Below are 53365 nucleotides of genomic sequence, written 5' to 3'. Positions count from 1 at the left end.
TACTGAGCGACCAGGCGCTCCCGCTTCTTCTCGCGCTCGATCATGGATTTTTTAGCCATATCTAAATCTCCCTCGCGCGATCAGCTGGTGAAGGGCATGTTGAAATGCTTCAACAGCGCCTTGGCTTCTGCGTCGGTTTTCGCGGTGGTGGCGATGACGACATCGATACCCCAGACTTCATCGACCTTGTCGAAGTTGATCTCGGGGAAAACGATATGTTCCTTGATGCCCATGGCGTAGTTGCCACGGCCGTCGAACGACTTGCCGGAAACGCCGCGGAAGTCGCGGATCCGGGGCATCGCGATGGTGATCAGGCGATCCAGGAATTCGTACATGCGCTCGCCGCGCAGGGTGACCTTGGCACCAAGCGGCATGTCTTCACGGACGCGGAAGCCGGCGATCGACTTCTTGGCCTTGGTGATGACGGCCATCTGGCCGGCGATCTGGCTCAGGTCTTCCTGGGCTGCTTTCGCCTTCTTGGTGTCCTTCACGGCCTCGGCGCCACAGCCGATGTTCAGAACGATCTTGTCCAGCTTGGGGATCATCATCTCGTTCTTGTAGCCGAACTCTTCTTTCAGAGCAGGCCGGATCGTGTCGGCGTAGACGGTCTTCAGACGCGGGGTGTAGTTCGCGGTATCAAGCATCGATCACGTCCCCCGTGGTCTTGGCGTAGCGGACTTTCTTGTCGCCTTCGGTCTTGAAGCCGACGCGGGTCGCCTTGCCGTTGGCATCGACGAACGCCAGGTTCGACAGGTCGATCGGCAGGGCCTTGGGCAGGCGGCCACCTTGCGACGTCTGGGTCTGGCGGGTGTGACGGACGGCCATGTTCAGGCCCTCCACGACGGCCTTGCCGGCCTTCGGATCGACGAGGGTGATCTCACCGGTCTTGCCCTTGTCCTTGCCGGACAGGACCATGACGGTGTCACCTTTTTTCAGCTTGGCGGCCATCAGAGCACCTCCGGAGCCAGCGAAATGATCTTCATGAAGTTCTTGGCGCGCAGCTCGCGAACAACCGGTCCGAAGATACGGGTACCAACGGGTTCGTTGTTGTTGTTCAGGATGACGGCGGCGTTGCGATCGAAGCGGATCGCGGTGCCATCTTCACGACGGACTTCCTTTGCGGTGCGCACGACGACGGCCTTGCGGACGTCACCTTTCTTCACGCGGCCGCGCGGGATGGCTTCCTTGACGGAAACGACAATGATGTCGCCCACCGACGCATAGCGACGGTGCGAGCCACCCAGGACCTTGATGCACTGAACTCGGCGTGCGCCGGAGTTGTCAGCGACATCCAGATTGGTCTGCATCTGGATCATGTGGTTTCTCCCGACCTTTGGGGGCTGTTCTGGTTAGATCCCCCAGGGTTTCGACGGGAGGCCGGGGCTATCAGTTAGCCGCGGCCTCGTGCTCTGCATGACGCTTCGCATCCAGCTCCTGCTGGATCTTGGCGTGTTCTTCGCGCTCGATCCGATCGGCTTCGATCATCTCGGCGGTCATCACTTCCCAGCGTTTGGTCTTCGACTTCGGCGCGCATTCGCGAATGCGGACGGCGTCACCGACCTTGAACTGGTTGTTCTCATCGTGAGCCCGGTACTTCTTGGACTTACGAATGGTCTTTTTCAGAACCGGGTGCGTGAAGCGACGTTCGACGGACACGGTCACGGTCTGGGCGTTGGCATCGGAGGTGACAACACCGCGAAGGATACGTTTGGGCATCGGAAAGCTCCTTATTCGCCGGCTGCTTCAGCAGCTTTTTCGTTCAGAACCGTCAGGACCTGAGCCGCTTCGCGGCGGGCCTTGCGCATCTGCGCCGGGTTCTCGAGCTGGCCGGTGGCCTGCTGGAAACGAAGGTTGAACTGGGCTTTCTTCAGCTCGGCCAGCTGTTCGCGCAGCTGGTCCGGAGTCTTCTCGCGAAGCTCTTTGGCGCTCATGGCGCTTCCTTTCCTTCCTTGCACCGGCAGGCCCCTCTGACGGGTGACCCGCGAATCCGGTGGGTTATGTAAGAACAATGAGCGCTGCCTATACGCCCGCATCCGCCATGCGTCAACAGCACAAGGGCAGAATAACCGCGCCGCCGGGCCTACGGGGTCGAAACACCGCGATCGCCGGCCGCCGCGGGGCGCCTCAGCCCTCGGTGGCGCGCTGCATCTCCTCCGCGAACTCGCGGCGCAGCTTCTTGCGGATCTGGGCCGCGCGATGGCGCTTCTCCTCCTCCGCCGTCAGCACCTGCAGCTCGGGCACCTCCACCGGGCTGCCGTCCTCATCCACCGCGACCATGGTGAAGTAGCACGAATTGGTGTGCCGCGACTTGCCCGAGCGGATCTCCTGCGCCTCCACACGCACGCCGATCTCCATCGAAGTGCGCCCGGCATAGTTCACCGAGGCCCGGAAGGTGACCAGCTCGCCCACGTTGATCGGCTCCTTGAAGATCACCTGGTCGACCGACAGCGTCACCGCATATTGCTTGGAAAACCGCGAGGCACAGGAGAAGGCCACCCGGTCCAGCAGGTTCAACAGGGCGCCGCCATGCACCTTGCCACTGAAATTGGCCATGTCGGGGGTCATCAGGACGGTCATGTCGAGCTTGCGGGGGTCCATGGGATCTCCTGGGCGAGGTTATCCGCTGGTCATGCCGCAAAGCGCGCCCGGGGACCAGAGCCAAGCGCCTTCGCCGCCGCCCATCGAGCCCGGATGCGGCAGGGGCGCCACCCGGTTAGGCGCCACGCGGTCCGGGCCGGGGGGCTCCGCCCGTGATCGCCTCAAACAGTCCCCCGGACCGTTTGCCGGTCCGCTACGCGGTCCGGACCGGCGATCACACCCACTTGTAGTTGAAGCTGACGGAGATGCGGTCCTCTTCGGACATGTTCATCGGCACCTCGTGGCGCAGCCAGCTTTCCCACAGCAGGACGTCGCCGACCTGCGGCTTGACGTAGATGAAGGGCTGAAGCTCCTCCGGGGCGGTCTTCTTCCGGGTCGGCGCGGCCATCATCATCTGCAGGCGCGGGTCCTCCAGCTTCAGCGCAGAAGTATCCTCAGGCATGGCCACGTAGGTCGTGCCCGAGATCACCGAATGCGGATGGATATGGCTGGAATGGGTGCCGCCCTCGGGCAGGATGTTGATCCACAGATCCTCCAGCTGCAGGCTCCCGTCGCCCAGGTCGAAGCCCAGTTCCTCGGCGAAGGCCGCGACATGCAGGTCCAGCGCCTGCTTCACATCCTCGAAAATCGGGAAGCGCCAAGGCAGGTCGGTCAGAGAGGCATAAGACGTGTAGCCGGGGTAGTCGTTGGCCTCGCACCACTCCTGCCCTGCCTCGTCATCCTCGGCGATGGAGTAGCAGCTGGCCTCCAGCTCGGAGGTATCGACCTGTGGCCCCTTCTCGGCCAGGGCGGCACGGTAGAGACGGGTGACGAAGAGAGAGCGGATATCGGACATGGTCGGGCACCTCGGCGCAGATGGGTTGCTGCCGCCATAGCCTGCCCGCGCGCCGCGCGAAAGCCCCCGCGCCTGCGACCTCATGGCCCCTCTTCCGGTCGGCCCTCACGCTTGCACCGAGTCCCAGGCGCTCTCCCCGCCATCTGTGCACCCGGCACCGCCGACGTCGGCAACGGCGCTCGCGCTCCTCCGCCCCTCGCGCGACGCCCGCCTCCAAGGCCGGCCCTGTTTCTTCTCTTTGCCGGAAATATCCCGGCAGGCGTCGCCAGTGGCGACGGAGGCAGAGCCCCTGCCCCAGACAGCTCGGCGAAACCGTCTCTACGCACCGCACAAAGGAAAACCCCCGCCGATTGCTCGGCGGGGGTTTCGGATTTCGTGGGGTGGTGGGGCTGGCCCCACCCTCCGCTTACCAGTCTTCGCGAACGACGACGCGGGTCTTGATCGGCAGTTTCATCGACGCCAGGCGCAGGGCCTCACGTGCGATTTCTTCCGACACACCGTCGATCTCGAACATGATCCGGCCGGGCTTGACCTTGCAGGCCCAGTAATCGACGGAACCCTTACCTTTACCCATACGAACTTCGACGGGTTTCGAGGTTACGGGGGTATCCGGGAAGATGCGGATCCAGACACGGCCCTGACGCTTCATGTGGCGCGTCATGGCACGACGGGCTGCCTCGATCTGACGCGCGGTGACGCGTTCCGGCTGGGTGGCCTTGAGGCCATAGGTGCCGAAGTTCAGGTCGGAGCCGCCTTTTGCCTGGCCGTGGATCCGGCCCTTGTGCATCTTGCGGAATTTTGTGCGTTTCGGTTGAAGCATCTTTCTGTCTCCTTACCGGTCGCGATCGCGGCGGCCACCGCCGGCACCACGCGGAGCCGGACCGTCCTGCAGTTCCTGCGCCTTGCGGTCGCGGGCCTGCGGGTCGTGCTCCATGATCTCGCCTTTGAAGATCCACACCTTGATACCGATGATACCGTAGGGGGTGGAGGCTTCGGCGTGAGCATAGTCGATGTCGGCGCGCAGGGTGTGCAGGGGCACACGGCCTTCACGGTACCATTCGGTCCGCGCGATCTCGGCACCGCCCAGACGGCCGGCGACGTTCACGCGGATGCCCAGGGCACCCATGCGCATGGCGTTCTGAACCGAACGCTTCATGGCACGACGGAAGGACACACGACGTTCCAGCTGCTGCGCGATGGACTCGGCCACCAGCATCGCATCGAGTTCCGGCTTGCGCACTTCGACGATGTTCAGGTGCAGCTCGCTGTCGGTCATGCGAGCCAGCTTCTTGCGAAGCACCTCGATGTCCGCGCCTTTCTTGCCGATGATCACGCCCGGACGTGCGGTGTGAATGGTCACACGGCACTTCTTGTGGGGGCGTTCGATGATCACGCGGGCAATACCGGCCTGCTTGCACTCATCCTTGATGAACTCACGGATCTTGACGTCTTCCAGCAGAAGATCACCGAAATCCTTGGTGTCGGCGTACCAGCGCGAATCCCAGGTGCGGTTGACCTGAAGGCGCATGCCGATCGGATTGACTTTCTGACCCATTAGGCTTGCTCCTCGACCTGACGCACCTTGATGGTGATTTCCGAGAACGGCTTCATGATCTTGCCGTAGCGGCCACGTGCCCGCGGACGGCCACGCTTCATCACGAGGTTCTTGCCGACCCAGGCTTCGGCGACGATCAGGTCGTCGACGTCCAGGCCGTGGTTGTTCTCGGCGTTGGCGATGGCGGACTGAAGGCACTTCTTCACGTCCTGCGCCACGCGCTTCTTCGAGAAGGTGAGGTCGGTCAGCGCCTTCTCAACCTTCTTGCCGCGGATCAGCTGAGCCACCAGGTTCAGTTTCTGCGGGCTGGTGCGAAGCATGCGCAGTTTTGCCATTGCTTCGTTGTCTGCCACGCGGCGGGGGTTCTTTTCCTGGCCCATGACTTACTTCCGCTTCGCTTTTTTGTCGGCGGCATGACCGTAGTAGGTCCGAGTCGGGGAGTATTCACCGAACTTCTGACCGATCATGTCTTCCGAGACGTTGACGGGGATATGCTTGTGGCCGTTGTAGACGCCAAACGTCAGACCCACGAACTGGGGCAGGATCGTCGAGCGGCGCGACCAGATCTTGATAACTTCGTTGCGGCCGGATTCGCGTGCCGCTTCCGCCTTTTTCAGGACGTAAGCGTCAACGAAGGGGCCTTTCCAAACAGAACGTGCCATAGATTAGCGACCCTTCTTCTTCGCGTGGCGCGAGCGGATGATGTACTTATCCGTCGACTTGTTCGTGCGGGTTTTCGCACCCTTGGTCGGTTTACCCCAGGGCGTCACCGGGTGACGACCACCGGAGGTCCGGCCTTCACCACCACCATGGGGGTGGTCGATCGGGTTCATGACCACACCACGGACGGAGGGGCGGATGCCCTTGTGCCGCATGCGGCCCGCTTTACCGTAGTTCTGGTTCGAGTTGTCGGGGTTCGAGACCGCGCCGACGGTGGCCAGGCATTCCTGGCGGACCATGCGCAGTTCGCCCGAGCTGAGGCGGATCTGGGCGTAGCCACCGTCACGGCCGACGAACTGGGCGTAGGTGCCCGCGGCGCGTGCGATCTGGCCACCCTTGCCGGGCTTCAGCTCGATGTTGTGAACGATGGTACCGATCGGCAGGCCCGAGAAGGGCATTGCGTTACCCGGCTTGATGTCGGCCTTCTGCGAGGAGATGACCTTGTCACCGACGGCCAGACGCTGCGGCGCCAGGATGTAGGCTTTTTCACCATCGACGTACTGGATCAGCGCGATGAAGGCGGTCCGGTTGGGATCGTATTCGATCCGCATCACGACGCCTTCGACGTCGACCTTGTTCCGCTTGAAATCGACGATCCGGTACAGGCGCTTCGCGCCACCGCCACGACGGCGGGAGGTGATACGTCCGGTGTTGTTCCGGCCGCCCGATTTCGTCAGACCCTCGGTGAGGGCTTTGACGGGGCGTCCTTTCCACAGCTCCGAACGGTCGATCAGCACCAGCCCGCGCTGGCCCGGCGTCGTCGGCTTATACGACTTGAGTGCCATGCTTTCTGTCTTCCGTTTAGCAAGCGCCGCCTTCGTTTGGTCCGGTGTGTAGTCGGGTCCGGGGCCACGTGGGACGGCTATGTGTTGGGTATTTGCCGGGCGGTTGGAAGTGCCGCCGCTGACAGACTACCCGGATGTTACAGGGCCCCGAAGGTCCCCAGGCGTCAAACACCCGAAGGCCCCGGAGCGAATCCGGGGCCGTCAGGATTGGGCGCGTATAGCAAGGGTGGGGTGGGGTGGCAAGGGGTGTGGGGGGCGCTCAAATAGCAAGGTCATGGGTTGTTACACCAGAAGGCCGCTGACTGGGCTATGCTTGCGTCTGCAGAAACTGATTGCAGTAGATCATCTAGTGCCGGATTTGCTGGATCCCTCACGAAAACATTGTGATTTGGAAACAGGTTGGGACCCAATTCGATCCCCGCCCCACATGCCATCAATATGTCAGTACATGTCGCAATTGTCTCATGAACAACGTACCCAACCCATGGCTTGAGACTAAAGAGATGCTCATTGTACCTTTGAAAGGGTCGCCAATTGAATGTGGCACACAACTTGGCGTGCGCCGGCACAGCAAATCCCCGTTCCGTAGCGAATATCAAATCAGGGTCACCACGCCCGTGGACGATGCGGTCGCGCGCGGTCCGAAGTTCCAGCAGGAACGGTCTTCGCGCCAGAATTGCGGCAACGGCTCGGGGGGCGAGCACGTACTTCTCGCAAATGCCATCAATGTGTGGAGCTTCCTGGGCATCAAGCCGGAGAAATTTTGATATCTTCTTGGGTAACTTATTTTGCAATTTTCTCGACTGCATGGCTTCGTCCAGAAGAGTTACTTCCTGGGTCCAGAAGCTGCAGAAAGCTTCGTAGGTCAGATCAATAGCAGAGCGAGCTGTCACCAAAAGGCCTTCGATCTCGGACCTAGCGTATGAGGCCAAGAGTGAGGAGTCGATTTCAGCTTGCTTGCTCGCGAAGTAGCTTAGCTTCGAAGCTTGTACCGCAAGCAAGTGAATGTCGTCTTGGATGCTTGTAACAAAGCTCCAAGTTCTGGGTCGAGTGAACTTCTGGTAAGCAAATTCCAGCAACTGGAAATGCAGGTCCTCTTCAGAAGCAGCTCCAGCGTCGCTCAAGTACGTAAAGTGAACCGGCTCTCCACCGGCAAGCAGCATGTACTTGCCAACCTCGTGGGGGACCCAAATCTTCCAACTGCCCTGATGCCAGAAAGCTCCCAGCGGTAGCTGCCTTTGCTTTAGGGCCTCTCTATCAACACCCAGCGTCTCGACAATATCTTCGAACTCGAAAACGCTCATCTAATCACATCCCAGAGAGAATAGACCCGGATTGACTATAGAACTCATAGATCGGAAGGAACAGTATGAGTCTTAATCAGAATGTAGTAGGCTTACTCTACCGCATATGTCGTTGATAACCCTCACCGCCCCTTCCGCACCCCCGTCCACACGGTATGCCGCGACCCTCGCTTGGACCGCCCGGCCCTGACCCCCTCCTCCTTCACATCGAAGTTCGCCCGCGCAAAGCGCTTGGCAAACCCGTGGCTCGGATGCGCCGACCAGACCGACAGCACCCCATGCACCGTCAGCGACCTGTGCGCCGCCGCCAGGCCGGTCTCTCCGTAAAGCACGTCGTTCCCGTCGCGTGTCAGGCCGTCCGGCCCGTTGTCCACGTCCAGCAGGATCATGTCCCAGCCAGCGGTGACCGAGGCGATCTCGTCGGCCACGTCGCCGGCGCGTAGCTCCACCCGGCGGTCTGACAGGCAATCAGCGAAGACCGGGGCCATCTCGCCCTTCGCCCAGCCAATAAGCTCGGGCACCACCTCCGAGACGACGATCCGTGCGTCGGCCGGCGCGCGCTCCTGGGCTGCGCGCAGGGTGAACCCCATGCCTAGGCCGCCGATCAGGATGCGGGGCGCCGGACGGGCGCCCAGGCGGTCGAAGGACAGGGTGGCCAGGGCGATCTCCGACCCGCCGAGGCGGGAGTTCATCAGCTCGTTGCCGTCGCCCAGGCGGATGGAATATTCCGTGCCGCGCCGGAAGAGGCGCAGGATGTCGCCCTCGGGCGCGGGCGCCTCGGACAGGAGTTCCCAGGGGATCATGGCGGCCTCCGCTCGGCTGCGCGGGCATGGGGCCCGCAAGAGAAAGGCCCCCCGCCTTGCAGCGGGGGGCCCTGTCATGTCGTGGCGTGGGTCAGACCCACGGGCCCGATCACAGACCGGTGGTCACGTCGATCGTGTTGCCCTCTTCGAGGGTCACATAGGCCTTCTTGACGTCTTTCCGCTTGCCCATCTGGCCGCGGAACCGCTTGACCTTGCCCTTGGTGACGGACGTGTTCACGGCCTTCACCTTGACGTTGAAGAGAGCCTCGACGGCTTCCTTGATCATCGGTTTGTTGGCGTCGATCGACACTTCGAAAACAACCGCGTTGGCCTCGGAGGCCATGGTGGCTTTCTCGGTGATGACCGGCTTGCGGATCACGTCGTAATGTTCTGCCTTGGCACTCATTTCAGGCGAGCCTCCAGAGCTTCGATACCTGCCTTGGTGATCACCAGGGTGTCACGCTTCAGGATATCGTACACGTTTGCGCCCATGGACGGCAGGACATCCAGACCGTCGATGTTGGCGGCGGCACGGGCGAAGTCCTCATTGACGGTGGCGCCGTCGATGATGAGCGCGCGCTTCCAGCCCAGGTTTGCAACCTGCTTGGCCAGGGCGGCGGTCTTGCCTTCGGATTCCGCGGCGTCGATGATGACCAGCGAGCCGGTGGCGGCCTTGGACGACAGCGCGTGCTTCAGACCCAGCTTGCGGAATTTCTTCGGCAGGTCGTGGGCGTGGCTGCGGGGCGTCGGGCCCTTGTAGATACCACCCTTGCGGAAGATCGGCGCCTTGCGGGAGCCGTGGCGTGCGCCGCCGGTGCCCTTCTGGCGATAGATCTTCTTGGTCGAGTAGCTGACTTCCGACTTGGTCAGCACCTTGTGGGTGCCGGCCTGCGCCTTGTTACGCTGCCAGCGGACAACGCGGTGCAGGATGTCGGCGCGCGGCTCCAGGCCGAAGATCTCGTCGTTGAGATCGACGGAATCGGCTGCCGAGCCGTCCAGTTTGATCACGTCGAGTTTCATTCGTCGCCTTCCTTCTTCTCGGCCTCAATGTCGGCCTCGGCCTCTTTGAGAGCGGCTTCCTCAGCGGCGGCTGCTTCGGCTGCGGCTGCCTCTTCGGCGGCCTTGGCTTCGGCTTCTGCGGCGGCGGCGGCTTCTTCAGCCAGACGCTTGGCTTCGTCGGCGGCGGACTTCAGGGCGGCCGGCAGAATGGCGTTCTCGGGGAACGGCTTCTTGACGGCATCCTTGACGGTCACCCAGCCACCCTTGGAGCCGGGAACGGCGCCCTTGATGAAGACCAGGCCACGCTCGCTGTCGGTCTTGACGACCTGCAGGTTCTGCGTGGTGACGCGGACGGCACCCATGTGGCCTGCCATCTTCTTGCCCTTGAACACCTTGCCGGGGTCCTGACACTGGCCGGTGGAGCCGTGCGAACGGTGGCTGATCGACACGCCGTGGGTGGCGCGCAGGCCGCCGAAGTTGTGGCGCTTCATGCCACCGGCGAAACCTTTACCGATCGAGGTGCCCGACACGTCGACGAACTGACCTTCGAAGTAATGGTCGGCGGTGATTTCCTCACCGACGGCGATCAGGTTGTCGGGGTCCACGCGGAACTCGGCAACCTTGCGCTTGGGCTCGACGTTGGCCGCGGCGAAGTGGCCACGCATGGCCTGCGAGGTGCGCTTTGCCTTGGCGGTGCCGGCGCCCAGCTGAACGGCGGAATAGCCGTGGGCGTCGGAGGTGCGTTGCGCGACGACCTGCAGCTTATCCAGCTGAAGGACGGTCACGGGGATCTGCTTGCCATCTTCCATGAAGAGACGAGTCATACCCACTTTCTTTGCGATGATACCGGAACGCAGCATTGTCTCGTTGCCTCCCTTACACCTTGATCTCGACATCCACGCCGGCGGCGAGGTCGAGCTTCATCAGCGCGTCCACCGTCTGCGGGGTCGGATCCACGATATCCAGGAGCCGCTTGTGGGTGCGGATCTCGAACTGGTCGCGGGATTTCTTGTCGACGTGAGGGCCACGGAGAACCGTGAACTTCTCGATCTTGTTGGGCAGCGGGATCGGGCCACGGACGGTCGCGCCGGTGCGCTTTGCCGTGTTCAGGATTTCCTGCGTGCTGGAATCCAGGACGCGGTAATCGAATGCCTTCAGCCGAATGCGAATGGTTTGGCTCATTTTGATAGCCTTTCGCGGCATTGGAGTTGATAGGACGAACAGGGCTCACCCCTGTCCCTCGTCGAACCCAGTCGGCGGACCCGCACAGGTATCTAGGACCTGCTCTGGGCGCTCCGCCGTTTGGAATTGGCGCGGCATAGTCGCTTCCGAAACATCTGTCCAGAGGCAATCTGCCTTTCGGGGCCGGTAAGAGAGACGGCGGGGTTTCCCCCGCCGTTTCCAACCGGTGGTCCGCGGCGTCGGGCCAGGCCCTCGGCTGCGGCTGATCCTCGGATCAGGCGCCCGGAGCGGCCCTTGCGGACCGCTCCGAAGTCACCATCACTCGATGATCTTGGAGACGACGCCGGAGCCGACGGTGCGGCCACCTTCGCGGATGGCGAAGCGCAGGCCGTCTTCCATGGCGATCGGGGCGATCAGCTCGACACCGAACTTCAGGTTGTCGCCGGGCATGACCATCTCGGTGCCCTCGGGCAGGGTCACGGTGCCGGTCACGTCCGTGGTCCGGAAGTAGAACTGCGGACGGTAGTTCGCGAAGAACGGGGTGTGACGGCCACCTTCGTCTTTGGTCAGGATGTAGACCTCGGCTTCGAACTTGGTGTGCGGCTTCACGGAACCCGGCTTGCAGAGAACCTGGCCACGTTCCACGCCTTCACGGTCGATACCGCGCAGCAGGGCGCCGATGTTGTCGCCGGCTTCGCCGCGGTCCAGCAGCTTGCGGAACATTTCGACACCGGTGCAGGTGGTCTTCTTGGTGTCCTTGATGCCGACGATTTCCAGTTCGTCGCCAACGTTCACAACACCACGTTCCACACGGCCGGTCACAACGGTACCACGGCCGGAGATCGAGAAGACGTCTTCGATCGGCATCAGGAACGGCTGGTCGACAGCGCGCTCGGGCTGCGGGATGTACTCATCCACGGCGGCCATCAGTTCCTTGATCTTGTTCTCGCCGATTTCCGGATCGCGGCCTTCCATGGCGGCCAGGGCGGAGCCTGCGATGATCGGGATATCGTCGCCCGGGAAGTCGTATTCGGACAGCAGTTCGCGGACTTCCATCTCGACGAGTTCCAGCAGTTCCTCGTCGTCGACCTGGTCGACCTTGTTCAGGAACACGACCATGGCGGGGATACCCACCTGGCGGCCCAGCAGGATGTGCTCGCGGGTCTGCGGCATCGGGCCGTCAGCTGCGTTCACCACCAGGATCGCGCCGTCCATCTGGGCGGCACCGGTGATCATGTTCTTCACGTAGTCGGCGTGGCCGGGGCAGTCGACGTGCGCGTAGTGACGGTTCTCGGTCTCGTATTCCACGTGGGCGGTGGAAATGGTGATCCCGCGGGCCTTCTCTTCCGGCGCGCCGTCGATCTGGTCGTAGGCGCGGAAGTCACCGAAGTACTTCGTGATCGCCGCCGTCAGCGTCGTCTTGCCGTGGTCAACGTGACCGATCGTGCCGATGTTGCAGTGCGGTTTGCCGCGCTCAAACTTTTCCTTTGCCATGATGGCCTCCTAGTCTTTCTGGCGGTGCGTGCCTGCACGCACCCTACAAGGTGGTAGGGTGCGGGGTTTCCCCCGCACCGCTGCTTATGCGTATTTCGCCTGGATCTCGTCCGAGATGTTCTGCGGGACCGGATCGTAATGGTCGAACTGCATCGTGAACTGCGCGCGGCCCGAGGACATGGAACGCAGGTTGTTGATGTAGCCGAACATGTTGGCCAGCGGCACGAAGGCCTGGATCGCCACGGCGTTGCCGCGCGGTTCCTGACCGGACACCTGGCCACGACGGGAGGTCAGGTCGCCGATGATGCTGCCGGTGTATTCTTCCGGCGTGATCACTTCGACCTTCATCATCGGTTCCAGCAGCTTGGCGCCAGCTTTGCGCATGCCTTCACGCATGCACATACGGGCGGCAATCTCGAAGGCCAGGACCGAGGAGTCGACGTCGTGGTACTTACCGTCGATCAGGGCAACCTTGAAGTCGATCACCGGGAAGCCAGCCAGGGGGCCGCTGTCCATGACCGAGTTGATGCCCTTTTCGACCCCGGGGATGTATTCCTTCGGAACAGCACCGCCGACGATCTTGGACTCGAAGGAGTAGCCTTCGCCCGGCTCTGTGGGCGAGATGACCAGCTTGACTTCGCCGAACTGACCCGAACCACCCGACTGTTTCTTGTGGGTGTAGGTGTGCTCGACTTCGTGGCTGATGGTCTCACGGTAGGCCACCTGCGGGGCACCGATGTTGGCCTCGACCTTGAATTCGCGCTTCAGGCGGTCAACCAGGATGTCCAGGTGAAGTTCGCCCATGCCCTTCATGATGGTCTGACCGGACTCGAGGTCGGTCTCCACGCGGAAGGAGGGGTCTTCGGCGGCCAGACGCTGCAGACCTGCAGACATCTTTTCCTGGTCGTTCTTGGTCTTCGGCTCGACGGCAATCTCGATCACGGGATCGGGGAAGGTCATCGTTTCCAGAACCACCTGGGCGTTCTGCGCGCAGAGCGTGTCGCCGGTGGTGGTTTCCTTCAGGCCGGCCAGGGCGATGATGTCGCCTGCGAAGGCTTCTTCGATCTCTTCCCGGTCGTTGGAGTGCATCATCATCATACGGCCGATGCGCTCTTTCTTGCCCTTGGTCGAGTTCATGATCGAGTCGCCCTTCTTCAGCACGCCGGAGTAGATCCGGGTGAAGGTCAGGGAGCCCACGAAGGGGTCGTTCATGATCTTGAAGGCCAGGCCGGCGAAGGGAGCGTCGTCATCGGCCTTGCGGGCGATGTTCCGGGTCTCCGTTTCGTCGTCGGGTGCGAAGCCCATGTAGGGCGGCACGTCGAGGGGACCGGGCAGGAAGTCGATGACGGCGTTTAGCAGGGGCTGCACGCCCTTGTTCTTGAACGCGGAACCGCCCAGGACGGGAACGAAGGACAGCGACAGCGTGCCCTTGCGGATCAGTTTCCGCAGGGTGGGGATGTCGGGCTCTTCGCCTTCCAGGTAGGCTTCCATCGCGTCGTCGTCTTGCTCGACGGCGTTCTCGATCATCTTGGCGCGCCATTCTTCGGCGGTCGCCTTCAGCTCGTCACGGATCGGTTGACGGACCCAGCCAGCGCCGAGGTCGTCGCCCTTCCAGACCCATTCTTCCATGGTGATGAAGTCGATGGTGCCTTCCAGCTGATCCTCGGCGCCGATCGGCATGCCGATCGGAACCGCGGTCGCGCCGGTGCGCTCCTCGATCATGTTCACGCAGTTGAAGAAGTCTGCGCCGATCTTGTCCATCTTGTTGACGAACACGATGCGCGGGACCTTGTAACGGTCGGCCTGACGCCAGACGGTTTCCGTCTGGGGTTCCACACCGGCGTTACCGTCCAGAAGGCAGACAGCACCGTCGAGCACGGCCAGCGAACGTTCGACTTCGATGGTGAAGTCGACGTGGCCGGGGGTGTCGATGATGTTGAAGCGGAACTTCGTGTCGGACGTGCCATCCGCGGTGGGATCTTCCTGCCACTGCCAGAAGGTGGTGGTTGCAGCCGAGGTGATCGTGATCCCGCGTTCCTGCTCCTGCTCCATCCAGTCCATGGTGGCGGCGCCGTCGTGGACTTCACCGATCTTGTGGGACCGGCCGGTGTAGAAAAGGATACGCTCGGTCGTGGTGGTCTTGCCGGCATCGATGTGGGCCATGATGCCGAAGTTACGATACCGTTCGAGCGGATAGTCGCGTGCCATGGTAAGTCTGCCTTCCTGAGGTTTTACCAGCGGTAATGGCTGAACGCTTTGTTCGCGTCGGCCATCTTGTGGGTGTCTTCGCGCTTCTTCACGGCGGAACCGCGAGAGTTCACAGCGTCCAGAAGCTCGCCTGCGAGGCGCTCTTCCATGGTGTTCTCGTTGCGCGAACGCGATGCGGTGATCAGCCAGCGGATCGCCAGGGCTTCACGACGCTCGGGGCGCACTTCGACGGGCACCTGGTAGGTGGCACCACCGACGCGGCGCGAGCGCACTTCGACGGAGGGTTTGATGTTGTCCAGCGCTTCGTGGAAGATTTCCACGGGCGCGCGCTTGACCTTGGCTTCGATGCGATCGAGCGCGTTGTAGACGATCTTCTCTGCGACCGACTTCTTGCCGTCGATCATCAGGTTGTTCATGAATTTCGTCAGGATACGATCGCCGTATTTGGCGTCGGGCAGGACTTCGCGCTTCTCGGCAGCGTGACGACGGGACATTCTCTAATCCTCTTACTTCGGACGCTTCGCGCCGTACTTGGAGCGACGCTGTTTACGATCTTTAACACCATGGGTATCCAGCACACCGCGCAGGATGTGGTAGCGAACGCCCGGAAGGTCTTTCACACGGCCGCCACGGATCAGGACAACGGAGTGTTCCTGAAGGTTGTGGGTTTCGCCGGGGATGTAGGAGATGACCTCGTAGCCGTTGGTCAGGCGCACCTTCGCAACTTTCCGCATAGCGGAGTTCGGCTTCTTCGGGGTCGTGGTGTACACGCGGGTGCAGACGCCGCGCTTCTGCGGGCACTGTTCCAGGTGCATGGACTTGGAGCGTTTCACTTTGGGCTGCCGCGGCTTGCGGATCAGCTGCTGGATCGTTGGCATAGGGTTACTTTCCCGTCTCTAACACATGTGCTGCATGAGGGGCCGTCTCCCCATGCGATTTCATCAATGTGGCCCTCGACGCGTCCGCCGGAACCGGGTGATCATGACCCCGCCGGGGCGGGGATGCTTTTCCGGGGATCGGCCCCGGCCTCTCGTCGGGCGCTCGGCCCCGGTCAAAAGGGCGATGTGCGCGCAACGTAAAAAACCGCATCCGACCCCACGTTCACGGGGATCGACGCGGTGGGTTTTCCAGAGGATCGGGGATCTCTCCCGGATCTTGACCACGTAAATCTGGAAGGCAAAGGGGCGGCCCCCTCGCCTGATTGCTGGCGCGTATAGGGGGAGTCGGAGGGGTTGTCAACATTGGGTGAAGGCGCAGGAGCCTTCCGGCAAGGGCCCCGGCGTGTCCCGGCAGCGCCGGGCGGCAGCCGGGCGTCCCTCTGCTGCCAGCGTCCCTGCCAGAGGACGTCGGGGAAGGTCAAGACCGGCACGCGCCGGGACCGCGCCTGGAGTTGGGAATGGGGCACTGCGCGGCCCCCCCCCGCGCTTCAGCCGGGGGGAGGGAGCGGCGTGGCGCGGAAGGCGCGCCAGCTGGCCTGAAGGGCCCCTGCGTCCAGGCCGAAGCGGTCGGCCAGGATGGTCGGGCCATCCGCCGCCCCGCCCCTGCGCGATCCGCTCAGGCGTTTCTCCACCCGGCTGTCGTTGCTGTCATGGCTGCCACGCAGGAACATCGGTGGGTCCGGCAGGCTGACCGAGGGGATCCGCGCCCAGACCCGGCGGTGATTGAAGTCCTGGAGCGAGCGGGTCGAACGCGGCCCGGTGAAGATCACGAGCCCCGGCGCCCAGAAATCCGCCTGCACCGGGGTGATCGCGATGTCACCCGCCCCGCCCTGCCCCGGCGCGCGGATCGCCAGGCCGGAGTTGTAGTCCAGCGCCATCCTCTTGCCCTGGCGCCAGAGCCCGCGCAGGGGCGCGAAATCCTCGCGCACCCGGGCGATGAAATCGGGCGCCACGCCATCGTCGTCGTCCATGGTGAACTCGCCCACCACCCGCGCCTCCGGGTCCCGCGCGGCGCGCATCAGGCGACCACAGGCCTCGCGGTGCGGCAGCCCTTCGGGCAGCGCCACCGGCGAAATCTGGGGCACCCGCGCCACGACGTCCAGCAGGCGCGCCCGCCAGGGCTGCGGCAGGGCCGCACCGTAGATGAGCACGATCTGGAAGTCGGGATCGGTCTGCGCCGCCAACAGGGGAAGGCAGAGATTCTCGAAGAACCAGAACCGCTGCGCCAGCCGGGCCGGATCGTAAAGGCGGGCGATATTCGCATCGAGATCGTCGCGGACCTCGGAGAACCCGTCGCCCCCCGTCGGGTAGGAAAAACGGCACAGGCCCAGCATCTGTAGGCGCGTCATGGCTTGGTCGGGACCTCCGGCAGCTCGTCTGGCACGTCGGGCGTCACGCCCAGCTTGCGTTCACGGTAGAGCATGAAGAGGCCCGAGGCCACGACGATCGCGGCCCCCAGGAGGGTCAGCGCGTCGGGCCATTCCCCGAAGACCACCAGCCCCAGGATCAGGGCAAAGATCAGCGCCGTGTAGCGGAAGGGAGAGACGAAGGCGATGTCGCCCAGGCGCATCGCGCGGATGATCAGCAGGTAGGAGGCCAGGACCAGCGCCGCGGCGCAGACCACCGCCAGCAGGGTCCAGCCCGGCATCGGTACCCAGGGTGTGCCCAGGCTGAGGACCCCGTAGAGGATCATCACCATGGTCGAGGTGATGAAGGTGACGCTCATCGCCGAAACCTCGGGCGAGAGGCGGCGCGTCGACAGGTCCCGCAGGGTGACGAAGAAGACCGAGATCAGCACGTAAATGGAATAGCGGTCGAAGCCTTCCATGCCCGGGCGCAGGATCAGCATCACCCCGAGAAACCCCACCAGGATCGCCGACAGCCGGCGCCAGCCCACGCTTTCTCCCAGGAAGAGCGCGGCGCCCAGTGTCACCACGAAGGGCGTGGCCTGCAGGATGGCCGTGAGGTTGGCGAAGGGGATATGGATCAGCGCCGTCAGGTAGAAATAGGCCGCGCCAGCCTCACCCACGCCCCGCATCAGGGTCAGTCGCCAGTCGCGGGCCGACAGGCGCAGGCTGCCGCGCGTGCGCGACAGCGCGAAGGCCAGGGCGGTCGAGGTGATCGCGTTGCGCAGCACGACGATCTGCGCCAGCGGCACGGTCATCGCCACCGCCTTGATCGCGGTATCGTTCAGCGCCAGCAGCGCCAGCGAGGCCATCATCAGCAAAGCGGCCCGGACGTTGTCGGACATGGGTCCCCTCCCCTTTTGCCCCTCCCCCTTCAGCCCCGAGCGGACGGGGCCGCGCCGACGGGCCGCATAGCCATGGCGCGGGGGGCGGGAAAAGGCAATGGCGCCCGGCACGATGGCGGGCGCGCGACAGAACAGGACCGGCAGGCATGAAAAAGGCCCCCGCTTGGGGGGCCTTCTCCGAACTTCGTTTCCGTCGGGACGGATCAGCTGTCGTCTTCGGGCGTTTCCACGAGGCTGCTGTCGGCCTCATTGTCCATCGACGGCGCCGCCAGGGCCGCGGCCTGCTCGGCCTCTTCCCGGCGGGCATCCAGCACCACGTTGTCCCGTGCACCGGCGATCGAGCGCACGCGCTGCGTGGCGCCCCCCGTCCCGGCCGGGATCAGGCGACCCACGATGACGTTCTCCTTCAGGCCGACCAGCTTGTCGCGCTTGCCCTGCACCGAAGCCTCGGTGAGGACCCGCGTGGTCTCCTGGAAGGAGGCCGCCGAGATGAAGGAGCGCGTCTGCAGCGAGGCCTTGGTGATCCCCAGAAGGATCGGCTGACCGGAGGCGGGGCGCTGGCCCTTGTCCTCGGCCTTGGCATTGGCCTCGTCGAACTCGACCTTATCGACGTGTTCGCCCTTCAGCAGCGTGGTCTGGCCGCTGTCGAGGATCTCCCACTTCTGCAGCATCTGGCGAACGATCACCTCGATGTGCTTGTCGTTGATCTTCACGCCCTGCAGTCGGTAGACGTCCTGCACCTCGTTGATCATGTAGTCCGCCAGCGCTTCGACACCCATGATGGCCAGGATGTCATGCGGCGCCGGGTTGCCGTCCATGATGTAGTCGCCCTTCTGGACGTAATCGCCCTCGGTGACCGGGATGTGCTTGCCCTTGGGCACCATGTATTCCACGGGCTCCAGGGTTTCGTCCGCCGGCTCGATCGCGATGCGACGCTTGTTCTTGTAATCGCGCCCGAAGCGGACGTAGCCGTCGATCTCGGCGATGATGGCGTGGTCCTTGGGACGACGCGCCTCGAAGAGTTCGGCCACACGCGGCAGACCACCGGTAATGTCCTTCGTCTTCGCGCCTTCACGCGGGATACGCGCGACGACGTCACCGGCCTGGATGTCCTGGCCTTCTTCGACCGACAGGATCGCATCCACCGACATCGGATAGGTCACCGGGTTGCCTGCGTCGTTGCGCAGCGGTTCGCCATCCTCGTCGACGATCAGCAGTTCCGGCTTCAGCTCGTTGCCCTTGGGCGCGGCACGCCAGTCGGCGACGATCTTCTGGGTCATGCCCGTCGCATCGTCGGTTTCCTCGCGCACGGCGATACCCGTGACCAGGTCCACGTAGCGCACCTTACCGGCCTTCTCGGCGATGATCGGCAGGGTGTAGGGGTCCCATTCGAACATCTTGTCGCCGCGGGCGATCTTCTGACCGTCCTTGACGAACAGCTTGGTACCGTAGCCCAGCTTGTGGCTGGCGCGTTCCTCGCCATGCTCGTCCATGATCCGCAGCTTCATGTTGCGGCCCATGATGAGCGTTTCGCCGGCCGCATTGTCCAGCAGGTTGGCGTTCTCGAAGCTGACAATGCCGTCGGTGGAGCTTTCCATGAAGGACTGCTGGCCACCCTGCGCCACGCCGCCGATGTGGAAGGTCCGCATCGTCAGCTGGGTGCCGGGTTCACCGATGGACTGGGCCGCGATGATACCGACGGCCTCGCCGATGTTCACCTGCGTACCGCGGGCCAGGTCACGACCGTAGCAGGCGGCACAGACGCCATCCTCGGCCTCACAGGTCAGCGGCGAGCGGATGCGCATCGACTGCACGTTCGCCTCTTCGATCGAGTCGGCAGCGCGCTCGTCGATCAGCTGGCCAGCCTTGACCAGGATCTCGTCGGTGCCGGGACGCAGCACGTCGTCGGCCGAGACACGGCCCAGGACACGTTCGCCCAGAGTCGCCACGACCTCACCGTCGTTGACGGCCGCTTCAGCGGTGATCGCCTGCTCGGTGCCGCAGTCGGGCTCACGCACGATGCAGTCCTGGGCGACGTCCACCAGACGACGGGTCAGGTAACCCGAGTTCGCCGTCTTCAGTGCGGTATCCGACAGACCCTTACGGGCGCCGTGGGTCGAGTTGAAGTATTCAAGAACGGTCAGACCTTCCTTGAAGTTCGAGATGATCGGCGTCTCGATGATGTCGCCGTTCGGCTTCGCCATCAGGCCGCGCATCCCGCCCAGCTGTTTCATCTGGGTGACCGAGCCACGCGCACCGGAGTGGGCCATCATGTAGACCGAGTTGATCTCGCCCTCGGCACCATTCTCGTCGTATTTCACGTCCGAGATGGTGGACATCATGGCCTCGGTGACCTTGTCGTTACACTTCGACCAGGCATCGACAACCTTGTTGTACTTTTCGCCCTGGGTGATCAGGCCGTCCATGTACTGTTGTTCGAAGTCCTTCACCTGCTCGCGGGTCTCGTCGACGATGGTCCACTTGGTCTCGGGGATCACCATGTCGTCCTTGCCGAAGGAGATCCCTGCCTTGAAGGCCTCCTTGAAGCCCATGGACATGATCTGGTCACAGAAGATGACCGATTCCTTCTGACCGCAGTAGCGGTAGACGGTGTCGATGACGCGCTGAACGTCCTTCTTCCGCAGCAGCTGGTTGACCAGCTCGAACGGGGCCTTGGCGTTCATCGGCAGCAGGGCGCCGAGGCGCACACGACCGGGGGTGGTTTCGAAGCGCTTGTAGACTTCGTTGCCTTCCTCGTCGATCTGCAGGATCCGCGCGGTGATCTTGGCGTGCATGTGCACTTCGCCGGTGTCCAGCGCGTACTGGACCTCGTCGATGGAGGAGAAGGTCATGCCTTCGCCCTTCATGCCGTCACGGGCGATCGAGGTGTAGTAGAGGCCGAGGATCATGTCCTGCGACGGAACGATGATCGGCGCGCCGTTGGCGGGCGACAGAACGTTGTTCGTCGACATCATCAGCACGCGGGCTTCCAGCTGCGCTTCCAGCGACAGCGGCACGTGAACGGCCATCTGGTCACCGTCGAAGTCGGCGTTGAAGGCCGAGCAGACCAGCGGGTGCAGCTGGATGGCCTTACCCTCGATCAGCTGGGGTTCAAAGGCCTGGATGCCCAGACGGTGCAGCGTCGGCGCACGGTTCAGCAGGACCGGGTGCTCGCGGATGACCTCATCCAGGATGTCCCAGACCTCGGGGCGCTCTTTCTCGACCAGCTTCTTCGCCTGCTTCACGGTGCTGGAAAGGCCCTTGGCCTCCAGGCGCGAGTAGATGAAGGGCTTGAACAGTTCGAGCGCCATCTTCTTCGGCAGGCCGCACTGGTGCAGCTTCAGCTCGGGGCCCGTCACAATCACGGAACGGCCGGAGAAGTCGACCCGCTTACCCAGAAGGTTCTGACGGAAGCGGCCGTGCTTACCCTTCAGCATGTCCGACAGCGACTTCAGCGGGCGCTTGTTGGCACCGGTGATGACGCGGCCACGGCGGCCGTTGTCGAACAGGGCGTCGACGGATTCCTGCAGCATCCGCTTTTCGTTCCGCACGATGATGTCGGGCGCGCGCAGGTCGATCAGGCGCTTCAGACGGTTGTTCCGGTTGATCACCCGGCGGTACAGGTCGTTCAGGTCGGAGGTCGCGAAGCGGCCACCGTCCAGCGGCACCAGCGGACGCAGTTCCGGCGGAATGACCGGGATCACGGTCATGATCATCCACTCGGGACGGTTGCCCGACTCGAGGAAGGATTCCACGACCTTCAGACGCTTGATGATCTTCTTCGGCTTCAGTTCGCCGGTAGCCTCGGCCAGGTCCGCGCGCAGGGTCTCTGCCTCGGATTCCAGGTCGATGTTGGACAGCATCTTGCGGATGGCCTCGGCGCCGATGTCGGCCTCGAAGGCGTCCGCGCCATAGGTGTCCTGGGCGTCCATGAACTCTTCCTCGGACATCATCTGACCATAGGTCAGGTCCGTCAGGCCGGGTTCGATCACCACGTAGTTTTCGAAGTACAGCACACGTTCCAGATCACGCAGCGTCATGTCCAGCATCAGGCCGATGCGGGACGGCAGCGATTTCAGGAACCAGATGTGCGCGACGGGCGCGGCCAGCTCGATGTGGCCCATGCGCTCGCGGCGGACCTTCTGCAGCGTGACTTCCACGCCGCATTTCTCGCAGACGACGCCACGGTACTTCATCCGCTTGTACTTGCCGCAGAGGCACTCGTAGTCCTTGATCGGCCCGAAGATACGGGCACAGAACAGGCCGTCGCGCTCGGGCTTGTAGGTCCGGTAGTTGATGGTCTCGGGCTTCTTGATCTCGCCATAGGACCACGAAAGGATCCGTTCCGGCGACGCCAGCGAGACCTTGATCTCGTCGAACGCCTTGGGCGGCGTCAGCGGGTTGAACGGGTTGTTCGTCAGTTCCTGGTTCATGTCTTATTCCTCGATGAGGTGAGGGAGCAGTAGGAGAGGGGCGGGCGGGGAGATCCCCGCCCTAACGGGTCGCGAAAGCGGCCGTTATTCCTCGTCCTCCGCATCCAGGAGTTCCATGTTCAGGCCGAGGCCGCGGACTTCTTTCACCAGAACGTTGAAGCTCTCGGGAACGCCCGCTTCGAAGTTGTCCTCGCCCTTGACGATGCTTTCGTAGACCTTGGTCCGGCCAGCCACGTCGTCCGACTTCACGGTCAGCATTTCCTGCAGGGTGTAGGCGGCACCGTAGGCTTCCAGGGCCCAGACCTCCATTTCCCCGAAACGCTGGCCGCCGAACTGCGCCTTACCACCCAGCGGCTGCTGCGTGACGAGGGAGTACGGGCCGGTCGAGCGCGCGTGGATCTTGTCGTCCACCAGGTGGTGCAGCTTCAGCAGGTACTTGAAGCCGACGGTGACCTTCCGCGAGAACTGCTCGCCGGTGCGGCCGTCGAACAGGACGGACTGGCCGCTCTCGTCGAAGCCGGCACGCTTCAGCCGGTCGTTGATGTCAGCCTCTTTCGCCCCGTCGAAGACCGGCGTCGCGATCGGCACACCGCCGGTCACGTTGCTGGCGGCTTCGACCAGGCGGGTCTCGTCCATGCCTTCGATGCCTTCTTCGTAGACATCGTCACCATAGGCCAGGCGCATGGCTTCGCGGACCGGGGTCAGGTCACCGGTGCGGCGGTAGTCCTGCAGCGCCTCGTCGACCTTCAGGCCCAGGGCCCGGCAGGCCCAGCCCGTGTGGGTCTCGAGGATCTGACCGACGTTCATCCGCGACGGCACGCCCAGCGGGTTCAGACAGAAGTCGACGGGGGTACCGTCTGCCAGGAACGGCATGTCTTCCATCGGCACCACGCGCGACACGACACCCTTGTTGCCGTGACGGCCGGCCATCTTGTCGCCCGGCTGCAGCTTGCGCTTCACCGCGATGAAGACCTTGACCATCTTCATCACACCCGGCGGCAGGTCGTCGCCACGGCGGACCTTCTCGACCTTGTCCTCGAAACGGGCGTCCAGGGCGCGCTTCTGCGCCTCGTACTGCTCGTTCAGGGCTTCGACGATCTGGGCTTCCTTGTCATCTTCCAGCGCCAGCTGCCACCACTGACCGCGGCTCAGCTGACCCAGCAGGTCCTCGGTGATCTCGGAGCCGGCCTTGACGCCTTTCGGGCCCTTCACGGCCACCTTGCCCAGGATCATGTCCTTCAGGCGGGCGTAGATGTTCCGATCCAGGATCGCCAGCTCGTCGTCACGGTCACGCGACAGGCGCTCAACCTCTTCCCGCTCGATCTGGAGGGCACGTTCGTCCTTCTCCACGCCGTGACGGTTGAAGACGCGCACCTCGACCACGGTGCCGTAGTCGCCCGGCTTCACGCGCAGCGAGGTGTCGCGCACGTCCGAAGCCTTCTCGCCGAAGATGGCGCGCAGCAGCTTCTCTTCCGGGGTCATCGGGCTTTCGCCCTTGGGCGTGATCTTACCGACCAGGATGTCGCCCGGCTCCACGTCCGCACCGATGTAGACGATGCCAGCCTCGTCGAGGTTGCGCAGCGCTTCTTCACCGACGTTGGGAATGTCGCGGGTGATCTCTTCCGGCCCGAGCTTGGTGTCACGGGCGGCGACTTCGAATTCCTCGATGTGGATCGAGGTGAAGACGTCGTCACGCGCGATGCGCTCGGAGATCAGGATCGAGTCCTCGTAGTTGTAGCCGTTCCAGGGCATGAAGGCGACGATGATGTTCTTGCCGAGCGCCAGTTCCCCCATATCGGTGGAGGGACCATCGGCAATCACTTCGCCCTTCTCGACCGTGTCACCCACCTTCACCAGCGGACGCTGGTTGATGGCGGTGTTCTGGTTCGAACGCTGGAACTTGCGCATCCGGTAGATGTCGACGCCCGGGTCACCGGGTTCCAGATCGGCGGTGGCACGGACCACGATCCGCTGCGCGTCGACCTGGTCGATGATGCCGGCACGCTTCGCCTGGATGGCCGCGCCGGAGTCGATGGCGACCTTGCCCTCGATACCGGTGCCGACCACGGGGGCCGTGGCCCGCAGCAGCGGAACCGCCTGACGTTGCATGTTCGCCCCCATCAGGGCGCGGTTGGCGTCGTCGTTTTCCAGGAACGGGATCAGCGAGGCACCGACCGAGACCAGCTGCTTGGGCGACACGTCGATCAGGTCGACCGCTTCGGTCGGGGTCAGCGTGTATTCGCCCGCCTGGCGGGTGTTGACCATCTCGTTGGTGAACTTGCCTTCGCCGTCCAGCGACGCGTTGGCCTGGGCCACCACGTGACGCTGTTCCTCGGTGGCGGACATGTAGTGGACCTCATCGGTCACCTGCTTGTCCTTCACCACCCGGTAGGGGGTCTCGATGAAGCCGTACTTGTTCACGCGGGCATAGGTCGCCAGCGAGTTGATCAGACCGATGTTCGGGCCTTCCGGCGTTTCAATCGGGCACATCCGGCCGTAGTGCGTGGCGTGCACGTCACGCACCTCGAAACCGGCGCGTTCGCGGGTCAGGCCGCCCGGTCCAAGCGCCGACAGGCGACGCTTGTGGGTCACTTCAGACAGCGGGTTGGTCTGGTCCATGAACTGCGACAGCTGCGAGGAGCCGAAGAATTCACGCACGGCAGCCGCCGCCGGTTTGGCGTTGATCAGGTCCTGCGGCATCACCGTGTCGATCTCGACGGAGGACATGCGTTCCTTGATCGCACGTTCCATCCGCAGCAGGCCGACGCGGTACTGGTTTTCCATCAGCTCGCCGACGGAGCGCACACGACGGTTGCCGAGGTGGTCGATGTCGTCGATCTCGCCACGGCCGTCACGCAGGTCCACCAGGGCCTTGATGCAGGCCACGATGTCCTCGCGGTCCAGGGTCCGCTGGGTGTCGGGCTTCTCCAGCGCCAGGCGCATGTTCATCTTCACCCGGCCGACGGCGGACAGGTCGTAACGCTCGCTGTCGAAGAACAGCGTGTCGAACAGGTTCGACGCGGCCTCGACGGTCGGCGGTTCACCCGGGCGCATGACGCGGTAGATGTCCATGAGCGCGCTTTCGCGGTTCATGTTCTTGTCCATCGCCATGGTGTTGCGCATGTAGGCGCCGACGGTGATGTTGTCGATGTCCAGGACGGGGATCTCGGTGATGCCGGCGTCCAGCAGCTCCTTCAGGGTACCGCCGATCGGCTCGCCGTCCTTGTCGTACTCGATGGTCAGCTCATCGCCGGCCTCGACGTAGATGGCGCCGTTTTCCTCGTTGATCAGGTCACGGGCGACGAACTTGCCGACGATGCGGTCGTAGGGGACCAGCAGGCTCTTCACCGTGCCTTCGTCGATCAGCTTCTTCACTGCGCGGGGCGTGACCTTCTTGCCGGCTTCGGCAATGATCTCGCCCGAATCCGCGTCGACCAGATCGTAGGTCGGACGGGTGCCGCGCACGCGCTCGGGGAAGAACTTGGTCACCCAGCCCTGGCCACGGCGGTAGGTGTAATCCACCGTGTTGTAATAGGCGTCCATGATCGCTTCCTGATCCAGGCCGAGGGCATAGAGCAGGGTGGTCACCGGCAGTTTACGGCGACGGTCGATCCGGGCATAGACGTTGTCCTTGGCGTCGAACTCGAAGTCCAGCCAGGAGCCGCGGTAGGGAATGATCCGGCAGGCAAACAGCAGTTTGCCCGAGGAGTGGGTCTTGCCCTTGTCATGGTCGAAGAACACGCCGGGCGAACGGTGCATCTGGGACACGATCACGCGCTCGGTGCCGTTCACGATGAACGTCCCGTTCGGGGTCATCAGGGGCATGTCGCCCATGAAGACGTCCTGTTCCTTGATGTCCTTCACCGACTTGTTGCCGGTGTCCTCGTCGATATCGAAGACGATCAGCCGCAGGGTGACCTTCAGGGGCGCGCTGTAGGTCATGTCGCGCTGCATGCACTCTTCAACGTCGTACTTGGGCTTTTCCAGCTCGTACTTGACGAATTCCAGGACCGAGGTCTCGTTGAAATCCTTGATCGGGAAGACCGACTGGAAGACGCCCTTGATGCCTTCGCCATCCATCGGCTCCAGCTGGTCGCCGGATTTCAGGAAGAGTTCGTAGGAGCTTTTCTGAACCTCGATGAGGTTCGGCATTTCGAGGACTTCGCGAATCTTGCCGTAGTATTTGCGAAGACGTTTCTGACCAAGATAGGTCTGAGCCATGACGGACGTCACCTTTCGTTTCTCATCCGGTCGCATGTACCGTCGGGGCCTCCCGGTACTGCGCCCTTCGAAACAGGGGGTTCGGATCAATGCCTGACCACCTGCCCAATGGTGGCCTCCCGATCCTTGAACCTCGCCTTGGAGAGGGCTTTGCGGCAAGCCCTCGCCAAGATGGGGTCCCAGACAGCGATAGCCGGACGCGGAAATCCCGCATCCAGCCTGTGAATTCTTCGGTTCCGGCAGCCTGCCCTGGGGCGGCGCCCGCGTGATCCTGAGATTTGCTCCTGACGCATCCTGCCTATCCGAGGGTCCGGCGCCTGTCGGGGGCCTGCCCCGCTCCGCTCCGGTCGCTTCCTGCGAAAGACGAATTGGATGGAAGTCGGGAACACCTCGCGGGAATGCAACAACGGCCAGCCCGAATCGCACGGGTCCAGCGGAACCTTGCAAATAGGACACCTTGCGCGTCAGCGCAATGGCCGGCCTGCCAAGGTATGAATATTTCGACAAGATCCCGCCCAGGCCCTACGCCGTGCCGGCCGGGGCCAAGACGAGAAACGGGCGCCCCGAAGGACGCCCGTTCCCTATGAGACGATCCGCGACACGCGCGGACCGAAAGCCAATTACTTGACTTCGATCTCGGCGCCAGCTGCTTCCAGCTTGCCTTTGATCTCTTCGGCTTCCTCTTTCGAGACGCCTTCTTTGACAGCCTTGCCGCCGGCTTCGACCAGTTCCTTGGCTTCTTTCAGGCCCAGGCCGGTGATGCCGCGGACTTCCTTGATCACGTTGATCTTGGAGGCGCCGGCCGACTTCAGGATGACGTCGAACTCGGTCTTTTCTTCTTCAGCAGCGGCTTCGCCACCACCTGCGGGGCCAGCCATCATGACGGCGCCACCGGCTGCGGGCTCGATGCCGTACTCGTCTTTCAGGATGGTTTTCAGTTCTTGTGCTTCCAGCAGGGTCAGACCAACGATGTCTTCTGCCAGTTTCTTCAGATCAGCCATTTGACTTCTTTCCGTATCTCTAGATGTGTTCCAACGTGTGGGCCTGCGGCCCTACGCCGGTTCTCATGTTGCTTACGCCGCCTCGCCACGCTCTTCGATCGTGGAGAGGATGGAGGCGATATTCGAAGCAGGGGCGCCAATGGCACCGGCAATGTTCGAAGCGGGTGCGCCGATGCAGGACGCGATCTGAGCGATAAGCTCGTCGCGCGAGGGCATCTTCGACACGGCTTCGACACCGGCCCGGTCCAGAGCGCTCTCACCCATTGCGCCGCCGAGAATTTCGAACTTCTTGTTCTCTTTGGCGAAATCTTCCGCGACCTTCGCAGCTGCGACAGGGTCCTCGGAATAGGTCAGAACGGTCATGCCCGTCAGGAATTCGGCCATGCTCTCGCAGGGCTTGCCTTCCAGGGCGATCTTGGCGAGCCTGTTCTTGGCGACGCGCACTGCTGCATCGGCATCACGTGCCTTTGCGCGCAGAGACTGCATCTCAGCAACCGTGAGACCGGTGTAGTGGGCAACCACCACAACGCCAGAGCTTTCGAAGATCTGGCCGAGTTCCTCGACCACTTTCTCTTTCTGGGCTCTATCCACAGTTTCACTCCAATCAGGGAGGTGTGACCCTCCGGCTCAGTTCTGCCGGGGACTTACGTCCCGGCAAGCGGGTCCGTAACGGGGTCCGTCCAAGATCGTCCCGGGGAGCCGCACACGAGCGGGCCCGAAGAAATCTGGTGCTTACCCGTCTCAGGCAGGAATTATGAAGAGCAGATCCCCTTCACCCACCGTCTCGGACGAATCGTCGGGGCGATCCGAATCCCGGATGCCCTGACAGAGCGGGCTTCTAGGGCTTTTGCCCGTGCTTGTGAAGACCCTATTCGCAGGGCCGGGCAAACGCGGGTAACGGCGCCGCGCCCGACGCAGCGCGGCGCCGGCGACATGCGCCCTGCCCCGCTCGCTGGACCCTGAGGTCATAGCCGATATACTCCGCCTTCCCAGCTCCCGGAAGGGACCCCGCCAGGAGACCCGCATGGCCCGCACCCCCGCTCGATCCTCCACCGCCGGACGCAAGACTGCCAAGGGCCGCCCGGCCAGCATCGCGGACCTGCGCACCAAGCTGACGAAGGCCCGGGCCCGCGGCATGCCCGCAGCGCTGGAAGATCGCGGGCGACGCATCCTGGATGCCTGGCTGGCCAGCGCCGAGACCCAGGGCCAGCCCTTCCGCGACATCCGGGCCGAGCTGGCCTCGGGCGAGGCCGCGCGCAAGCTGGCCGCGATGACCGGCGAGCAGATCCGCGCCAACAACCCCGAGCAGCTGGTCAACGCCGCCTGCGCCGAGGGCTGCGCCTTCTGCTGCATCCTGCTGGAAGGCGACGGCGGGCTGATCACCGAGGCCGAGGCACGCCGCATGCACGCCGCCCTCGCCCCGCTGGCCGGCCAGCCCGACGGCCGCGCCTGGAACGCCAACGCCTGCGCGGCGCTGGATCCGGACACCCGCGCCTGCCGGGTCTACGACGCCCGCCCCACGGTCTGCCGTTCCTTCCTGTCGGTCTCGGTCGAGGCCTGCCGGATCAATGCCGAGGGCGGCGAGGAAGACGGCTCCGGCATGCTGGGCAATCACCTGGACTACCTGGCGATCCTCGCCCTGTCGCGCGACGTGATGAAGGGCACCGCCCTGGTGCAGACCTTCGCGCTGGACGAACTGGCCCGCGCCACGGTCGAGGGCGCCGACCTCGACAGCGCCCTGAAGGCCGCACGCCACCCCACGCGCGAGCTGGAAGAGACCTGCGAGGACATCGGCAACTCTCCCGACTGACCCGCGCAGGGACCGGACGGCCCCGCCCCGGCTCTATCGCCCCATCCCTTTCACCCATGCAAAAAGGGCCGCGCACTTGGCACGGCCCTTTCCGGAAACTGTCGTGGCAGAACTTAGTTCTGGGCGTAGTATTCGATGACCAGGTTCGGTTCCATCTGGACGGGGTAGGGAACGTCCGACAGGCCAGGGGTGCGCACGAAGGTCGCGGTCAGCTTGGAGGTGTCGACTTCGAGGTAGTCGGGCACGTCACGCTCGGGCAGCTGGATGGCTTCCAGGACGGCGGTCATCTGCTTGGACTTCTCGCGGACCTCGATCACGTCGCCTTCCTTCACGCGGTAGGAGGGGATGTTCACGCGCTTGCCGTTCACCAGGACGTGGCCGTGGTTCACGAACTGACGGGCCGCGAAGACGGTCGCGACGAACTTGGCGCGGTAGACGACGGCGTCCAGGCGGCGTTCCAGCAGGCCGATGAGCAGCTCACCGGTGTCGCCCTTGCGACGCTCGGCTTCGCCGAAGATGCGGCGGAACTGCTTCTCGGTCAGGTCGCCGTAGTAGCCTTTCAGCTTCTGCTTGGCGCGCAGCTGCAGGCCGAAGTCGGACATCTTGCCCTTGCGGCGCTGGCCGTGCTGGCCGGGGCCGTATTCACGGCGGTTCACCGGGGACTTCGGGCGGCCCCAGATGTTTTCGCCCATGCGGCGGTCGATCTTGTACTTGGCAGACGTGCGTTTGGTCACGGCTGATCTCCTTCTTGAGTTACGAAGGGCGTTGTCCTCTCCCCGGACCTCCCCCTTGCGGGACAGGCGACCCGGGTTGACAGGGATCCCCTTGCGGGGGCCACCAACACCAATGGAGCCGCGCTTATACGGGCAAACGGGACAGAGTCAATCGGCCCGCCCCTGTTTCTTCGGCTTTCCAGATCACGCCCGGACTGCCCGAACCGAGGCCGCGCAGGCTCTGCAAGTAACTCGTGTGACCAATTGCCGGGCAGGGTCGCGCCGAGGCCCAGCAAAAGCCACCGGCAGTACGCAGGCCCATCTTGCAACCATCAGGTGAGTGCCAGATGATTGTAGGCATAGCGTCCGATTCGCCCTATGCGAGATTCTCTGTAGCGATGCTAGCGCAGAGGTGTTGGCCGCGCCGGGCCTGACGTTGAGGCCCCGAGATAAATTGACCGGGTCGCCCTGACGGAAGGAAGCAGCTTCCGATCGTATTGCATGATGCGCCGCATTTCCGCATGTGAATTGCCGGTCGCGAAGAAGCCCCGCAATTCAAATCTTTAGTGGTGCCCGCTGGGCGGTAGCAGGACCGGACGCACACTACCGCCCCTGACAAAACGAAGAAGACCGCCACGCATTCGCGCAGCGGCCCGTTTCATCGACATGCCCCAATTAGGGGGGGGTCAGATTACACCCGCACCGAACGGCCGCCACGCGGACCGGCCAGCAGCCAGATGATGAAGCCCAGGACCGGCAGGATCAGGATCAGCAGGGTCCACAGGATCTTGGCCCCACCCGACGCGGCAGAGGTCAGCACCTGGTAGATGGCGTAGATGTCGGCGATGAGGACGATCAGTCCCAGAAGTCCGAATTCCATGGGTCAACTCCGTTCGGTTGTGCTCAATTCCTTAACTGGAAAATGAACGTCCGAACGGGGTCAAAGGTTCCCGCGGCGCAGCCGGTGGCCCGTGGCCATCCAGATCACCACCTTGGCCATCGACGCGGCTTCGCGCAGCCGGGCACGCTGCAGCCGCAGGCCCGAGGGACCATCCGCCGGGCTGGAGCTGGAGGCCGTCAGCCCCAGGTGACGGGCGATCAGGCGCGCACGTGGTGCATGGTAGGCATCGGTGACGATGACCACCTCCCGCAGGTCGGGGCAAAGGCGCAGGGCATTGCCGATATTGCTGATGGTGTCGGTGGAACGGCCCTCCAGCAGCAGCGCCTGCGCTGGCACGCCCCTGTCGCGCAGGATCGCGGCCATGACCTCGGCCTCGGACGGGCCATGGCGCCCGACCCCGCCACAGGGGATGACCCGCGCCACCTCCCCGCGGTGAAACAGGTCGGCGGCATGTTCTACCCTCCGGCGCAGCCCCGGCGACGCGGAGCCATCGGGCCGAACGGCCGCCCCGAGGATCAGGGCCGTGCGGGTCACACGCCCCTCACCGCTTGCGCCGTTTCACGTTGCCACCGCGCTGGCCGGGTCGACCGGCGGTGGAGCGCCCGCGTGACTTGGTGGCCGCCTCCGAGGCCGCTTCGACCGCCGACTGCCGCGCCATTGGGTCGTCGCCCACGGCCAGATCCACGGCTTCCAGCCGCTTGACCTCGTCGCGCAGGCGGGCGGCCTCCTCGAACTCCAGGTTCTCGGCCGCCTTGCGCATCTCGTCGCGCAGCCCGTCCAGGTGCGCCTGCAGGTTGGCCCCGACCAGCGGCTTGTCGACCTTGGCGGTGACACGGTTCATGTCCACATCGCCCTGGTAGAGGCCGGCCAGAATGTCGTCAACGTTCTTCTTCACCGTCTCCGGCGTAATGCCATGCTCCTCGTTGTAGGCGATCTGCTTCTCCCGCCGCCGCTCGGTCTCGGCCAGGGCGCGCTCCATCGAGCCGGTGATCCGGTCGGCATACATGATGACCCGCCCGTCGGCGTTCCGCGCCGCCCGGCCGATGGTCTGGATCAACGACGTCTCAGAGCGCAGGAACCCTTCCTTGTCGGCATCGAGAATCGCTACCAGCCCGCATTCGGGAATATCCAGGCCCTCGCGCAGCAGGTTGATCCCGATCAGCACGTCGAAGGCCCCCAGGCGCAGGTCGCGCAGGATCTCGATCCGCTCGATCGTGTCGATGTCGGAATGCATGTAGCGGACCTTGATGCCCTGCTCGTGCATGTACTCGGTCAGGTCCTCCGCCATCCGCTTGGTCAGCGTGGTGCACAGGGTCCGGTACCCCTGTTCGGTGACGCGACGCACCTCGTCCTGAAGGTCGTCGACCTGCATTTCGACAGGGCGGATCTCCACCTGCGGGTCGAGGAGGCCAGTGGGACGGATCACCTGTTCGGTGAAGACGCCGCCGGTCTGCTCGATTTCCCACTTGCCGGGAGTGGCGGAGACGAAGACGGACTGGGGCCGCATCGCGTCCCATTCTTCAAACTTGAGGGGCCGGTTGTCCATGCAGCTGGGCAGGCGGAAACCATGTTCCGCCAGGGTGAACTTGCGCCGGTAGTCGCCCCGGTACATGCCGCCGATCTGCGGAACAGAAACGTGGGATTCGTCCGCGAAAACAATGGCATTGTCAGGGATGAACTCGAACAAGGTCGGCGGCGGCTCGCCGGGCGCGCGGCCCGTCAGGTAGCGCGAGTAGTTCTCGATCCCGTTGCAGACGCCGGTGGCCTCCAGCATCTCGATGTCGAAGTTGGTGCGCTGTTCCAGCCGCTGCGCTTCCAGCAGCTTGCCCTCGCCCACCAGCTGATCCAGCCTCTGGCGCAGCTCTTTCTTGATGCCGATGACGGCCTGGTTCATCGTCGGCTTCGGCGTGACATAGTGGCTGTTGGCGTAGACGCGGACCTGGTCGAAACTGTCGGTCTTCTGCCCCGTCAGCGGATCGAACTCGGTGATGCTTTCCAGATCCTCGCCGAAGAACGACAGCTTCCACGCACGATCCTCAAGGTGGGCCGGCCAGATCTCCAGGCTGTCGCCACGCACCCGGAAACTGCCCCGCTGGAAGGCCTGATCGTTGCGCTTGTATTGCTGCGCGACCAGATCGGCGATCACCGCGCGCTGGTCGTATTCGCCGCCCACCTTCAGGTCCTGGGTCATCGCGCTGTAGGTCTCGACGCTACCGATGCCGTAGATGCAGCTGACCGAGGCGACGATGATCACGTCATCGCGTTCCAGCAGCGCCCGGGTGGCCGAGTGGCGCATCCGGTCGATCTGCTCGTTGATCTGGCTTTCCTTCTCGATATAGGTGTCCGAGCGCGGCACATAGGCCTCGGGCTGATAATAGTCATAGTAGCTGACGAAATACTCGACCGCGTTATCGGGGAAGAAGCCCTTGAATTCGCCGTACAATTGCGCCGCCAGGGTTTTGTTCGGCGCGAGGATGATCGCCGGGCGCTGCGTTTCCTCGATCACCTTGGCCATGGTGAAGGTCTTGCCGGTGCCGGTGGCGCCCAGCAGGACCTGGTCGCGATCCCCGTCCAGCACGCCTTGACTCAGTTCGGCGATGGCCGTGGGTTGGTCGCCCGCCGGGTCGAAGGTGGTGTTCATCACCAGCCGCTTGCCGCCCTCCAGCTTCTCGCGCGACTTCACGTCGGGCGCGGGGGCGTGCATCTGCGCCGGCAGGCTGTCGTTGTGGGCGTAGGCCATGGACTCTCCGATCGGGTTTGTTCCAGATTTGTCCTCTTTTCGCGCAGGTTCAACCCCGGCAGCCGCCCTGCTGCTGACAAAGAGGCCCCTGGCCCTGCGCCGCTTGCTCTTCGTCAAGAAATTCCCGATAAGGAAGCGTCATTTCAGGAGGCTTGCCATGCGCGCACGAATCTACCGCCCCGCCAAGACCGCCATGCAATCCGGGACCGCCAAGACCCACAACTGGGTGCTTGAGTACTTCCCCGAGACGCCGCGCGACATCGACCCGCTGATGGGTTGGACCTCGTCTTCGGACACCCAGACGCAGGTCAAACTGCGCTTCGAGACCAAGGAGGCCGCCGTCGAATACGCGGCCGAGCATGGGATCGACGCGGTGGTCACCGAACCGCATGAGCGCAAGCCCAACGTGCGTCCCTTCGGCTATGGCGAGAATTTCGCCACCAACCGCCGTGGCGCCTGGACCCACTGACGACCTTTCTCGCGGCCCGTTTCCGGGATGACTGGGGCGGGCCGCGCAAACATTTTGCACCTGAGCAAAGATCGACTTGATGGTGGATCCCGGCGGGTGCCCACGCTCGATTTTCGACATTCCAAATGCCCGCGCCCTTTGCAATTTCACTTGCAGCGGCCAGCACCCTTTTGCGCTGCAATGCAATTTCCAAACAACTGGCAATCAACGCTTTTCAGGTTCGTCTTGATTATTGAACCGGCAGGTCAGAAGATTTCCATGGGGTATGAGCAACTAATCTCTAGCGCGACAGGTTTATTTGTTGCGCACGGGCCGCCTGCGCATGTAGGCGAATAGAGGGGACATTTCATTTATCGCGTTCAGAACGCTTGCTCGGACGGAATGGGGAATATCCGCTCATGGCATTACGAATTTTCACCTGTCGGGACTGCGGTCATCGCATGAGGTTCTCCCACAACCATTGCGGGAAATGCTTCGCTCGCAAGGAAGCTTATCAGCAACCGCTGCTCTGGTACACAATCGCTGTCATCCTGGTTCTGCTCTTGGTTTTCGGGCTGGTCCAGTGGATCATCAGCCAAGTATAAACCGGGGCTTGCCAAGCGGCACGGTTTCCCTGAAAACGCCCTCGTGGCCCCGTAGCTCAACTGGATAGAGCAGCCGACTTCTAATCGGCAGGTTGAGGGTTCGAGTCCTTCCGGGGTCGCCACCTGCTCAGCCAAGCCTTGAAAACATTGAACAAATCAGCCGAGTTGGAACTTCGATCCGGCTGATTTGGAACTTTCTGCTCCGCATACGATCTTCTGAAGGTCCGCGCTCTTGCTGTAGCGCGTGGCCTCGCTTTGGCTTTCGTGTCCGAGAATCGCCATGCGCTGCTCCGGGGTGGCGCCGTTCTCCTTGAAGACGGAAGCCCGGTGCTTCCTGATCCCGTGCGCGCTTAGCTCTGGCAGTCCTGCCTCATCACAGGCGCGGCTAAACCACTGCGCGGCGCTCTTGTGTGAGCGCGCCGCACCGGACTTCGTGGTGATGAACGTCATGTGCCTGGGCGCCGTCGCCAGACACCGCGCAAGATGGTCATCCGCCTCGAACCAGTCGGGGCCAGGTAAGCTGAATGGGCAAGCGGCTTCGCTACCGGATTTCTGACGCCGGTAGTGAAGCCAGCCATTCTTGACCATGCCCGGCCCCAGTCGGCAGGCGTCGCCGATGCTCGCGCAGGTTCTGTGCATCAACTCGAACGCGAGACGCTGCTGGCTGTCGTGGGGCCAGCGCAGACGGAAGGCAGCAACGTCCGCCCTGCCCCAGGCCTTGTACCCCTCGGTCACTGCCGTCGCGCGCTTGCGAACATCTCTGCTGGGGTCAGCGTCGATCAGACCTGCGTCCACGCACCAGCGCCCAAAGGCACGCCATACCCTCAGACGATTGTTGGCAGGGTGAGGTGGGAGCCGTGCGAGATCCTGGCGAATGTGTCGCGGCAGGAGGTCAGCCAAGACGCCCCGCCCATAGAGCGCCTCAATATCCTCGATCATACGCCGGCGGGTGCCGCGGGTCGAACTGGCAAGGCCCAAGAAGTGATCGGAGGCCATGTAGGCCCGCAGGGCGGCTCCGATAGTGCCCGTGCGATGCCGCACCTCCGGGGAGGGCTTGCCGCCGTCGTGCGCAGCTAGAAGGGCGCTGTAGGCCGACAGCCACTCCGGGTGATCTGTCGACAGGTCAGGAAGCGGCACGCCCCTCTGCCCTTTCGGGCGGAAGTAGAACCGGGCGTTTCCGCTGGGAAAGGTCCCTGATCTGTTTAGATGCTTCAATCTGACACTTCTCCGAATAGCCCGTCGCATGAGTTCACCTCCTGATCGGGCGACGATAGGAGGGCCTCAGGCTTGATGGCAAGGATGCGGACCGACCCGTCACGCAGCACCTCGACCGCGCCGATCGGCACGCCGCAGTCCTGTGCTGCCTGGATCGCATTGCGGATTACCGCGATGGATGCACGAGCTGCGCTCATTGGTGCCTCGGCTGTTGCGGCTTGTCATACATGCTCCAGCTCCTCCGTCTCACGCTTCAGCGCATCGGCCAGAACATCGGCACAGACCTGGAAGAAGATCCGCAGCGCGGGCTCGGGGGCTTCGGCCGCCCGGCTCTCGGCGTGAGCCTTAGCCTCGGCTAGTTCGTCAGTGGTGTGCGGGTCAGTCATGCCGCTTCCTCCTTCTCAACCAGTTGCCCACAATTCGCCTTCACCACCGCGGCTGCCACGGGCGGGCAGACAGAGTTGCCGACGCAGCTGACCTGAGTGTTCTTGGTGAAGCTGCGCCAGTCCCAGCCGCCATCGCAGTGCTGCTCCCAGACGCCCTCGATCACGTAGTCGCGGGGGAATCCCTGGGCGGTGAAGAGCTCACGCGGGGTGAGCATGCGCATGCCGATATCGGCGATGACGTAGCGGGTGCCGGCGATGTCGAGGGTGACCAGGTCGCCGCCGTCCCAGGCGCCATGGGACCGCAGGAACTCGGCCACCTCGCGGGCGCGGGCCTCATGCGCCTCCGTGAACGGTGGGGCCTGCAGGGCCGCCTGCATATGCGCCATGCGGTCTTTCACGGTGATGGTATGGCAGGGCGCATCCGTGCGGGCGCCATCCCCGGTGCCGTAGTACTTGGCGAAGAAGGTGGCGACGGGCGTCTGATGGCTGCCGCTGGCCGCGACGGTCGAGAGCGGATCGCGCGCGTCGTGGCCTGCGTGGGCGCCCATGCGCGGCCCGCCGTTCTGCTGGGCCAGAAAGGCAGCGCAGGTTGCATGCTTGGCGCCCCCGGCGACGATGGTCCCGAGCGGCTTGCCGAGGTCGAGGGCGCGGGGAGCCTGGCCCGGGCGTTCTCCGTAGCCAGTCTGGATCAGCGTCGGCAGCAGCACGGCATTCTGGTCCTTCGTGCTGGCGCAGATGGTATGCAGAGGTAGCGTGGCGTCGCGGTTGTTCCCGCCCTGCTGAGCGTAGGTCAGCACCGGGCTCAAAATCGCATCCTTGGAGGGGGATGGTGCGAATGGCACAGCAAAGCCTTGGCTCCGAATGCGTCGGTCCTTCTGGAACTCGCAGGTGTGTGTGTCCGAGCCAATACCAATTTGGCACTGGCAAGTGAGGCGGTCCAGATGGCAGCAGCAATCTGCCGTACCATTCGCGGGGATGTACGTATGTCCGCTAATGGAGGGGGCAATGCTCCGTGAGCTCACGATGGAGTGAGTAGCCACCAGGAAAGGCGCCTCGGCCTCCAGGACGTAGCGGGCGACGCCGCGGGCGATCCGGGCCAGCGTGTTGTTCGCCAGGGGGCGCACGGCGCGCAGGCCGAGCGTTGCGCGGATCTCCTCGGCGCTGTCGAAGATCGAGGGGCAAGGGATCGACCAGTCGATGCACTCGGCGGCCGTGCGCCAAGGCTTCAGCGCGCCCGCGATCACGCGCGGATCGTCCGGCGCTCCGTGTGTCGGGTCCGGCCAAACAATCGGCTGGCCGTCGAAACGGATGATGACGAAGAGCCGCTTGCGGATCGTGGGGGCGCCATAGTCGCAGGCCCGGAGCTCGCGCGTCTCCATCTTGCCGCCCAGCCCGCGGATCGCCTTGCGCCACTTGTCGAAGGTCTCGCCCCGCCGCTGCGGGCAGGGCATCGGCCCGCGCGGGGTTTCGATCACCGGCCCCCAGGTCTTCCACTCCTCGACATTCTCCATGATGACCACGTCGACCTGGCCGCCGCTCTTCTGGATGCGCTCGATCCAGCCAGGGATCACCCAGGCGAGGTCGCGGATGTTGCGGGCCACGGGCGCGCCGCCCTTGGCCTTGGAGAAGTGGCGGCAGTCGGGGCTGAACCACATCAGGCCGATGTGGCGGCCCGCCAGATGATCCAGCGGATCGACGCGGTAGACGTTCTCGCTGAGGTGGAGCGTGTCGGGATGGTTGGCGGCATGCAGGGCCAGTGCGGCCGGGTTGTGGTTGATGGCGATGTCGGGGCCGCGGCCCAGGGCCATCTCGATGCCGGTCGAGGCGCCACCGCCGCCGGCGAAGCTGTCGACGATCAGCGGCGGGCCGAGGGGCGCGGCGCGGGTGTCGATTGCGAGGTCGAGGAGATGCGTGCCGTCCATCAGCGGGCCTCCTGATCCAAGGGAAGAGCGTGGTGCGTGGGCATCGGTCTGGACCGATAGGAGGTCTTGCCGCTAACCTGGTGGTGCGAAGGCGCAGCAACGCCTCCGCACCCGACCAACCGAAGAGCTTCTGGAGGGATCAGTTGGCCATTCTTGAAACTTGGATCCGCCTCATCAGCGGAGCAGTCGGGGTGCTTATGAACGTCCTCAAAATCCTGCCGGCGCCGAAAGATGCGCCGGATGTCACGATCTCTGGCATGGCCGAGGTCAACGTCCGGGGAGATTCCTTTGTCGTCTTCCGGATCGACAACCAAAGCGGCCATGACCTCATCAGCAGGAAGATCATTGCCAGGAAGCCTCGATCCAAGGTGCGGCAGGGCTTTGCTCGCCCGGCCGACACGATTCAGGAATACTTCGCCTGGATGCAGGAGACCGGCCAGGAGACCAGAGGGCGCGATGATCGCGGGGTGTTCGTTGCTCCGGCGGGTCAGCGGACCTGCAACTACGTGGTTCTTCGTGGGGCTCATCCTGAGGTCCTTCTCGAGTTCACGTTTGACGTTGCGGACACCAACGACAGGCTGCGTAAGAGCATGCGTGCGGTGAATGGCGACGTTCAGGTCTTGGGGAGGATGATGGTGCCCGCTGAGGGTTCAGATCGGCCTTAAGGGAGAGCTCCATCAGCTCATCCCCAGTGCTTCTTTGTACATCTCCAGCACCGCCTCTTCCTCGGCGATGTCGTCGGGCTCGCGCTTGCGCAGAGCGATGATCTTGCGCAGGACCTTGGTGTCGTAGCCACGGCCCTTGGCCTCGGCCATGACCTCCTTCTGCTGGCCGGCGATGTCCTTCTTCTCGGCGTCCAGGCGCTCGAAGCGCTCGATGAACTGGCGCAGTTCGCCCGCCGTGACGCGATAGGCCTTGTCGCGAACGTCGCGGGCCGCGTCGGTTTGCTTCATGCCGCCTGCCGGGGTGTTCTGGCCCAGGGCCTGACGCAGTTCGGACGGTGTCCGCACGTGCCGTTTGCCTTGGGCATCGGCCGGCGTGATGACGTAGAGGGTTTCCAGCGTCTCGATGATCGCGGAGGCGCGGTTGTAGCCGATGCCGAAGTGACGCTGCAGCCAGGAGGTTGAGGCCTTTTCGTGCTCCACGACAGCGGCAAGAGCGGCGTCGAGCGGTTCATCGCGGCCCTCCTGAGGCACGGGGGCCAGCAGGCGGGTAATGTCGGTTTGCATCAGGGCGAGGCTGTCCGGGGGCATGTCAAAAACCTTCATGTCGGTCTCTCAAAGCCGCGCTGGCATGAGGACCCAAAGCGCGTTCGGGTCGTCGGAAACGATGCGAGCGGGTTCACCCGGGCCTAGTGTGCTGAGCGTGAAACTCGGCGTCACGCTGCCCTGGGCGCTCAGATACCGGATGTTGAAGCCGAGACTCTTGTGGACGCAGCCTTCTGCGACATCGCCCTGCAGCGGGACGGAGGCGCGGCTCCCTTCGGCGGCATGGGGTGATTTAGCGATCATCCGGCCATCCCCTAGGTTCAGCTCCACGATGCTCCAGCTGCTGCTGCAGATCTGTTCTGCCAAGGCCGCCATGCGCTTCAGTGCGGGACCGCTAAGCTGGGCGCGCATGGCCTGGCTGATCGGGGGAATGACCCGAGCGTAGTCAGGATAGGTGCCGTCGATGGTTTTGCAGCGGAGCTCAACATTGGCGCATTCGACGCGAAGGTGGCTTTCTGCCAGGGCGAAACTGACGGGCTCGTTGCCTCCCTTTCCGAATATCGCATGGAGGGCGCCGACATATGCCCTGGGAATAATGACGCCCTTTCTTTCGTCGCCGGGAATGCCGCTGAGATCGGCGGGCTCGTCGGTATCGATCCTGGCCATGCGGTGCCCGTCTGTCGCCACGGCGCGAACGGTCCCTCGCTCGGGGTCAGCGGTCAGGAAGATGCCGTTCAGGTAGTAGCGGGTTTCCTCGTTGCTGATGCAGTGTTGGCTGAGGCGAATGAGCCGGGATGCCTGATCCTGGCTGATCGAGAAGGCCGGATGCAGCTTTGGCGATGTAAGGGCGGGATAGTCCGCAGCAGGCATGTGATCATTGAGAGTGATGATGGTTTCGCCATCATCGAGGCGGATCTCGTCCATGTCCTGTTTCGCGATCAGTGACAGGGTCACCGGCCCTGCAGCTGTCGGCGCGAACCCCGCGAGGATCCGCGCTGCTACCATTATGTCCGCCTCGCCTTCGGTCTCGGCCTCCAGCGTAATCGTCAACTCGGCATCCAAGTCGGTAGCTTTCAGGATGACCTGGTTATTGCGGACCTCGATGCGCAAATAGCCGAGGATGGGAATGGTGTTGCGCCGGTCGATCACCTTGTTCAGCAAAGTGGTCGCCGCTTTCAGCTCTTGGCGGGGAATGACAGCCCTGACTTTGACCGGGGTCATGGATTCCGAAGATTGATACAGCATGTCGGGTACTCTACTCCGTCGGGTGGTGCGGGCGTCAGTCGCCCAGGATCTCGCGCGCCTTCTGGATCCAGAGCGCGATGGCTCCGGCCTCAGTGTGCGCGTGGCAGGGGATGCGGTGCAGGTGGACCACGAAGCCGCCGTCATTCGGGCGCGCAGCGAAGGTGCCGCCGCCTTCGATTGCCTGGGTCATGAAGGCCTCGCGCAGGGCCTGGCCGTGCAGCGTGGTCACGCGGTCGAGGAAGGCGCGGATCTCGTCGTGGTCCGTCAGCAAGGCCGTGCCCGAGGCCCTGGCGCGATGGTCGGGCGCGGGGATCGGTTGGTGCGGCTGGCCCCATGCGGGCTGCTGGCGCGCATTGCGCCATGTGCCGTGTCCGCTGCGGTTTGACATGGGTGAAGCCTCCTCGGTCACTGCTGGGCGCCGAGGAAGGCCTCGGCGTTGATGTGGCGGCGAGCCAGGTGGGTGTTCACGTCGAACAGGGCGATGGCGATCAGGCCCGCGACGCAGAGCCAACACAGACCCTGCAGGACGAACTCCAAGGGCGATGGCCGGGACTGGGCGCGGCGCTGGCGGTCGTAGCGGGCGGCGAGGAAGTCGATCATGCGTGGCTCCTGTGCTAAGGTTAGAAACGGGGGGAGGATCACGGCGCTACGGGGCGCCGTGATCAGGTGGGGTGTCAGGCCGCCTCGACGGCGCTTTCACCCCACCAGTTTTCAACCTGGCGGCCATCGCCGGCGCAGTAGCGCAGCAGGTAGATGTCTTCGCTGTGCGCGATCTGGCCACGGCCAATGACGACACCGGCCTCCGGCGACGCCTTGAGCTTGAGCTTCGCGCCCATGTCGAAGGCAAAGCCCTTCGGTTTCGACTGCTCTTCATTCATCAGATCTGTTCCTTCCGTGTTGCTTGTGGGTTGGTGGGGCTGGGTCGCATCGATCAGGCTTTCCAGCGCCAGGGCCACGCCGATGTCGGCGGGGTGCGAGTTGAAATCTGCGTCCTTCAGGTGGTCGAGAAGGTCGGGGTTCACGGTCCCGGCCGGGAACCAGTGCGCCTGCAGGATGCGGGCTGCCTGGTGCAGGGAGAGGTTCATGCCTCCGGCTCCTGCGGGCGCTCGGGCGCGGCGGCCAGCGCGGTCATCTGCTCCGCCCTGGCGGCCTCCTGCGCCGTCGCCGGGCGGGTGACGCCAGTCTTTCGACTGAACGCAGCCCAACCGGTCGGCGTGACGGCGCGGTAAAAGCCGATGTGTTCCTGGGGAATGTCGATCATGCCGCGTCTCCACCGTCGGGCGCCGGGGGCGTGTCATGTTCGAAAGCGGCCCGCCGGGCGGCGGCGCGGCGCATGATGCCGGGGGCGAGGATGGCCACCCGGGCGCGGGTGCGCTCCATGTAGGGCGCCAGCTGCTCGCGGAGGGGCTGATCGTCGGTCATGCGGCGCGGGCCGATGTCGAGGTGCTGCAGCGTGCGGCCGGTCAGGTGGCCCGGGCGCAGGCGCGCCATGCGCTCTTCGCTGATCGGGTGGCCCTGGGCGCGTTTGGCCTCGGCCCAGTTCGACTGCATCGCCACAGGGCAGCGCGCGAAGAGCTCGGGCGCAGCGGGCAGGTCATAGCTTGGGGGGTGGTCGCGCATGGTCGCCTCCATCGGGTTGGATGGAGGCAACATTATGGGTAAACTTACCCAAGTCAATACAAATCTGGGTAAGTTTACCCCCGCCGGAAGATTCGGACGGGCAGGCTAGTTAGCCGGGAGCTTGACAGCGAGGTCCTTTGGCCAGTGAAGCCGGACCCGCGCAGCCCACTTGAGCCTGACATTGTGCAAGTTATCAGACTGAGGGTTGAGTGAGATAAGGTGAAAGAGGCCTGGCTCCGAGCCAAGCTTGACCTGCTTCACCCAGACCATGCCACTCTCGTCCTCGCAGACGCAGGTGTTACCCACTGCATCGCTCGGGACGCCCTCATGTGTCTCTCGTGAGTAGAATAGGATGTCACCAGCTGAAAAGGTGGGTTCCATACTGTCGCCTTCAACCTCAACAGCAACAATGCCGTGGTTACTAAGCCCCGGCGGAGCAACGACCTGAGGCCCGTCACCCTTCTCGTAAACGTCGATAAGTGGGATCTGAGCACCAGCCCCCACCCTACCTGCGATCGCTATCGTAGGACCAGGCGCTACGGCCGCGTCAGCGGCGCTGATGATCTGGTCTACGGTCATGCCGAGGTGATTTGCGATCCTCAGTGCCGTGGAGAGCTTCGGCGATGCTGCTTTCCCTCGCTTGAGGTCTCGCAGATAGGAACTGTTCATCCCGGCAGCCTCTGAGAGAGTTGCCTCCTTTAGGCCGCGCTCAGCCATAATCTTTCGAAGTCCTGTCAGGAACTTATCAGCGGGATCAATCATGGTGGAGATTATGACAGCGCCTTGAGGCGGGCTGTATCGGGAAGAATACCCCTTGCCAGACCGGGTAAGTTTACCCATACAGTGCGACATGGAACAGCTCATCGCAGAAGTTGAAAGCTAAGCGGCGAAAAGGGGGGTAACGCCTCAAAAAGTGCTGCGCGATGCAATCGGTGCAAATTGGCGCCAGTGGGAGTTGTGGAAATCGGGCCGTTCGAGCCCGACGATGCGCGTCGCTGATCGCCTGCGGAAGCACATGACTGCTCCGAGCGAGAAGACCGCTCAGCGAGACGTAGCGTGACTGTTCTTCGTTCATATCGGGACACTCTGTATGTCGCATTGCGCGCCGCTCGGGCGCAAGCCCGTCGTCAAGTCGACTTTGCCGCAAAGCTGCAACCCAGTCCCGTGAAAACCCTCGGAGGATTTCCCCATGCGTAAAGCGCGCCCGGCTTCCATCCAGTCGGCTGTCCAGTCGTCCATCCGCGCGGCGGGTGGCTTGGAAGCAGCCGCCAATGACCTGGGCGTCGGAGTATCGACGTTGTCGCACGGCACCGAGATCTCCGAGTCCCGCCCGGGCGGCCTGGGGATCAACTATGCAGATCGCCTCGGCCGGGTCGTGCCCGAGTCCGCTGTGCCGATCGCGCAGCATTTCGCGATGCTGGCAGGGGGAACGTTCCAACCTTTGGTCCTGGACGGCCCGACGGCGAGCGACATTCACCAGCTGACCCGAGAGTTCTCCGACGTGCTTCAACAGCACGCTGCGGCGCATTCCTCAGCTTCGGCACGGCCGGACGATTATACGCCGGCAGAAGCAGAGCGACAGATCCGAGAACTGGATGAGGTGATGGCCGTTGCTGCCAGGTTCCGCTCAGTCCTGTGCGCGAAAGCCGGAGAGCAGGCATGAACGGGGTTAAATTCAGCCCATTCGCATCCCGCCCTTGTGGCGGGCACTGCCCCCGGGCGCTTGTCAGCGCGCCCGGCGACCCGGCGCGGGACGTGCCGTTGGCTTTCCCGTCCTGCGCCCTTTTTCATTCCCATCCGCGGGGCGGCTCCTCCAAGCCCCGTGCGGAGCGCGCAGGGCAGGCCGTCGCGCGCTTCGGGGCGCGAAGCGTGTCTCTCAGTTGCACGCTTCGCGCCAGCGAGATCCCCTGCCCCGCCAAAGCCCATGATGCGTCCGGGCCCAAGAAGGTCCGCTGCGACCGCTGCGGCGGGCGGGGCTACACCAGCTGGCACCCCGGCTGGGACAACGGGTGTGAGGTCTGTGGCGCCTGCGGAGGCTCCGGAAAGGTGAGGGTGAACTGATGGGCATGATCCACGCCGCCAACACCTCCTCCGCTGTCCGTCAGCAGCGCCATGAGGCGCTGGACAGCCTCGACGATTTCCCGACAGCGCCGTGGGCCACGCGGGCGCTCTGCGAGGAGCTGACGCGTGAGGGCTTCGACCTCTCCGTCATGGATGCCTGGGAGCCGTGCTGCAATCGCGGATACATGGCGGAGCCGCTGCGCGAGAGCTTCCGCACGGTCTTCGCCACCGACGTGAAGGACTACGGCTATTCGGGCCTGAACGCGCAGGCCGACTTCCTGATCGACTGGGCGCACGACGCGCCGAAGGTGGATTTCGTGGTGATGAACCCGCCCTTCAAGCTGGGCCTGGAGTTCATCCAGCAAGGCCTGCGGCACGCTCGTGTCGGCGTGGCCGCCTTCGTTCGTAGTGCCTTCGTCGAGGGCGGCACCCGCTATGACGCGCTGTTCCGCGATTGCCCCGAGGCGCTGGTGCTACCGTTCGTCGAACGGGTTGTGCTGTGGCGCGGGGTGCTGATGGACCCCGACGTGCCGATCTGGCGCGAGAAGAAGGACGGGAAGTGGGGTGCCGAAAAGCCCTCCACCGCGATGGCCTATTCCTGGCTCGTCTGGATCAAGCCGCCCATGTGGAACGGCCGGTCGGAGCATCGGCGCATCGCGCCCTGCCGCCAGCGCCTGACCCGTCCCGATGACTACCCGCCGCTGCCGGTGCACCTGCAGCGGCCCGTGAAGGAGGTGCTGCTGTAATGCTCGGTCTAAACGAAGCGAAGGTGGCGAGCTCCTCCCATGCGCAGCCCTCCTGCGCGCTCGCCGGCCTTCCGTTACAGAAGAATGAGGTTCTTCTCCCGCAACCTTTTTACGGCTTCGGCTTCAGCGCCGGGGTGGACTACCCCGCCGATAACTTCGCTGATGCGCCAACTGCTGATGCCCATAATTCGGACCATTTCGGTCACGGTACGCCCTTGCAGTCGAAGAATGAACGCCGTAACCGCGTCCTCGAACGTCATGGACTTCCGCGTGAAGCCCAATTCGTTCACCGTCACACCCGTAAGCGGGTGCTTCTGCGTTGCCATCTGAAATCTCCTTTCATGGCAATGTCGGTGCCAGGTCTTTTGGTTTGGACTGGCACCATGTGTTCCCAGACGCTTCGCGGTCTGGGGTCGCGTCTCGGGCGGGTGGTAGGACACCTGTCCGAGATACCCTTACTGATATCCGAGAGCGGAACAGCGCTGTCCAGAGGGTTGTCCTCGGGCATGGCCGTGGTGTCTGTTTCGACGCGACTACCCTCAGACGACGAAATGGTCACATTTGAGTGGCGTGGGCCTACGTTTGGGGCCCCTGTCGTGACCCTGAACAAGACGCAAGAAAATTGGCGGAGCCATGCGAATTCCATGTTTGGAAGACGCAAAACCAGCCTCTGGGGACCGCTACTTGCTCAGATGCGATTCGCATTCCGCTTCGCTCACATGCTGGGAGGCGGCCAATGATCGACCAAAATCGTATGCCCGACACATGGCCGCTACGGCGCGGCGACACCCTATCGAACCATGACTGGTTCCCAATGTATGGGCATCGCTTCCTCGGTTCCTCCTTCGTGCGCAAGGCGGTGATGCAACGCCGGCGGGCCGACATCGGCACAGCGATCATCCTCTGGACTGAGGCCATGCGTGAAGACCCGGCGGGCACTCTGCCGCTCGACGATGAGGAACTGGCCTCCCTTGCGCAGTTTGCCACGGTCGAGGAGTGGCTGGAGGTAAAGGCCGGCGTGCTTCACGGCTGGGAGGAGGTCCTGGTCGAGGATGACCGGGCGGCCGAGCCCTATCGGCGTCTCGGCCACCCCGGCTTCATGCAGGGCGTGGTCGAGGAGATGCACAAGCGAAAGGTGAGCCGGGACGCCGGCCGCGAAGCCCGCAACCTCTCGGTGCGGAAGAGCCGGATCAAGAAGAAGATGGAGGAGCTGCAGTTGGCCTCGCACATCGTCGAGGACGGTGCCGTGCTGCACTCCCTGGCGGAGTTCTTCGACCAGTCGGACCTGCACATCACCCACGACAACGTCCGGACCGCGATGGCCGAGGTACTGGGCTACACGGGCGAGGTGACCCGGTTTCCAGCAGGCGGCCGGCGTGGTTAGCGGCCTGAAATCTAACTGAAACCAACTGCAACACTACTGAAGCACTACTGAAACATTTCAGCAATTTTCACTGAAATTGCCCGACAGGACAGAACAACAGAACACAAGACAGAACACCCCTACAGGCCGGCGGGCCGGGTGACTTGTGGATAAGTCGAGATAGGGCAGAGAAAGGGGGCCGCGATGGATGATGCGGAGCAAAGAGCAGGAGAGGCGCGGGTTAAGGAGCTATTCATCCAGAGGATGGAAGCCCTGGGCTTCATGAGGCCCGCCGGCATGAAGCTGGATCAGTACCGGGTGATGCAGAAGGAAATCTGCCAGAAGCTCGCCTACATGACCGATGAGGGGCTGCAGGCGCTCGCCGAGGTGATGCAAGGACAGGGCGGCGGGAAATCCGGGGACCGTTTCCCGATCGCGGCGAAGGTGCTGGCCGAAGCGAACAGGATCGAGCAGCCCGCCGCTGACGCCTCGCCTCTCATCCGCAAGGTCTTTGCCAGTCAGGTCGGTGCGGAAGCGATCCAGGAAGGGTTCGCGCCCGAGCTGCTGCATTGGCTCCGCTCCAACCGGCGCTGGCCGAACAGCTACGTCTTGAGCTTGATGCGCACCGAGGCCCGGCCTGGGGTGACCCGCTGGCAGGATCTGCAGAGGCGCGAGGGACGGGGTGAGCAGCTGACCGCTGAGGAAGCGGGCTGGTGCCGCCGGCGCCGCGATGTGGTTGAGCGCTGCAAGAATGCGCGGCGCCTCGGCCTCGGAGATGCAGCATGATGGCGAGACGCAAGGAAGAGGTCCTGGCTGAAGCGGTGATCTATGTCGGACCGGGCCAGCCCGGGCGGGCGGCAGTCGGGCGCATTCCGCCCCGCATTGCGGAGAGCGATGCCGCCTGTGCTGCGATCCTCGAAGCCGCGCAGCCGCCGGCCAGCTGTGGGCCGGACATTCCCGTCGCGCCAGGGCGCGGACCGATGCAGCGGATCACGCCGCGTCGGATGGAAGCAACCAGCACCGGTGGCTTCGTGCGGCGTCACGACGGCTTCGAGGGGCGGGATGCTGCTCGGGTCTGCGATGCCTTCGACGAGATGGAGCGCCAGGCGTCCAACCGCCACGCGGCAACCCGGCGCCGTGCCGAGGCTGAGGGTCGTGAGCCGCCCGCGTTTGTCGCGCCGTTCAATCCGGGCCAGATCAGCATCGGACGAACCTACGCGGCATTGAGTGAGCGGGTAGCCTGCGCTGGCGTTTCGTGTTCCTCATTCGAGGGCCGGGTGTCTGGTGGCGGCGGGCCAGGTGATCGTGAGACCGCCATCCTGCAGGACTTCCAGCAGCTGCGCGCGATGCACCGTCGGATCGGTGATGGCCTGGCAAAGGAGGTGCGGCGGATCCGGCCGGGCGGCCTCAAGCGCCGTGCGATCCGGGTGCGCGTGCTGGTCGACATGGTGTGCATCGGAGGGCAGACGCTGGAGGGCGTTCTGAAGGCTCATGGCTGGGCCGTGGACCAGAAAAGCCGGAATGCCTTGCGCCTGTCGCTCTGCGCGGCGCTGGATCGCATGCAGGGCTATGATCTGGTGCGGCCCAGGCAGCGAAACGAAGGGGCTTGACGCTTAGCCCTTCCAATGACATCACTTGTGACATCATCGAGAAATGTGCCCGGGGCCGATCCTTCAGCCGCCGGGCTTTCTTCTACCACTGCTCGCATGGCGCGAAGAACGGCTCCTGTTGAAAACGGCCATTGATGAGCTGACCGCCGAAGCCTTGGAAGCCTACATATCCGCCCATACGGTTCTTTCCGTTCACTTCGCCGCAGACGCGTGTCTCTGTCGTGCCGTCTGCTAGGTGAACAGTGACAGCTCGCAAGTCGCGGAATTGGGCGGTGGCAGGATCAAAGAAATCACGCGTGACCGTGTCCTCGATTTGTGAGATCTGAGCCGCTGAAAGTGGGACCGGCTTGCTCTCTTCGATTTTCGAGAAAGTCGAAGCGTTGCAGCCAGCAAGTGAAAGCGCTGCGACGGTCGCCAAGATTGATGCAGTGTAGGTCATATTCTCCCTCGGTGTCGTTTGCCCTAATGGCGGGCCGTACGATGCTAATTTGGGTGGCGCACCTGACGCAATAAGAATTGCCTTCTATTCGTCTGGGATTGGGGCGAATAGCCATTGGAGGAGCCTCGCCGTGTTCTCGATCAAATGCGATGTCTCGAATGTGAGCCGGGCCTTTGATCGCTACCTATCGGAGACCGAATTTGCCCAGGTGCGGGCGCTTACGGAGACCGCGCGCGATGTTCGGGCGGGCTTTCAGGACGAAATGCAGAGCGCCTTCGACCAGCCGACCCGCTGGACGCTGAATGCTTTCAGGGTGATCCCGGCGACGCGCTCGCGACCCTATTCTGACGTCGACCTGAAGGATGCGGCCGCAGCTCGCCACTATCTTCGAACGCAGGTCCGGGGCGGCCCGCGTCCGAAGACAGGCATCGAGCGCCTGCTAACCTCTCGGCTGAGATACCACGGCATTATCCAGACGGTGACGCCTGCTCGGGGCGCGCGACTGAACAAGCATGGCAACTGGTCGCGTGGCCAGATGAACCAGGTCCTCTCGGCGGTGCAGTCACAGGGTGATCGCCGCGCGAACACAACGGAGGCCAGCCGCAAGAGGAATCGGCGCCGGGCCGGCTACTTCGTTCCGCGCGAGGGGTCGAAGCTCTCGCCCGGGGTCTACAAGCGCGGCGCGCGCGGGAAGCTGACGAAGATCCTGCATTTCTCGGAAGCGCAGGCGCGATACGAAAAGCGGCTCCCGGTCCAGACGGTAGCCGAGCGAGTGGTCAAGCGTCAGCTGCCGAAGAACCTTCGGAAGTTCATGCGCGAGGCCGCCCGGAATGCTGCGCGCGGTCGGCGCCGATAACCCCGGCGGGTCCTTCCCCAGGGGTGCCGTCACGGGGGTAATTCGCGCCCCGATACGTGCAAATGGGCCATTTCCGAAGAGCCTTTCGGACGTGGTTGTTGTTTTCATTGCTATGGAGAAATGAGCGTGGGCTTCGATTTGGAGGCGGCCCTGCGGCAGTTTCCGCTGCCCAATGGCCAGGAAGACACCACGGTCAATCGTCGTCAGTGCGCGTTGGCCCTAAATGTTTCGGAGCCGATGATCACGCGCTACCTGGAGCAGGGCCTGCCGGTGTTGAGCCGTGGGACGAATGGCCAAGCCTATGAGTTCCGGCTTGCCGAGGTCTATGCTTGGAAGCTCTGGCGCGATGAGGAGTCCCGGCAAGAGACGGCGGCGGCTGAGGATGCAGCCATGCAGATGCGGCTGCTCTTTCGGAATGACGATGAAGAGGTGCCAGCGACGCAGGCGCTCACCGCAAAGCAGATTGCCGAGGAGGCCGACGCCGACTATCGGCGCAACCGGGCCGCCGAGCTTCGAGGTGAGCTGACGAGGACCGAGCGGGTGCGCGAGCTCTTCGACGACGTGCTGAGCGAGTTCCGCCAGCAGGTCACTACGCTGGTGGACTTCGCCGAGATGGAGTTCAGCCTGGAGCCTGACCAGGTCGAGAAGATGCAGCGTCGCTGTGATGCTGCGCTGACGGGCGCCCGCCAGCGCTTTGAGCAAACCTTCCAGCCGGGCGAGGTGACTTCGCTCGCCCGACGGGATGAGACGGGCTGATGGTCCAGGTCTCGGAGGGCCGCTTGGGGCAGCGAATGCAGTTCGCGCCTCTGCCGCCACTGACCACACCGCAGGAGATCCTGGCTGATTGCCTGCCGATCCTCGATCCGCCGAGCCGCGTCTCTCCGACCGCTGCGGCTGAGCGCTACGTTCGGGTCGAGGTCCAGGGGGCCTGGCAGGATTTCGACAGGGACCTGACGCCCTACATGGTCGAGCCGACCGACATGACCCAAAGCCGTCGGTTCAAGGGTGTCGGGTTCGTCGGGCCGTCTCAGAGCGGCAAGACGAAGATGCTGGAGACGACGGCTTTCCACGCCGTGACCTGCGATCAGAGGCCTACGCTGATCGTGCACATGACGAAGGGGGACCGTGACAAGTGGGTCGAGGAGAAGCTTGACCCGACGATCCGGAACAGCCCGGAGCTCTGGGATCGCCTGGGGCGTGGCCGGGAGGACAGCACGTTCTCGCGGAAACGCTTTCGGGGGATGCGGCTGACGATCGGGTATCCGACCCCGACGATCCTCTCCGGCGGCACCTATGGCCTTGTGCTGCTCACCGACGTTGATCACATGCCGCTGGTGCTCGGGGGGAAGGACAACCCGGAGGGCAGCCCGATCCGGATGGCAATGCGGCGGATCCGCAGCTACATGAGCCGCGGTTGCGTTTTGGGCGAGGGCAGCCCGGCCTGGCCCGTCCTCGATCCGTCCTGGCGCCCGACGAAGGACCGCCCGCATGAGATGCCGCCGGTCGCCGGCGGGATCGTGGTCTTCTACAATGAAGGCACGCGTGGGCGCTGGTATTGGGAGTGCCACGACTGTGGCGGGGAGTTCGAGCCCCGCTTCGACCGGTTGGTCTACGATGAAAGCCTCGACCCGGGGGACGCCGGCGACAGTGCCGAGATGGCATGTCCACACTGCGGCTCGCTCCTGGCGCATCGCCACAAAAACGAAATGAATGCGCGAGCGCTCGCCGGCAAGGGGGGCTGGCGTCACGAGGGGCGCCTGCCCGGACAGCTTGTCTCGATCGAGGATGAGGCGCTGCGCAAGACCGAAGTGGCGAGCTACGCGCTGAACGGCGCTGCCGCGCGCTTCTCGACCTGGTCGGAGCTGGTCGCGGAGTATGAGAATGCGCGCCGTCGGGCGGAGACGCTGGGCGACGATGCAGATCTGGCGATGTGCCACTATACATCGATCGGGATCCCGCACCGCCGCTTGGTGGCTGAAGATGAAGACGCGCTCGGCGTCCAATTCCTGAAGGATCACCTGCAGCCGGCACGCAAGGGCGTGGCGCCGGACTGGACCCGGTTCATCACGATCACGGTCGACGTGCAGAAGGGATGGTTCCCGGTCCAGGTCACCGCCTGGGGCGAAGGCGGACGGTCTCAGGTGGTCGACCGCACTGACATGACGCAACCACCCGAAGGCGCCCCGAACGCCCAGGCTGATGCGGACGGCAATCGCCGCCGCCTCGATCCGGCCCGCTACGTCGAGGATTGGGACCTTCTGAAGCCGCTCCAGGACCGGGTCATCCCGGTCGAGGGGGCCGACTATGGGCTGCGCGCCGTGTTCGTGGGCGTGGACTTCCAGGGCGAGCCGGGCGTCTCCGACAATGCCGAGGCCTTCCTGATGGACCGGCGCCGGAACCACGCGGGCCATCGCTGGCGCCTGACGCGTGGGCAAGGCGGCTGGAAGACCCCGTTTCGGGTCAAGTACGAAGCGCCTGACCGCGCTTCGAACGGCAAGCGGGCGCGGCCGATCAAGCTGCTGACCATGGCGACGGACCGCCTCAAGGACACGCTGGAGGCCTCGCTTCGGAAGGCCTCGGGCGGCGCGGGCGCCGTCTACCTGCCCAGCTGGATGGAAGAGAACGAAGACCAGCTCGGCGAGTATGTGGCCGAGGAAAGGCTGAAAGACGGCTGGTCAAAGAAGGCTGGCCAGGTCCGCAACGAGGGCACCGACCTCACCGTCCAGGCGCGTGCCCTCGCGGAGCACAAGGGCCTTCTGTCCGTCAACTGGGCGTCGCCCCCGCCCTGGGCCTTGGGCGGGCCGCAGAACGCCTTTGCCGCGCCGCTAGAAGAAGACGGGGCGGCCAAGAAAGACACAGCTGCCGCGCCGCAACGCGCGGCCCCGAAACAGATCAATTTCCTCAAGAGGTGAGCCATGTCCTACAATTTGGACCAGGTGGACGCGCTCCGCGCGGCCATCGCCAAAGGCGTGACGCGAGTGAGCATGGACGGGGAGGAGGTGCAGTATGCCTCTCTCGCCGACATGCGCCGACAGCTTCAGCAGATGGAAGCTGAGATCGCCGGGCGGCCGGTCACCGGCCCCGTGCTGTCCTATGCCCACACCTCGCGGGGTCTGTGATGGACAACCTGATCGACCGCGCGATCCTCGCCCTCTCGCCGGAGCGCGGGGTCCGGCGAGTGGCCGCCCGTGCTCGGGCGCGGGTGTTGATGAACTACAACGCCGCCAGCAAGGGGCGCCGCACGCACGGATGGAAGGCGCCGGGCACCAATGCCGATACCGCCGCCGGCGGGTCCCGGAAGCAGCTTCGGAACCTGTCGCGCGACATGATCCGCAATCGGTCCCTCGCCGTGCGTGGGCAAGCCGTCACCACGGGCAACGTGGTCGGGACCGGGGTCATGCCCTCGGTGCGGACTGTGGATGATGACCCGGATGCGGCGCGGGTTGCCATGGATGTCATTCGTGCGCACCTGCTGACACCGGCCATCGACGCCCACGGAGTGGAGGCTCTGCCGGGCATCCAGCGGCAGGTGATGAATGCGGTGTTCAGTGATGGCGAAGTCCTGGTCCGGCGGCGTATGCGGAATCTGCGTTTCGAGCCCGACCTGAAGCTGCCGTTCCAGGTACAGTTGATGGAGGTCGACCACCTCGATGAGACCATCACCAGCTATGGGCAGAACGAAGTCATCGAGGGGATCGAGTACGGCCCGACCGGGAAGGCCGTGGCCTATCACCTTTACGACGTCCATCCGGGAGATGGTCTTCGGCTTCGCGGGAACCGCTTCACCAGTCGCCGCGTTCCGGCCGCGCAGATCATCCACGTGCGGCGGATCGATCGCCCGGGACAGATGCGCGGCGTGCCCTGGCTCGCTCCGGTCATGATGACCATCGGTGAACTGAGCGACTACCAGGAAGCACAGATCCTCAAGCAGAAGATCGCATCGCTGCTGGCGTTCTTCGTCAGCGCGAGCGAGGACGGGAACGTCTTCAACGGCGCTGCCATGGAAAACGTGGCGCCGGGCGCGATTGTCGGTCTAGGGCCTGGCCAGACCGTGACGCCCTCGGAGCCGCCGAAGGTAGATGGCTACTCGGACTTCATGCGCGAAGGCGTCCGGACCATCGCGACGGGCCTGGGCCTGACCTATGAGAGT

At 63.9% G+C, this 53365-nt stretch carries 59 protein-coding genes, 1 tRNA gene and 2 pseudogenes (2 of these 62 cut by a window edge); 14 read left to right on the top strand and 48 right to left on the bottom strand.

The window, feature by feature from the left end; genetic code table 11:
* The 29 genes and pseudogenes from rpsN to rplJ all read right to left on the bottom strand — a co-directional run.
* Positions 1-59, bottom strand: partial view of a 30S ribosomal protein S14 gene (gene rpsN, locus LC066_RS16895; RefSeq protein ID WP_085890225.1) — the beginning only. Its footprint begins 247 nt before the window's first position; the window shows 59 of its 306 coding nt (coding positions 1-59); it begins with the start codon at positions 57-59; its stop codon lies beyond the left edge, outside the window.
* Between the two features lie 21 nt (positions 60-80).
* Positions 81-644, bottom strand: a complete 564-nt coding sequence (gene rplE, locus LC066_RS16890) for a 50S ribosomal protein L5 (RefSeq protein WP_222480546.1) — start codon at positions 642-644, stop codon at positions 81-83.
* The gene (rplX, locus tag LC066_RS16885) at positions 637-948 is read right to left on the bottom strand and encodes a 50S ribosomal protein L24 (RefSeq protein WP_085890227.1); all 312 of its coding nucleotides are present in this window, start codon (positions 946-948) and stop codon (positions 637-639) included. Before rplX ends, rplE begins: the two co-directional genes overlap by 8 nt.
* On the bottom strand, positions 948-1316 hold the full coding sequence (gene rplN / locus LC066_RS16880) for a 50S ribosomal protein L14 (protein ID WP_009574016.1): 369 nt from the start codon (positions 1314-1316) through the stop codon (positions 948-950). Before rplN ends, rplX begins: the two co-directional genes overlap by 1 nt.
* A 172-nt stretch (positions 1317-1488) precedes the next feature.
* A pseudogene (gene rpsQ / locus LC066_RS16875) lies at positions 1489-1716 on the bottom strand (30S ribosomal protein S17); the annotation flags it as partial.
* Between the two features lie 11 nt (positions 1717-1727).
* Complete coding sequence (gene rpmC, locus LC066_RS16870; protein ID WP_085890229.1) at positions 1728-1931, bottom strand: 50S ribosomal protein L29; 204 nt, start codon at positions 1929-1931, stop codon at positions 1728-1730.
* Between the two features lie 193 nt (positions 1932-2124).
* A complete protein-coding gene (locus LC066_RS16865; protein WP_222480550.1) occupies positions 2125-2598 on the bottom strand; it encodes an acyl-CoA thioesterase in 474 nt (157 codons plus the stop codon).
* Positions 2599-2812: 214 nt separating this feature from the next.
* The gene (locus tag LC066_RS16860; protein ID WP_224901416.1) at positions 2813-3433 is read right to left on the bottom strand and encodes a 2OG-Fe(II) oxygenase family protein; all 621 of its coding nucleotides are present in this window, start codon (positions 3431-3433) and stop codon (positions 2813-2815) included.
* A gap of 406 nt (positions 3434-3839) precedes the next feature.
* Positions 3840-4253 (bottom strand): 50S ribosomal protein L16, encoded by a 414-nt coding sequence (rplP, locus tag LC066_RS16855; protein ID WP_224901414.1) that lies wholly within the window; start codon positions 4251-4253, stop codon positions 3840-3842.
* Positions 4254-4265: 12 nt separating this feature from the next.
* Positions 4266-4988 carry a 30S ribosomal protein S3 gene (gene rpsC / locus LC066_RS16850; RefSeq protein ID WP_085890233.1) on the bottom strand — a complete coding sequence of 241 codons (723 nt, stop codon included), beginning with the start codon at positions 4986-4988 and terminating at the stop codon, positions 4266-4268.
* Positions 4988-5368, bottom strand: a complete 381-nt coding sequence (rplV, locus tag LC066_RS16845) for a 50S ribosomal protein L22 (RefSeq protein ID WP_085890234.1) — start codon at positions 5366-5368, stop codon at positions 4988-4990. The genes rpsC and rplV overlap by 1 nt, the downstream gene beginning before the upstream one ends.
* A 3-nt stretch (positions 5369-5371) precedes the next feature.
* Positions 5372-5650, bottom strand: a complete 279-nt coding sequence (gene rpsS / locus LC066_RS16840; protein WP_008281873.1) for a 30S ribosomal protein S19 — start codon at positions 5648-5650, stop codon at positions 5372-5374.
* A gap of 3 nt (positions 5651-5653) precedes the next feature.
* Entirely contained in the window at positions 5654-6493 is an 840-nt protein-coding gene (gene rplB / locus LC066_RS16835) for a 50S ribosomal protein L2 (protein ID WP_085890235.1), read from the bottom strand.
* A 272-nt stretch (positions 6494-6765) separates the two neighbouring features.
* A complete protein-coding gene (locus tag LC066_RS16830; RefSeq protein ID WP_224901410.1) occupies positions 6766-7797 on the bottom strand; it encodes a hypothetical protein in 1032 nt (343 codons plus the stop codon).
* Between the two features lie 122 nt (positions 7798-7919).
* On the bottom strand, positions 7920-8600 hold the full coding sequence (locus LC066_RS16825) for a spermidine synthase (protein ID WP_224901408.1): 681 nt from the start codon (positions 8598-8600) through the stop codon (positions 7920-7922).
* A gap of 109 nt (positions 8601-8709) precedes the next feature.
* Positions 8710-9006, bottom strand: coding sequence for a 50S ribosomal protein L23 (locus LC066_RS16820; protein WP_222480558.1), 297 nt, complete (start codon positions 9004-9006; stop codon positions 8710-8712).
* On the bottom strand, positions 9003-9620 hold the full coding sequence (rplD, locus tag LC066_RS16815; RefSeq protein ID WP_085890239.1) for a 50S ribosomal protein L4: 618 nt from the start codon (positions 9618-9620) through the stop codon (positions 9003-9005). Before rplD ends, LC066_RS16820 begins: the two co-directional genes overlap by 4 nt.
* A complete protein-coding gene (rplC, locus tag LC066_RS16810; RefSeq protein ID WP_224901406.1) occupies positions 9617-10459 on the bottom strand; it encodes a 50S ribosomal protein L3 in 843 nt (280 codons plus the stop codon). The genes rplD and rplC overlap by 4 nt, the downstream gene beginning before the upstream one ends.
* A 16-nt stretch (positions 10460-10475) precedes the next feature.
* Entirely contained in the window at positions 10476-10802 is a 327-nt protein-coding gene (gene rpsJ / locus LC066_RS16805) for a 30S ribosomal protein S10 (RefSeq protein WP_179747236.1), read from the bottom strand.
* A 297-nt stretch (positions 10803-11099) separates the two neighbouring features.
* Complete coding sequence (tuf, locus tag LC066_RS16800; protein WP_222481703.1) at positions 11100-12275, bottom strand: elongation factor Tu; 1176 nt, start codon at positions 12273-12275, stop codon at positions 11100-11102.
* 84 nt (positions 12276-12359) lie between these two features.
* Positions 12360-14483, bottom strand: a complete 2124-nt coding sequence (gene fusA / locus LC066_RS16795; protein WP_222481527.1) for an elongation factor G — start codon at positions 14481-14483, stop codon at positions 12360-12362.
* A gap of 23 nt (positions 14484-14506) precedes the next feature.
* Positions 14507-14977: a 30S ribosomal protein S7 gene (gene rpsG, locus LC066_RS16790; protein WP_085889495.1), complete on the bottom strand. Its 471-nt coding sequence runs from the start codon at positions 14975-14977 to the stop codon at positions 14507-14509.
* Positions 14978-14989: 12 nt separating this feature from the next.
* A complete protein-coding gene (gene rpsL / locus LC066_RS16785) occupies positions 14990-15361 on the bottom strand; it encodes a 30S ribosomal protein S12 (RefSeq protein WP_085889494.1) in 372 nt (123 codons plus the stop codon).
* Between the two features lie 548 nt (positions 15362-15909).
* Complete coding sequence (locus LC066_RS16780; RefSeq protein WP_224901404.1) at positions 15910-16770, bottom strand: glycosyltransferase; 861 nt, start codon at positions 16768-16770, stop codon at positions 15910-15912.
* Positions 16767-17672, bottom strand: coding sequence for a DMT family transporter (locus LC066_RS16775; RefSeq protein ID WP_222481523.1), 906 nt, complete (start codon positions 17670-17672; stop codon positions 16767-16769). Before LC066_RS16775 ends, LC066_RS16780 begins: the two co-directional genes overlap by 4 nt.
* Positions 17673-17875: 203 nt before the next feature.
* Positions 17876-22105 carry a DNA-directed RNA polymerase subunit beta' gene (gene rpoC, locus LC066_RS16770; RefSeq protein ID WP_224901402.1) on the bottom strand — a complete coding sequence of 1410 codons (4230 nt, stop codon included), beginning with the start codon at positions 22103-22105 and terminating at the stop codon, positions 17876-17878.
* 84 nt (positions 22106-22189) lie between these two features.
* On the bottom strand, positions 22190-26326 hold the full coding sequence (rpoB, locus tag LC066_RS16765; RefSeq protein WP_224901400.1) for a DNA-directed RNA polymerase subunit beta: 4137 nt from the start codon (positions 26324-26326) through the stop codon (positions 22190-22192).
* 620 nt (positions 26327-26946) lie between these two features.
* Positions 26947-27327 carry a 50S ribosomal protein L7/L12 gene (gene rplL / locus LC066_RS16760; protein WP_222481517.1) on the bottom strand — a complete coding sequence of 127 codons (381 nt, stop codon included), beginning with the start codon at positions 27325-27327 and terminating at the stop codon, positions 26947-26949.
* A 72-nt stretch (positions 27328-27399) separates the two neighbouring features.
* Positions 27400-27918, bottom strand: coding sequence for a 50S ribosomal protein L10 (gene rplJ, locus LC066_RS16755; RefSeq protein WP_224901398.1), 519 nt, complete (start codon positions 27916-27918; stop codon positions 27400-27402).
* Between the two features lie 433 nt (positions 27919-28351).
* Between rplJ and LC066_RS16750 the strand changes: the two genes are divergently transcribed.
* The gene (locus LC066_RS16750) at positions 28352-29137 is read left to right on the top strand and encodes a YkgJ family cysteine cluster protein (RefSeq protein WP_224901396.1); all 786 of its coding nucleotides are present in this window, start codon (positions 28352-28354) and stop codon (positions 29135-29137) included.
* Between the two features lie 113 nt (positions 29138-29250).
* Here LC066_RS16750 and rpsD read toward each other — a convergent pair whose 3' ends face one another.
* The 4 genes from rpsD to uvrB all read right to left on the bottom strand — a co-directional run bounded on the left by rpsD (position 29251) and on the right by uvrB (position 33491).
* Complete coding sequence (gene rpsD / locus LC066_RS16745) at positions 29251-29871, bottom strand: 30S ribosomal protein S4 (protein WP_224901395.1); 621 nt, start codon at positions 29869-29871, stop codon at positions 29251-29253.
* Positions 29872-30541: 670 nt separating this feature from the next.
* Positions 30542-30730: a PLDc N-terminal domain-containing protein gene (locus LC066_RS16740; RefSeq protein ID WP_222481511.1), complete on the bottom strand. Its 189-nt coding sequence runs from the start codon at positions 30728-30730 to the stop codon at positions 30542-30544.
* Between the two features lie 60 nt (positions 30731-30790).
* A complete protein-coding gene (locus LC066_RS16735; protein WP_224901379.1) occupies positions 30791-31285 on the bottom strand; it encodes a YdcF family protein in 495 nt (164 codons plus the stop codon).
* A gap of 7 nt (positions 31286-31292) precedes the next feature.
* The gene (gene uvrB, locus LC066_RS16730; protein ID WP_318246721.1) at positions 31293-33491 is read right to left on the bottom strand and encodes an excinuclease ABC subunit UvrB; all 2199 of its coding nucleotides are present in this window, start codon (positions 33489-33491) and stop codon (positions 31293-31295) included.
* Positions 33492-33648: 157 nt separating this feature from the next.
* Between uvrB and LC066_RS16725 the strand changes: the two genes are divergently transcribed.
* Both LC066_RS16725 and LC066_RS16720 read left to right on the top strand, forming a co-directional pair.
* Positions 33649-33960, top strand: coding sequence for an ETC complex I subunit (locus LC066_RS16725; RefSeq protein WP_085889482.1), 312 nt, complete (start codon positions 33649-33651; stop codon positions 33958-33960).
* Positions 33961-34589: 629 nt separating this feature from the next.
* Positions 34590-34666 (top strand) — tRNA-Arg (locus LC066_RS16720).
* A 34-nt stretch (positions 34667-34700) separates the two neighbouring features.
* On the opposite strand, the gene LC066_RS16715 is transcribed toward LC066_RS16720, so the two are convergent.
* From LC066_RS16715 to LC066_RS16700, 4 genes are all read right to left on the bottom strand, one after another.
* Positions 34701-35681 carry a tyrosine-type recombinase/integrase gene (locus tag LC066_RS16715; RefSeq protein ID WP_224901376.1) on the bottom strand — a complete coding sequence of 327 codons (981 nt, stop codon included), beginning with the start codon at positions 35679-35681 and terminating at the stop codon, positions 34701-34703.
* A 74-nt stretch (positions 35682-35755) separates the two neighbouring features.
* Positions 35756-35956 (bottom strand): hypothetical protein, encoded by a 201-nt coding sequence (locus LC066_RS16710; RefSeq protein ID WP_222481505.1) that lies wholly within the window; start codon positions 35954-35956, stop codon positions 35756-35758.
* 24 nt (positions 35957-35980) lie between these two features.
* Positions 35981-36145 carry a hypothetical protein gene (locus LC066_RS16705; protein WP_224901373.1) on the bottom strand — a complete coding sequence of 55 codons (165 nt, stop codon included), beginning with the start codon at positions 36143-36145 and terminating at the stop codon, positions 35981-35983.
* Positions 36142-38067, bottom strand: coding sequence for a DNA cytosine methyltransferase (locus tag LC066_RS16700; protein ID WP_224901370.1), 1926 nt, complete (start codon positions 38065-38067; stop codon positions 36142-36144). The genes LC066_RS16705 and LC066_RS16700 overlap by 4 nt, the downstream gene beginning before the upstream one ends.
* 143 nt (positions 38068-38210) lie before the next feature.
* Here LC066_RS16700 and LC066_RS16695 point away from each other — a divergent pair, with 143 nt between their 5' ends.
* On the top strand, positions 38211-38732 hold the full coding sequence (locus tag LC066_RS16695; protein ID WP_224901368.1) for a hypothetical protein: 522 nt from the start codon (positions 38211-38213) through the stop codon (positions 38730-38732).
* Between the two features lie 12 nt (positions 38733-38744).
* Here LC066_RS16695 and LC066_RS16690 read toward each other — a convergent pair whose 3' ends face one another.
* From LC066_RS16690 to LC066_RS16650, 9 genes and pseudogenes are all read right to left on the bottom strand, one after another.
* Positions 38745-39020, bottom strand: a complete 276-nt coding sequence (locus LC066_RS16690) for a DUF2312 domain-containing protein (RefSeq protein ID WP_224901521.1) — start codon at positions 39018-39020, stop codon at positions 38745-38747.
* A 66-nt stretch (positions 39021-39086) separates the two neighbouring features.
* A pseudogene (locus LC066_RS16685) lies at positions 39087-39296 on the bottom strand (DNA translocase FtsK); the annotation flags it as partial.
* Between the two features lie 48 nt (positions 39297-39344).
* Positions 39345-40520, bottom strand: a complete 1176-nt coding sequence (locus tag LC066_RS16680; RefSeq protein ID WP_224901365.1) for a DNA polymerase III subunit beta — start codon at positions 40518-40520, stop codon at positions 39345-39347.
* A gap of 34 nt (positions 40521-40554) precedes the next feature.
* Positions 40555-40908 (bottom strand): hypothetical protein, encoded by a 354-nt coding sequence (locus tag LC066_RS16675; protein ID WP_224901363.1) that lies wholly within the window; start codon positions 40906-40908, stop codon positions 40555-40557.
* A 17-nt stretch (positions 40909-40925) separates the two neighbouring features.
* A complete protein-coding gene (locus LC066_RS16670) occupies positions 40926-41120 on the bottom strand; it encodes a hypothetical protein (protein WP_224901360.1) in 195 nt (64 codons plus the stop codon).
* Positions 41121-41194: 74 nt separating this feature from the next.
* On the bottom strand, positions 41195-41605 hold the full coding sequence (locus LC066_RS16665) for a hypothetical protein (RefSeq protein ID WP_224901357.1): 411 nt from the start codon (positions 41603-41605) through the stop codon (positions 41195-41197).
* Positions 41602-41781, bottom strand: coding sequence for a hypothetical protein (locus LC066_RS16660; RefSeq protein ID WP_224901355.1), 180 nt, complete (start codon positions 41779-41781; stop codon positions 41602-41604). The genes LC066_RS16665 and LC066_RS16660 overlap by 4 nt, the downstream gene beginning before the upstream one ends.
* Positions 41778-42140, bottom strand: a complete 363-nt coding sequence (locus LC066_RS16655; RefSeq protein WP_224901352.1) for a hypothetical protein — start codon at positions 42138-42140, stop codon at positions 41778-41780. Before LC066_RS16655 ends, LC066_RS16660 begins: the two co-directional genes overlap by 4 nt.
* Positions 42141-42245: 105 nt before the next feature.
* Positions 42246-42902 (bottom strand): S24 family peptidase, encoded by a 657-nt coding sequence (locus LC066_RS16650; RefSeq protein ID WP_224901349.1) that lies wholly within the window; start codon positions 42900-42902, stop codon positions 42246-42248.
* Positions 42903-43329: 427 nt separating this feature from the next.
* Here LC066_RS16650 and LC066_RS16645 point away from each other — a divergent pair, with 427 nt between their 5' ends.
* Both LC066_RS16645 and LC066_RS16640 read left to right on the top strand, forming a co-directional pair.
* A complete protein-coding gene (locus tag LC066_RS16645; RefSeq protein WP_224901346.1) occupies positions 43330-43803 on the top strand; it encodes a hypothetical protein in 474 nt (157 codons plus the stop codon).
* 397 nt (positions 43804-44200) lie between these two features.
* Positions 44201-44947, top strand: a complete 747-nt coding sequence (locus LC066_RS16640; RefSeq protein WP_224901343.1) for a hypothetical protein — start codon at positions 44201-44203, stop codon at positions 44945-44947.
* Between the two features lie 74 nt (positions 44948-45021).
* On the opposite strand, the gene LC066_RS16635 is transcribed toward LC066_RS16640, so the two are convergent.
* On the bottom strand, positions 45022-45273 hold the full coding sequence (locus LC066_RS16635; protein ID WP_224901340.1) for a hypothetical protein: 252 nt from the start codon (positions 45271-45273) through the stop codon (positions 45022-45024).
* A 428-nt stretch (positions 45274-45701) separates the two neighbouring features.
* On the opposite strand from LC066_RS16635, the gene LC066_RS16630 reads away from it, so the two are divergent.
* From LC066_RS16630 to LC066_RS16620, 3 genes are all read left to right on the top strand, one after another.
* Positions 45702-46331: a hypothetical protein gene (locus LC066_RS16630; RefSeq protein WP_224901336.1), complete on the top strand. Its 630-nt coding sequence runs from the start codon at positions 45702-45704 to the stop codon at positions 46329-46331.
* A gap of 183 nt (positions 46332-46514) precedes the next feature.
* On the top strand, positions 46515-47096 hold the full coding sequence (locus LC066_RS16625; protein WP_224901333.1) for a hypothetical protein: 582 nt from the start codon (positions 46515-46517) through the stop codon (positions 47094-47096).
* Positions 47093-47920 (top strand): hypothetical protein, encoded by an 828-nt coding sequence (locus LC066_RS16620; protein ID WP_224901330.1) that lies wholly within the window; start codon positions 47093-47095, stop codon positions 47918-47920. Before LC066_RS16625 ends, LC066_RS16620 begins: the two co-directional genes overlap by 4 nt.
* Positions 47921-48002: 82 nt before the next feature.
* On the opposite strand, the gene LC066_RS16615 is transcribed toward LC066_RS16620, so the two are convergent.
* Entirely contained in the window at positions 48003-48359 is a 357-nt protein-coding gene (locus LC066_RS16615; protein ID WP_224901326.1) for a hypothetical protein, read from the bottom strand.
* A gap of 130 nt (positions 48360-48489) precedes the next feature.
* On the opposite strand from LC066_RS16615, the gene LC066_RS16610 reads away from it, so the two are divergent.
* From LC066_RS16610 to LC066_RS16590, 5 genes are all read left to right on the top strand, one after another.
* A complete protein-coding gene (locus LC066_RS16610) occupies positions 48490-49215 on the top strand; it encodes a hypothetical protein (protein ID WP_224901323.1) in 726 nt (241 codons plus the stop codon).
* Between the two features lie 120 nt (positions 49216-49335).
* Positions 49336-49971, top strand: a complete 636-nt coding sequence (locus tag LC066_RS16605; protein WP_224901320.1) for a terminase small subunit — start codon at positions 49336-49338, stop codon at positions 49969-49971.
* A 35-nt stretch (positions 49972-50006) separates the two neighbouring features.
* Positions 50007-52127 (top strand): terminase gpA endonuclease subunit, encoded by a 2121-nt coding sequence (locus tag LC066_RS16600; protein WP_224901317.1) that lies wholly within the window; start codon positions 50007-50009, stop codon positions 52125-52127.
* Between the two features lie 3 nt (positions 52128-52130).
* Entirely contained in the window at positions 52131-52334 is a 204-nt protein-coding gene (locus LC066_RS16595; protein ID WP_224901314.1) for a phage head-tail joining protein, read from the top strand.
* On the top strand, positions 52334-53365 hold the 5' portion of the coding sequence (locus LC066_RS16590; protein WP_224901312.1) for a phage portal protein. It continues 408 nt past the right edge of the window; only the first 1032 of its 1440 coding nucleotides appear in the window; it begins with the start codon at positions 52334-52336; its stop codon lies beyond the right edge, outside the window. The genes LC066_RS16595 and LC066_RS16590 overlap by 1 nt, the downstream gene beginning before the upstream one ends.

This window comes from Pseudooceanicola marinus, from assembly GCF_020177265.1.
GTDB lineage: Bacteria > Pseudomonadota > Alphaproteobacteria > Rhodobacterales > Rhodobacteraceae > Pseudooceanicola > Pseudooceanicola marinus_A.
Note: the sequence above shows the minus strand (reverse complement) of the source record. Positions and strands in the feature narration are given on the sequence as shown.

What these genes read in the sequence shown, in the direction of transcription:
- LC066_RS16680 (WP_224901365.1), bottom strand. Translation starts at nt 40,520, where the DNA reads ATGCTGTATCAATCTTCGGAATCCATGACCCCGGTCAAAGTCAGGGCT.
- LC066_RS16820 (WP_222480558.1), bottom strand. Translation starts at nt 9,006, where the DNA reads ATGAGTGCCAAGGCAGAACATTACGACGTGATCCGCAAGCCGGTCATC.
- LC066_RS16670 (WP_224901360.1), bottom strand. Translation starts at nt 41,120, where the DNA reads ATGATCGACTTCCTCGCCGCCCGCTACGACCGCCAGCGCCGCGCCCAG.
- LC066_RS16650 (WP_224901349.1), bottom strand. Translation starts at nt 42,902, where the DNA reads ATGATTGATCCCGCTGATAAGTTCCTGACAGGACTTCGAAAGATTATG.
- rpsJ (WP_179747236.1), bottom strand. Translation starts at nt 10,802, where the DNA reads ATGCCGCGAAAGGCTATCAAAATGAGCCAAACCATTCGCATTCGGCTG.
- rplV (WP_085890234.1), bottom strand. Translation starts at nt 5,368, where the DNA reads ATGGGCCAGGAAAAGAACCCCCGCCGCGTGGCAGACAACGAAGCAATG.
- LC066_RS16620 (WP_224901330.1), top strand. Translation starts at nt 47,093, where the DNA reads ATGATGGCGAGACGCAAGGAAGAGGTCCTGGCTGAAGCGGTGATCTAT.
- LC066_RS16665 (WP_224901357.1), bottom strand. Translation starts at nt 41,605, where the DNA reads ATGAACCTCTCCCTGCACCAGGCAGCCCGCATCCTGCAGGCGCACTGG.
- LC066_RS16865 (WP_222480550.1), bottom strand. Translation starts at nt 2,598, where the DNA reads ATGGACCCCCGCAAGCTCGACATGACCGTCCTGATGACCCCCGACATG.
- LC066_RS16630 (WP_224901336.1), top strand. Translation starts at nt 45,702, where the DNA reads ATGCCCGACACATGGCCGCTACGGCGCGGCGACACCCTATCGAACCAT.
- rpsL (WP_085889494.1), bottom strand. Translation starts at nt 15,361, where the DNA reads ATGCCAACGATCCAGCAGCTGATCCGCAAGCCGCGGCAGCCCAAAGTG.
- LC066_RS16775 (WP_222481523.1), bottom strand. Translation starts at nt 17,672, where the DNA reads ATGTCCGACAACGTCCGGGCCGCTTTGCTGATGATGGCCTCGCTGGCG.
- rplC (WP_224901406.1), bottom strand. Translation starts at nt 10,459, where the DNA reads ATGCTGCGTTCCGGTATCATCGCAAAGAAAGTGGGTATGACTCGTCTC.
- LC066_RS16780 (WP_224901404.1), bottom strand. Translation starts at nt 16,770, where the DNA reads ATGACGCGCCTACAGATGCTGGGCCTGTGCCGTTTTTCCTACCCGACG.
- rplX (WP_085890227.1), bottom strand. Translation starts at nt 948, where the DNA reads ATGGCCGCCAAGCTGAAAAAAGGTGACACCGTCATGGTCCTGTCCGGC.
- LC066_RS16600 (WP_224901317.1), top strand. Translation starts at nt 50,007, where the DNA reads ATGCAGTTCGCGCCTCTGCCGCCACTGACCACACCGCAGGAGATCCTG.
- LC066_RS16640 (WP_224901343.1), top strand. Translation starts at nt 44,201, where the DNA reads ATGGGCATGATCCACGCCGCCAACACCTCCTCCGCTGTCCGTCAGCAG.
- rplP (WP_224901414.1), bottom strand. Translation starts at nt 4,253, where the DNA reads ATGCTTCAACCGAAACGCACAAAATTCCGCAAGATGCACAAGGGCCGG.
- LC066_RS16690 (WP_224901521.1), bottom strand. Translation starts at nt 39,020, where the DNA reads ATGAAGCAAACCGACGCGGCCCGCGACGTTCGCGACAAGGCCTATCGC.
- LC066_RS16660 (WP_224901355.1), bottom strand. Translation starts at nt 41,781, where the DNA reads ATGATCGACATTCCCCAGGAACACATCGGCTTTTACCGCGCCGTCACG.
- LC066_RS16830 (WP_224901410.1), bottom strand. Translation starts at nt 7,797, where the DNA reads ATGAGCGTTTTCGAGTTCGAAGATATTGTCGAGACGCTGGGTGTTGAT.
- LC066_RS16700 (WP_224901370.1), bottom strand. Translation starts at nt 38,067, where the DNA reads ATGGACGGCACGCATCTCCTCGACCTCGCAATCGACACCCGCGCCGCG.
- LC066_RS16825 (WP_224901408.1), bottom strand. Translation starts at nt 8,600, where the DNA reads ATGATCCCCTGGGAACTCCTGTCCGAGGCGCCCGCGCCCGAGGGCGAC.
- rpoC (WP_224901402.1), bottom strand. Translation starts at nt 22,105, where the DNA reads ATGAACCAGGAACTGACGAACAACCCGTTCAACCCGCTGACGCCGCCC.
- LC066_RS16625 (WP_224901333.1), top strand. Translation starts at nt 46,515, where the DNA reads ATGGATGATGCGGAGCAAAGAGCAGGAGAGGCGCGGGTTAAGGAGCTA.
- LC066_RS16860 (WP_224901416.1), bottom strand. Translation starts at nt 3,433, where the DNA reads ATGTCCGATATCCGCTCTCTCTTCGTCACCCGTCTCTACCGTGCCGCC.
- rpsS (WP_008281873.1), bottom strand. Translation starts at nt 5,650, where the DNA reads ATGGCACGTTCTGTTTGGAAAGGCCCCTTCGTTGACGCTTACGTCCTG.
- LC066_RS16740 (WP_222481511.1), bottom strand. Translation starts at nt 30,730, where the DNA reads ATGGAATTCGGACTTCTGGGACTGATCGTCCTCATCGCCGACATCTAC.
- uvrB (WP_318246721.1), bottom strand. Translation starts at nt 33,491, where the DNA reads ATGGCCTACGCCCACAACGACAGCCTGCCGGCGCAGATGCACGCCCCC.
- LC066_RS16645 (WP_224901346.1), top strand. Translation starts at nt 43,330, where the DNA reads ATGCGTAAAGCGCGCCCGGCTTCCATCCAGTCGGCTGTCCAGTCGTCC.
- rplL (WP_222481517.1), bottom strand. Translation starts at nt 27,327, where the DNA reads ATGGCTGATCTGAAGAAACTGGCAGAAGACATCGTTGGTCTGACCCTG.
- rpsG (WP_085889495.1), bottom strand. Translation starts at nt 14,977, where the DNA reads ATGTCCCGTCGTCACGCTGCCGAGAAGCGCGAAGTCCTGCCCGACGCC.
- rplB (WP_085890235.1), bottom strand. Translation starts at nt 6,493, where the DNA reads ATGGCACTCAAGTCGTATAAGCCGACGACGCCGGGCCAGCGCGGGCTG.
- tuf (WP_222481703.1), bottom strand. Translation starts at nt 12,275, where the DNA reads ATGGCAAAGGAAAAGTTTGAGCGCGGCAAACCGCACTGCAACATCGGC.
- rpoB (WP_224901400.1), bottom strand. Translation starts at nt 26,326, where the DNA reads ATGGCTCAGACCTATCTTGGTCAGAAACGTCTTCGCAAATACTACGGC.
- rpsC (WP_085890233.1), bottom strand. Translation starts at nt 4,988, where the DNA reads ATGGGTCAGAAAGTCAATCCGATCGGCATGCGCCTTCAGGTCAACCGC.
- rplD (WP_085890239.1), bottom strand. Translation starts at nt 9,620, where the DNA reads ATGAAACTCGACGTGATCAAACTGGACGGCTCGGCAGCCGATTCCGTC.
- LC066_RS16605 (WP_224901320.1), top strand. Translation starts at nt 49,336, where the DNA reads ATGAGCGTGGGCTTCGATTTGGAGGCGGCCCTGCGGCAGTTTCCGCTG.
- rplE (WP_222480546.1), bottom strand. Translation starts at nt 644, where the DNA reads ATGCTTGATACCGCGAACTACACCCCGCGTCTGAAGACCGTCTACGCC.
- rplN (WP_009574016.1), bottom strand. Translation starts at nt 1,316, where the DNA reads ATGATCCAGATGCAGACCAATCTGGATGTCGCTGACAACTCCGGCGCA.
- LC066_RS16635 (WP_224901340.1), bottom strand. Translation starts at nt 45,273, where the DNA reads ATGGCAACGCAGAAGCACCCGCTTACGGGTGTGACGGTGAACGAATTG.
- LC066_RS16710 (WP_222481505.1), bottom strand. Translation starts at nt 35,956, where the DNA reads ATGAGCGCAGCTCGTGCATCCATCGCGGTAATCCGCAATGCGATCCAG.
- LC066_RS16750 (WP_224901396.1), top strand. Translation starts at nt 28,352, where the DNA reads ATGGCCCGCACCCCCGCTCGATCCTCCACCGCCGGACGCAAGACTGCC.
- LC066_RS16595 (WP_224901314.1), top strand. Translation starts at nt 52,131, where the DNA reads ATGTCCTACAATTTGGACCAGGTGGACGCGCTCCGCGCGGCCATCGCC.
- rpmC (WP_085890229.1), bottom strand. Translation starts at nt 1,931, where the DNA reads ATGAGCGCCAAAGAGCTTCGCGAGAAGACTCCGGACCAGCTGCGCGAA.
- fusA (WP_222481527.1), bottom strand. Translation starts at nt 14,483, where the DNA reads ATGGCACGCGACTATCCGCTCGAACGGTATCGTAACTTCGGCATCATG.
- LC066_RS16655 (WP_224901352.1), bottom strand. Translation starts at nt 42,140, where the DNA reads ATGCGCGACCACCCCCCAAGCTATGACCTGCCCGCTGCGCCCGAGCTC.
- LC066_RS16615 (WP_224901326.1), bottom strand. Translation starts at nt 48,359, where the DNA reads ATGACCTACACTGCATCAATCTTGGCGACCGTCGCAGCGCTTTCACTT.
- LC066_RS16675 (WP_224901363.1), bottom strand. Translation starts at nt 40,908, where the DNA reads ATGTCAAACCGCAGCGGACACGGCACATGGCGCAATGCGCGCCAGCAG.
- LC066_RS16725 (WP_085889482.1), top strand. Translation starts at nt 33,649, where the DNA reads ATGCGCGCACGAATCTACCGCCCCGCCAAGACCGCCATGCAATCCGGG.
- LC066_RS16705 (WP_224901373.1), bottom strand. Translation starts at nt 36,145, where the DNA reads ATGACTGACCCGCACACCACTGACGAACTAGCCGAGGCTAAGGCTCAC.